The organism is Candidatus Methylobacter favarea (assembly GCF_902806695.1).
Lineage (GTDB): Bacteria > Pseudomonadota > Gammaproteobacteria > Methylococcales > Methylomonadaceae > Methylobacter_B > Methylobacter_B favarea.
Genome location: NZ_CADCXN010000049.1, coordinates 1 through 56,107 on the forward strand (window position 1 = coordinate 1; position 56,107 = coordinate 56,107).

Genomic DNA, 56,107 nt, shown 5'->3' on the forward strand with positions numbered 1-56,107 from the left:
TCGTCTCAGTAAAGCCTACGAACGACTGACTCGCATCGACGAAGCTTGGATTTACATCGCCATGACTCGCATCATGGTGAATCGTTTGGCTTGACGCGATAATTTCCAAACAGCTTCTAAGGGATTTGAGGTGGCGCGGACACGAGCATTATTTTCAAATTTTCCTATACTTTCCCATAATAACTACGACAGATTTTTTCGGTTTTTATTTTGGAGTAACACTTGGCTGGTCAATATTCCCATAAACAGTTTTTTAGGAAGATTCCGCCTGCTCAGTTGGCAAGCTATTTTGCTACTCAACAGGTCGATTTAGGCATTGATTTTAGTACATACAACGAAAAGCAAGTTGATGGTTTATTTGCCGCCTTTACCGCCTTGCCGGAAGATCAGCAAACAGCGATAGAAGCCGAGTTTCAGGATATACATGCCATGGCGTGTGAGGGCGGTGTGGCGGCTTTGATTGATGAGGCGGCATTTCATGAGGATGATTCTTTTGTAGCGTCTATTGCGGCTATCGATGGGTTTCATGCCAAGGTGATGTGGGCTTTTCTTGAAAAGCATCATTTATGGCAAGGGGCTACCCTGTTTCTTCATGCCGATAATGTGAGTAGTTCGTATTGGAAAAAACGGAATGATTTTCCACAAGTTCCGCCTGATTTTGAAGACAATGCTATCAAGGCTTTAGCTGATTCCATCAGTGCCTATTTTAACAAAACGGAAGGCCGTGGCAGAAATTGTAAGGTTGAGCCGTACCGCCGCCATAATAAAGAATATTTTTTTGCTTTTCCCGAAGATTTTGGCTTGTCTGCTGTTGAGTGGGTGAGCAATTATTTAAAGTCTCGCGCCAGTCATCCCGCATTTAAGATTATTTTTGTGTATTGCGAATCAGAAGGTTCGCTAGATATTTACGCGCCTAAAAACACCAAAGCGGTGCCTGAATTACAGAAGATATTCGCAAAAACTATCCTTAATTTTGATTCGCTCCAAGACGGTACGATTGATAAACGCGTTTACAATTTAGACCCCTTGGCTGACGCTGAGTTTACCTTTCAAGTTGAACCTGAATCGGGTATTGAACAAATTGTTGTGACTCAATTGAGGCTCACGCTAAAACATGGTACAAAGCGGCGCATTGTCCTGGAAGCCGATACTAAAAATAATCCTCAAGCGGTTTATGATTTATTAGCAAAGCTTAATCCTCCTGCTTATTTCATTACCCAAAGCCGTATTAAAGTTATTTTTGAAGCAAAATTAGGCAAACGCGCCAGGACACGCACCTTTAATATTACGTATCCTAATTCTTGCGCCCTTGGTCATGATGGGGATGATCTGAAAATTCGTAAAATATTGGAAAAATCAGGGATTGAGCCTAAGCCTTAAAAAGTAATGTCTACCATGACTTACAATGATGTTTTAGTGGAGCTGTTAGCACATTTACGCACTGAAAATAAATCTATTATGGTTAACTGGGATACGGCTCAACAATGGCCTGAAGGCGTGTTAAATACATTTTTACAGCTGGGCTTGCTCATCCCTGCACCCGCTGCTCAATCTATTGAATGTCATGCCTGTGATAACCATTGTTTTATGGATGTTATCACGCTCGTTCATGATGATCCTGCTTTAACCCGCGCTTTTATTGTCTGCGATGATGCTGAAATGCAAAGCCAAATGGGACGGGTAAAAATCCCCTTGCTTCGATTGCAGCAATGGCAAGGCAGCGTTAAACAATTGTCTGGGGTTATCGCCGATTTATTAGGGCTTAAAGATAAGATCACGTTTGCAGCGAATCAAGCCGTTATTAAATTGGGTATGTTGAAGGCCAAAAAAGGTCGGCGCTGGGCTACTCTGAATGGTTCAGATTTATCGATTGAAATAAATCAACACACCGTTCCGGTTGATGAAGTTTTATATTTTGATAACAAGGAATTGGTTATTGACCGTTATAAAATTGACGATCTGCTCAATAGCGAAGCATTAAACAAAGGTAAAAAATACACGCCATCGACAACCAAGCGTGAAGTCAGAAAATCTGAAACTCAGGCAATGCACCAAGATTGGCAAGACGAGTATTCGAGGCTTAAAGTTCAACATCCCAATATGGCTGATACCTGGTACGCCGCTAAAATATCCAAATTGGACATTGCCAAAGGCAGGGATGCTGAAACTATCCGTAAAAACATGGTTTAGTAAAAAAGTTGGGCGGAATTTTTTCGCCCAAAACCTCCGTTCATAACTTATTGTTTTATTAGTTATATTTCACCATTCCCATAATTTCTTGCTAATTGAAAACCCCATTTATTAATTAAAAAATCGCCTCGCATAATCTATAACTCTTTGTTTTTATTCGTTTTAAAAATATTTTCATGAGTGATAAATAAGCTTTTATCGCCCAAATCGCACAGATAAGCTCTTCTCGAATTTTCCATTAATCGTTTATGAGATTCGAGCATGTCACACAGAATATTACGACTTCCTTCTGTTAAAGAATTAACAGGTTTATCACGCAGCACGATTTATTTGCGCATTTCTAAAAATGAATTTCCTCCATCTATCTCTTTGGGGGCGAGAGCGGTCGGCTGGATCGAAAGCGAAATCGAAGCCTGGCTGTCTGCCCAAATCGAAAAAAGCCGTAAGACTGGATAGGGGGAGCAATGACTAGAAACAACAAAGCCGCCGGGTGTGGGGACACCCAAACGGCTCAACAATACAATTACGTATTCAATTTTAGCCGAATTGCTAAAACATTTAAAGCGGCCTGTTATCGGCTGGCAGCGTGGCTGTCCGTTATCGGAGGGGCGTTGCTATGAACGAGTCGTTATCTTCACCGTCGAATTTTGAAACAGCGAAAAATCAAACCGACAAAAGCGATAAAACCGATTCAGTAACGATCAGTAACGCTGATTTTATGGCGGGCGTATTTGGCGATATTGCCGGGTCTGTTAGGCCCGTTGTAGTAAGCTTCGCAGGCAACCCGGCTACCGTCGGGAAGGGCGCATGGTTTGGTAAGCCGTGGATTTTCGGCAAAACATCTTTGCCTGCCGGCCATAACAATTACATCAGCTTTGCGATTTTCCGGCCCGATGACGAAGGCAAGTACCGGCGGCAAAAAAGGCAATTCGCGGCGCTGTACGCCGTGATGCTGGATGATGTTGGCGGCAAGGTGCCGCTGGATAGAATCAGTCTTGCCCCAAGCTGGACGATTGAAACGTCAAAGGATAACTTCCAGATAGGGTTTATCCTGGTAGAGCCGATCACGGACGCAGCGGAAGCCGACCGATTATTGACGGCAATCATTGACGCTGGTCTGACCGACCCCGGCGCAAGCGGCCCTTGCTCACGCCTTGGGCGTCTGCCCGTAGCAATCAATGGCAAGCATCTAAACGAAGAAGGCTTAGTCTGGCAGTGTGATTTAAAAGACTGGCGGCCCCAGTTACGCTATTCAGTGCAAGACATTGTTGATGGTCTGCAAATTGAACTTAAAGAGTCTCCGCCGCAGCGCCGGGCGCACAGCCGAAAAAGCATTGTCGCACTCGATCAACATCATGATGATGTGCATATACCCCGCGCCAATGAAAACCCAGTAATTGCCGCGCTAAAAACCACTGGCCGTTACAAACAGCCATTGGGCGACGGTAAGCACGATATAACTTGTCCGTGGCTGCATGAGCACACAAACCAAATAGATCAGGGTACCGCCTATTTTGAGCCGAGCGAATCCTACCCTTTAGGCGGTTTCAAGTGTCTGCATGGACACTGTGCAGAGAGGCGCGTCAGCGCCTTATATGCCTTTTTTGAGATTAGCAAGATTGACGCTAAACACAAACCCATGATTCTAGTTCAGCCAGGTGAATTACCGCGCATTTGTGATGCCGCCGAAAATGAGTTGGCAAAAACATTTCGGCAATATCAACGCGGAGGAATTATCGTCACCATAACCACCGACCCCGGCACACGGGAGACCGCTGTCAAATCGTTATCCTTGCCAAGCTTGACCCGTGCGCTGGCTGGCTTGGCAATCTGGCAGCGTTACGACAAGCGCAGTGAGGAATGGGTGATTTGCGATCCGCCGGAAAAACACGCCCGCATATTGCACGATGCGGCAGTCTACCCGCATTTGCCAGTATTGATTGGCATTGCCCGGCAGCCATATTTAAGGCCGGACGGCAGCTTGATGAGGGATGCGGGTTATGATGCGGCAACTGGCATGTTTGGCGTATTTAATGCCCTGCAATTCAGCGTACCGGCTACACCAACACGGCAGCAGGCCGAACAAGCTCTCGCTGAATTATCAGAGCTGTTGAGCGAGTTCTCATTCAAAACACAATATGATAAGGCGGCGGCGCTGGCGGGTATCTTGACCGCTGTTGTTAGGCCGTCACTGCCGCAAGCGCCGATGTTCCATGTTAAAGCGCCCAGTGTAGCCAGCGGTAAAAGCTATCTGTGCGAATTGCTCACCGCTTTTGCCACACCTCAAAAAGGCACACCCCATGCTTTCCCTGCCGATGATGAAGAATGCCGGAAACTGTTGCTTGCTGAATTGCTAACCGCGCCTGCCGTAGTTGAATTCGACAATCTTACCAGCGACTTAATACCACATAAATCGCTATGCACCACGCTGACCAGCGAATTTATATCCGGACGCATACTTGGGCAAAGCAAAACCGCCGAAGTCGGCACCCGTGCGCTGTTTCTATCCAGCGGCAACAATGTCGAACCGGTACGCGACATGACCCGGCGCACCGTAACCATTAACCTTGACCCTGCCTGCGAAATACCGGCGGCGCGTGAATTCAATAAACAGCCTGTTAGTGAAGTCCGAACAGGTCGAGGCCATTATGTCTCTCTGGCCTTGACCATTGTCCGCGCTTGGTATTGTGCGGAGCGCCCTAAAACGATATGTAAAGCCATTGCCAGTTACGCCGACTGGTCGGACTATTGCCGTCAGCCTTTATTATGGCTGGGTTTACCAGACCCGGCAGCCTGTATTTTTGAAGCTATGAATGATGATCCCGACCGCGAATTATTGGGCGAATTTTTGCAGGCTTGGTTTGCAATATTTGGCAAAACGCCGGCGCTGGTTAAGGATGCAATTAATGCCGCCCAAGCCCGTGGCATAAATTTCGATTATCCCAATGAAACCTTATTAGATGCGATTAACGACATCGCCGGAGAGCGAGATGGCGGCATTAACCGCAAACGGCTGGGGTGGTGGATAAAACGTCATGCCGGGCGCCTGGTGAATGGCCTGAGATTTGTGCAGGACACTGCATCGCTCAATGCCGCAAAATGGAAAGTAGAGTCGGTTTTATAGGTTAATCGGTTTTGTATCTGCGCTTTTACGAAAGTGGCGCGAATATATATAAAATCACTTTGAATAGTAAGAGGAATACATATGGCAAAACGTAAGCAGCAAAATTTAATTAAAGGCACAGCACATCATAGACGAACCGAAGACGATTACATGGGGGTGTTACTCGATACAGTAACGCTTGACGATTGGCAGGCTGTAGTGGCGGGGGCGCTGAAACTAGCAAAGGAAGGGGATTTAGGAGCGCGGGCATGGCTGGCGCAATATTTAGTAGGCAAGCCCGCCGGTAAAGCTCCAACGCCTTTAACCGTGGTAGTGCAGCAGTTAAACAATGCCGATCCTGTAGTAGAGAAATTGGCACATAAAACCGTTTGGAATATGGAGTTTCCCGAAGATGATTGGAAAGAGAATATAAAGGCTACTATTGCGGCTGAATTAACGGAAAAGTTACAGTAATAAAAACCATCTCTAGACAAGAGACAGCAAGGCTTACAGCCGATTTTGACGATATACAAAATACCTAATTTGACTAATGATTTCGGAAAAACATAATGGGTGGATACGGTAGTGGCAGAAAATTTGGCGCGGAGTGCACGGAAGATTATCAGTCGATTGATATAAGACGCTGGCAGCGGGATGGTTATCTAATGCCGGGGCGATACATCGATTGTCAATGGTCGCGCTACGGTGAGAAGATTTCAGCTATTAACGCTAAAATCAAAGTCGGACGAATACGCTTGATTTATAATTACCGAAGAAATGGCGGCGAATGGGAAAGCCTTGATTATCCGGTTAGGTTACAAACAACAGCTTGCAATTACGGCGGTGTTCGTTACTGGTTTACTTGTCCGGCAGTTGGTTGTGGTCGGCGGATAGCGGTGTTGTACCTGGGCGGCAAAATTTTCGCTTGTCGTCATTGCTACCAGCTTGTCTATAAAAGCCAACGGGAAACAGTTGATGACAGAGCGGCCCGCAGAGCCAACAAAATCAGGGCCAAACTGAATTGGGAACCCGGCATACTCAATGGCAACGGCTGGAAACCCAAAGGGATGCACTGGCTTACCTATGATCACCTGGTCGCAACACATGAAAACTATTCGAATCAGTTGCTAATGGGAATTACCGCAAAATTGGGGATTGTGACTGACCGAGGGCTTTGATAGATTACTAACATGTGAAAACAGTAATAACTATCTATAGTGTACCCGTATGAGTCCCCGAAAAACCTAACTTTAGCTTTTGGACGAAATTATTTTTTATAAGTCATTGATTCAATTGGTCGGGACGAAAGGATTTGAACCTTCGACCCCTTGCACCCCATGCAAGTGCGCTACCAAGCTGCGCTACGCCCCGATGTATTGAATTTTATGTAGGAAAGGATTGTGAATACAATCCCTAAAGAAACTGATAAGACAAATTATACGCTATTTGCCGCAATAATCAGCATACAATTCTATTTTAATAATTCCAGAATATCTTCCAGCTCTACAATCATCTGTGCTATCAACTGCTTGGCACGCGTTGAATCTTCTTTAGATTCATTATTAGTCAAATGAGCTCTGGCGCCACCTATAGTATAACCTTGCTCATATAGTAATGATCTGATTTTACGGATCATCAATACATCATGGCGCTGATAATAACGACGGTTGCCGCGTCTTTTTACCGGGCTAAGTTCGGTAAATTCTTGTTCCCAGTAACGGAGTACATGAGGCTTTACCCCGCATAATTCACTGACTTCACCTATAGTGAAATAGCGTTTGGCCGGTATGACAGGAAGTTCATTATTATTACTCGGTTCCAGCATAAGCTTCTACTCGGACTTTAAGTTTTTGACCAGACCTGAATGTTACCACACGTCTCGCAGAAATAGGTATCTCTTTACCTGTTTTAGGGTTTCTACCAGGACGGCTTTTTTTATCACGAAGTTCAAATTTTCCAAAGCCGGAAAGTTTTACCTGCTCGCCATGTTCCAAAGATCTTTTAATTTCTTCAAAAAATAACTCTACCATATCTTTTGCTTCGCGCTTGTTTAAGCCAAGCTCATCAAACAACCTTTCGGCAAAATCTGCTTTGGTTAACGCCATTCAATCAATCCCTCAGCTTTGCATTAATTTTAGTGGTCACGGTCTCTAACATTTTGTTTAATATAGCATCTATTTCAAAATCTGTTAGCGTTTGTGAGTCATCTTGTAAAATTAAACTTAACGCAATGCTTTTACTGTCTTCATCAATACCCTTTCCGCGGTATACATCAAAAATTACAATATCCTTCAGGGCTTGTTCTGCACAGCCCTGAATGCTGCTTATTATATCGCTCGCTGAGATATCTTCTTTAACAATCAGGGCTAAATCACGACGCAGCGAAGGATATTTTGAGAGCGGTTTGAATCGGGGAATACGTTTATTCAATAATAGATTCTGATCCAATTCAAACAGGAAAACCTCGGTATCAAATCCCAATTGTTTCTCCAGCACTGGATGCAGCATGCCCAGCCAGCCTATTACTTCACCTTCACAAGATAAAATTTCGGCGGTTTGTCCTGGATGCAAAGCAGATTGCCGGGCAGACAAAAATTTCACTTCCCGGCCTGTCAAGGCAAATATGGCCTGCACATCGGCTTTTATATCAAAAAAATCAACATTGCGGGTTTTTTGACCCCATTGCCCAGTATAGGCACTGCCCAATACCAGCCCTGAAAGCATGTTCTGCTGATGCAGTTTTTCGTCCTTGTTTAGAAAGCGCAGACCCGTTTCAAATAACCGAATCCTGTTTTGCTGATGATTAATATTATATAAAGCGGCTTTCAATAAGCCGCACCATAAAGTGGTGCGCATGACCGATAATTCAGAAGAAATCGGGTTTTTTAAGCTGATAAATTCATCATGAGGAGCGACGGTTTTTTGCAGGTCTTCATCGACAAAACTATAGGTAACAGCTTCCTGATAGCCTCTGTCCACCAGCAGATCCTTGACTCTGTCAATATCCAGTAGTGCTTCTGTTGCCTGGCCTAATTGGGTGCGCATCAGCAAACTGCTGTTCGGCAGCTTGTTATAGCCATAAATGCGCGCTATTTCTTCAATCAAGTCAGCTTCAATAGCGATGTCAAAACGAAAGCCAGGCGGTGTAACCAGCCAGCCATCGGCCTGTGCTTTAACCTCCATACCCAGGCGCTGGAAAATATCAACAATATCTGCATCAGCCAGAACAATACCCAGCATTTTTCCTATCTGCTGGCTTCCAAGATAGATCGACGGGCGTTGAGGCAGAGCAGCTTCGCTCTTGACCTCTGTAATCGGGCCCACACTGCCGCCGGCAATATCAATAATCAATTGCGTAGCCCGCTCAATCGCTCTTTCCTGCAAGGTGGGATCAACGCCGCGCTCAAAACGGTGCGATGAATCCGTGTGCAAACCGAATCGGCGCGCTTGACCGGCTAGACTTTGCGGGGCAAAAAAAGCGCATTCCAGAAATATATGTTGAGTGGTATCGCTGACGGCCGAGTCGCTGCCGCCCATAACGCCTGCAAGCGCCAGGGCCTGCCGGTCATCGGCGATGACCAGCGTATCAGGATCAAGCGTGATTACTTGACTGTTCAATAAAGCCAGTTGTTCACCGGCTTTACCCCGACGCACAATGATGGCGCCGGTCAGTTTGTCGGCATCGAAGGCATGCAAGGGCTGACCCAGTTCGACCAGAACATAATTGGTAACGTCAATCAGTGGTCCAAGGCTTCTCAGCCCGGAGCGGCGCAAGCGCTCCTGCATCCACAGCGGCGTTTCGGCCTTGGCGTTCACGCCCTTGATTAATCGCCCCAGATAGTGCGGGCATGCCTCAATTGCTTCGATGTTGACCGCCAGGGCAGCCTGATGACTGACTGCGCAGACCTCAATTGGAACCGGTGACCAATTCATGCGGTTTAAAACCGCCACTTCACGGGCAATACCTTCCATACTGAGACAGTCCGCCCGGTTCGGCGTCAAGTCGACTTCAATAATGGCGTCATTCAGGGACAGATAGTCGCGGATATCGACGCCTACCGGGGCGTCCGAGGCTAATTCCATCAGACCGCTAGCTTCAGTCGCCAGGCCCAGTTCTTTTTCCGAGCACAGCATGCCGAACGAGTCAACGCCCCGCAGTCTGGATTTTTTTATTTTAAAATCGCCCGGTAATTCAGCGCCGATCAGGGCCGCCGGAATTTTCAAACCAACCCGGACATTACTGGCGCCGCAGACAATTTGCAGAGGCTCCGCTTCCCCGACCGCGACTTTGCAGACTCTGAGCCGGTCAGCATCAGGGTGCTGCTGCAGGTCCAGCACTTCGCCCACGACCACGCCGCTGAATATGGCGGCGGCAGGTGTTACTGAATCGACTTCGAGGCCTGCCATGGTCAATTGCTCGACCAGTTCTTCTGTGCTTATGGCCGGATTGACATAGTCTCTTAACCAGGCTTCACTAATTTGCATGATTCAAACTTTCCTGTGTAACCCAAGCTAATGAAATTGTTCCAGAAATTTAAGATCATTTTCAAAAAACAGCCTTAAATCGTTGATGCCGTAGCGTAGCATGGCCAGTCTTTCCACGCCCATGCCGAAAGCAAAACCGCTGTAGTCATCGCTGTTGATGTTAACAGCCTTAAAGACTTCGGGATGGATCATGCCGCAGCCCATGACTTCGAGCCAGCCGGTTTGGCTGCATACACGGCAGCCTTCGCCATTGCACATGACGCACTCAATATCGACTTCCGCAGATGGTTCGGTAAAGGGAAAATAGGACGGCCGAAAGCGCACCTGAATGTCTTTTTCAAAAAATGCGCGCAGCAATTCGTAAACGACGCCCTTTAAATCGGCGAAACTGACGTCGGTATCAACCAGAAAGCCTTCCACCTGATGAAACATCGGCGTGTGGGTGATATCTGAATCACATCGGTACACGCGGCCCGGCGCAATGACTTTCAAGGGCGGTTTTTCAGATTCCATGACTCTGATTTGTACCGGAGACGTATGGGTTCTCAAGACCGTATGGGCATCAAAATAAAAGGTATCGTGCATGGCCCTTGCCGGGTGATGGGCTGGAATATTCAGAGCTTCAAAGTTGTGATAATCATCTTCGATTTCAGGGCCTTCAACAACCTTGAACCCGACGCTGGCAAAAATTTTGGAAATTCTTCTGAGGGTGGTAGTAACCGGATGCAAGCCGCCGATATCCTGTCCTCGTCCGGGCAGCGTCACATCAATGCATTCGCTGGCCAGACGCTCTTCCAGGGCAGCTTGTTCCAGGGCATTTTTTCGAGCGTCCAGAGTTTGCTGAAATTGATCTTTAGCTTTATTGATCGCTTGGCCGGCAGTACGGCGCAACTCAGGATCAAGTGCGCCGAGATCTTTCATGTGCAGGGTAAACAGTCCCTTTTTGCCAAGGTACTCAACCCGAACCTGATCGAGCTGAATAGAATCTTTTGCTTCTGCAAGCCTGTGTAATGCCTGAGCGAGAATTTCATCTAGATTAGCGGACACGATTCAGCTCGCTTGTTATTTAATGGATGGGAGGATCCGGAAGGACTTTATTAATGATGAGGTTAAAATTATCCTGCCTAACCCCACCTCTTCGTAACGAAGAGGGAGATCAATTACTGTTTCAGTGAAAAATTATTTGTTGCTAAGGTTGACTTTGATTTGCTTTGGCGATTTTTGCTATCTCGGCAAATGCCTCAATATCACGTACGGCAATGTCAGCTAAAACCTTACGGTCTACCGCTACATTCGCTTTGGTCAAGCCATTGATTAGACGGCTATAAGATATTCCATATAAGCGTGCCGCCGCATTTATCCGAACAATCCACAATGCCCGGAATTGACGTTTTCTTTGTTTGCGGTCGCGGTAAGCATACTGACCGGCCTTGATGACCGCTTGCTTGGCAACGCGATAAACCCGGCTGCGTGCGCCGTAGTAGCCTTTCGCTTGTTTGAGAATTTTTTTATGTCTTGCTCTGGCAGTTACGCCGCGTTTTACTCTAGCCATTGTTATTCACCTGTTAACTGTAAGGCATCAAGCGTGCAGCCATGCGCACGTCGGATGGGTGAATAGTTGCCGGTGAGCGTAACTGTCTTTTTCTTTTAGTCGATTTTTTAGTCAGAATATGACGTCTATACGAGTGACCGCATTTAAAACCGCCGCTGCCTGTACGTTTAAAACGTTTGGCTGCGCCACGGTTAGTTTTTATTTTTGGCATTTGTTTGCTCCAATAATTTAAAATAAAAATTCCCTGAGTAAAATAACCCCACAAGGCAAAATGCAAGGCCCGGAAGAATTACCCATGCCACTATAAGTGACACTCAATAGCTTATCCTGTGCTATCGCTCGGCAGACATGGCAAATACCATGCCTGCCCAGTTATTTTTTCTTTTTCGGTGACATAACCATAACCATCTGGCGTCCTTCCATTTTCGGAAACTGCTCAACGACGGCCATTTCCTCGAGATCTTTCTCGATACGCTTTAAAAGATCGACGCCAATTTCCCGATGGGCCATTTCACGCCCGCGATAACGCAAAGTAATTTTGGTTTTATCACCGTCATTCAGGAATTTGATTAAATTTTTTAGTTTAACCTGATAATCCCCTTCGTCGGTTCCAGGTCTGAATTTGATTTCCTTGACCTGAATCTGCTTTTGTTTCTTTTTGGCAATTTGCAGTTTTTTGTTTTGTTCAAACTGGTATTTGCCGTAGTTCATCACCTTGCAAACGGGAGGATCGGCGTTGGGCGATATTTCCACTAAATCCAGGTCGGCGGCATAAGCAATTTGTTTGGCTTCATCCAGCGGGATAATACCCAAGGCTTCACCATTTGCACCGGTCACTCTCACTCGTCTGGCAGTGATTGCGTCATTCAGGCGCGTTTCATCTTTTTTAGCAGCGATACCCTAATCCTCCAAAAACACTATAATTTTCTATCTTCAATCTCTTTTTTTAACCTTTCCGTAAATTCACTGATTGACAGACTGCCCAGATTTTCACCTTTTTGTGTACGCACTGTAACGGTGTTATCTTCTATTTCTCTATCACCGATAACCAGAAGATATGGTACACGCTGGATTGAATGCTCGCGGATTTTAAACCCGATCTTCTCATTTCTCAAGTCAATTTTAACCCGGAAACCCTGTTGCTCCAGCTCTTTCATGGTCTGCACGGCGTATTTTGCATGTTTATCGGCAATATTCAGCAATACCGCTTGTACCGGAGCCAGCCAGACCGGAAAAGTGCCGGCATGCTGTTCAATCAAAATTCCAATAAAACGCTCCAACGAGCCCAAAATGGCTCTGTGCAGCATGACCGGCACTTGTTTTGAACTGTTTTCGGCAATATAGGTTGCACCCAATCGTTCCGGCATGGAAAAATCAACCTGAATCGTGCCGCATTGCCAAACCCGGCCAATACAATCTTTCAGGGAGAATTCTATTTTAGGGCCGTAAAAAGCGCCTTCCCCAGGCTGCAGATCCCATTTCAAGCCTTTGGTATTCAGCGCCAGTTCCAGAGCGCTTTCGGCTTTATCCCAAACCGCATCATCGCCCACCCGATTTTCAGGACGCGTTGATAATTTAATGATAACTTCTTCAAAACCGAAATCTTTATAAACCTCAAACAGCAGGTCAATAAAAACGGCTACTTCATCCTGAATCTGGGCTTCCGTGCAAAAGATATGCGCATCATCCTGAACGAAGTTCCTGACCCGCATCAGACCATGCAGCGTGCCCGACGGCTCGTTGCGGTGGCAGGAGCCGAATTCCGCCATGCGAATTGGCAGATCGCGATAGCTTTTAATGCCCTGGTTATAAATCTGCACATGGCAGGGGCAATTCATGGGCTTGATGGCATAGTCGCGATTTTCCGAGCGGGTGGTAAACATGCCGTCGCCAAATTTTTCCCAATGGCCGGACTTTTCCCATAAAGAACGGTCTACTATCTGTGGGGTCTTAACTTCCCCGTAGCCGTTTAGCCGCAGTTTTTCGCGAATATATTGCTCGATCTGCTGATAAATAATCCAGCCTTTTTCGTGCCAGAACACCATGCCGGGCGCTTCTTCCTGAGCATGAAACAAATCCAGCGTCTTCGCCAGCTTGCGGTGATCACGTTTTTCCGCTTCCTCCAGCCGGTGCAGATAAGCCTGCAAATCTTTTTTATCAGCCCAGGCGGTGCCGTAAATACGCTGCAGCATTTCATTCTCGGAATTCCCTCGCCAGTAAGCTCCGGCAATCTTCATGAGTTTAAATGCCGTTAATTTGCCGGTGCTGGGCACATGAGGTCCCCGGCACAAATCGGTAAATCCGCCTTGCGTATATAAAGATAAATCTTCATCTTCGGGAATGGATTCAATAATCTCGGCCTTATACTGCTCGCCCTGCTCACGGAAGAATTTTATCGCCGCATTCCGTGACAATATCGAACGGCTGACTTCATAATCTTCAGCAGCCAACTGATGCATTCTTTCTTCAATTGCTTTCAGATCTTCCGGGGTAAAAGGCCGTTGATAAGCAAAATCATAATAGAAGCCGTTTTCAATGACCGGACCGATGGTAACCTGTGCTTCAGGGAATAACTGTTTAACTGCCTGGGCCAATAAATGAGCGGTCGAATGACGAATAATCTCGACGCCTTCTTTATTGTTGGCTGTAATAATCTGGACAGTGGCATCCTGCTCAATTAATTCTTTGGCATCCACCAGCTTGCCATTTACCTTGCCCGCCAAAGTCGCCTTGGCTAATCCCGAACCAATAGACTGTGCCACATCCATTACTGTAACAGCTTGGTCATATTCACGACGGGAGCAGTCAGGAAGCGTGATTACTGGCATCATTTAAAACCTGGGTAGTGCTGCATTCTGAAAGATAACGCCTTATTGAGCCGGTAATAATTATATTGGGGCAGGCCATCATTCACACAGTCAACTATTAAATTAAATTTTTTAATTTCTGCAATAAAAAAAGCACCGCTGAGCAGTGCTTTAAGAGTATGGTAGGCGCGATTGGACTCGAACCAACGACCCCCACCATGTCAAGGTGGTGCTCTAACCAACTGAGCTACGCGCCTGAAGTTTAAGTAACTTTAGACGCTACATTATAGCGTCAGATTTTTTTTTCGCAACTCTTAATAAACCCTTGCAGAACAAATACATTAAAATAAAGCGTTCAGATTTCTGAGGACTTCAAAGACTTATGGGTAACCGCTTAGCCCTTGAAAAACCCTGATGGCTTTGTGAAACTGGAAACCTGCGATAATGTACGGGAATACCGGCAATGCCATGAGCCTTGGCAGGAGTGGGAAAAACTGCCAATAATCAGGAATATATAGCCTCAAACGATAAATTGACTTATGCTAAATCATACCCTTGCTTTTGAAATGCAAATAATTAAATGTTACGTAAAATTCTAATTGCCAATCGCGGCGAAATTGCAGTTCGTATTATTCGGGCCTGCGCTGAAATGGGCATACGTTCGGTCGCTATTTATTCAGAAGCCGACCGCTTTGCCCTGCATGTCAAAAAAGCCGATGAATCTTACTGTATTGGTAGCGAGCCGCTTGCGGGCTATCTTAATATTTATGGTTTGGTGAATCTTGCGGCAACGACGGGTTGTGACGCCATTCATCCCGGTTATGGCTTTCTTTCCGAAAATGCCGAGTTTGCCAGCGCCTGCAAGAAACGCGGACTGATCTTCATAGGCCCGAGTGAAGACGTTATCCGGCGTATGGGCGATAAAACCGAAGCCCGGAAGGCTATGACGGCAGCCGGGATTCCGGTCACTCCGGGTACCGACGGCAACCTCGAAAATGCTGACGAAGCCTTGACTGTCGCTGAAAAAATCGGTTATCCGGTTATGCTCAAGGCCACCTCGGGCGGCGGCGGCAGGGGCATCAGACGGTGCGATAATGCGGCTGATCTGCAACGCAATTTTCAGCGGGTTATTTCCGAAGCCACGAAAGCCTTCGGCAGCGCCGACGTGTTTCTGGAAAAGTGCATTGTCAATCCCCGGCATATTGAAGTGCAGGTTTTGGCCGACCATCACGGCAATACCATTCATCTGTATGAACGCGACTGCTCCATTCAGCGCCGCAATCAAAAGCTGATCGAAATTGCGCCTTCGCCGCAACTGGGTGAAGCCCAGCGCCAGTATTTGGGAGGACTGTCAGTTATAGCCGCTAAAGCCGTCGGCTATACCAATGCCGGAACCGTGGAGTTTCTGCTTGACGATAATGACCGGTTTTATTTTATGGAAATGAATACCCGCGTACAAGTCGAGCACACTATTACCGAGGCGATCACGGGCGTGGATATTGTTGAAGAACAAATCCGGATTGCCGCCGGCTTGCCCTTGCGCTTCAAGCAGCATGAGATTGTCAGGCGCGGCTATGCGCTCCAGTTTCGGGTCAATGCCGAAGATCCCCAAAACAGTTTCCTGCCCAGTTTCGGGCGGATTTCCCGCTACTATGCGCCGGGAGGCCCAGGCGTACGCACCGATACCGCCATATATACTGGCTATGAGATACCGCCGTTTTACGATTCCATGCTGGCCAAGGTTATTGTCGACGCCCTGACCTGGGAAGATGTTATTAAACGGGGCGAGCGCGCCTTGCGTGATATGGGGCTATTTGGCATTAAAACGACGATTCCCTATTATCTGGAAATTCTTCAGCACGCGGATTTTCGCGCCGCCACTTTCAACACCGGCTTTGTTGACAAATATCCCGAGCTCATCAATTATTCGAACAAGCCCCGACCGGACGTGCTGGCCAGCGTAATAGCGGCTGTTATGGCCGCCCATACCGGCTTGTAACACAGGAAAAACCGATGCAAAAAGTTTATATTACCGATGTTATCCTTCGTGACGCCCATCAATCCCTGATTGCTACCCGACTGCGCATCGAGGATTTGCTGCCGGCCTGCGCCATGCTTGATAACATCGGCTATTGGTCATTGGAATGCTGGGGTGGAGCAACCTTTGATGCCTGCCTGCGCTTTCTCAAGGAAGATCCGTGGCAGCGCTTAATCCAACTGAAAGCGGCAATGCCGAATACGCGCTTGCAAATGCTCGTGCGCGGCCAAAACCTGCTTGGCTATCGTCACTATTCCGATGACGTAGTGCGCATGTTCATTTTAAAGGCGGCGGAAAACGGTATAGATGTGTTCCGCATTTTTGATGCCTTAAATGACATTCGAAATCTTAAAACCGCTATTGTCGCGGCCAAGGAAACTGGCAAGCATGCGCAGGGAACGATCTGTTATACCACCAGCCCGGTGCATAATGTGAGTGGTTTTGTGACTCTGGGTAAAGATCTGGCTAAGCTTGGCTGTGATTCAATTGCCATTAAGGATATGGCCGGCTTGCTGACGCCCTATGCTGCCAGCGAGCTGGTAAAGGCGCTCCAAGATGCGGTCGATTTACCGCTTCACCTGCATTCGCATGCAACCTCAGGTCTTGCCGAAATGTGCCAATTGAAAGCCATTGAAGCAGGCTGCCGGCATATTGATACGGCCTTGTCCTCCTGGGCCGGAGGCACCAGTCATCCACCTACTGAAAGCATGGTTATCGCCTTTCGCGGAACAGAATACGACACCGGCCTGAATCTGAATAAACTACAGGAGGTAAACCGTTATTTTACTGAAATCCGTAAAAAATATCGCCGCTTTGAAAGCGAATTTACCGGCATCGATACCCAGGTTCATGTTTATCAGGTCCCCGGCGGAATGATATCCAACCTCGCCAACCAGTTACGCGAGAGAAATGCGCTTGATCGCATTGGCGAAGTCTATAAAGAGATTCCCGAAGTTCGCAAGGATCTCGGCTATCCGCCGCTGGTCACGCCCACCTCCCAGATTGTCGGCACTCAGGCGGTTCTGAATGTCTTGACGGGCAAGCGTTATGAGACTATTACCAATGAAGTCAAACGCTATCTGCAGGGCGGCTATGGCAAGGCCCCGGCGCCGGTTAACGAAACCCTGCAAAAGCGCGCCATCGGCAAGGAGGAAATAATTGACTGCCGGCCTGCTGACCTGCTTAAACCCGAATTTGAGGCATTACGCCAGGAAATAGGCGCGCTGGCTCATAACGACGAGGATGTGCTTAGCTACGCCCTGTTTCCTGAAGTCGGCAGGCAGTTTTTGGAGCAACGTTCAACCGGCACCTTGGTGCCGGAAGTGCTGGAGTTAGAGCTAACAGCCGTAGATGCAGATAGCATTAAAAAAGCGCCGACGGAGTTTAATGTGGCGCTGCACGGTGAATCCTATCATGTCAAAGTAACAGGCGCCGGCCCTAAAAACCAGATGCTTCGGCATTTTTATTTTTCAGTGGACGGCGTTCCCGAAGAAATCGTTGTCGAAACGCTGGATGAAATAGTTCTGGCCGGCGGCGCTCAGGGCGCTGTTACCAGCACGATTGCCAGGAAAAGACCCAGGCCTTCTTCACCAGGCGATATTACCGTAAGCATGCCCTGCAATATTCTTGAAGTATTGGTCAAAGTTGGTGAATCAGTGGCTGCAGGCCAGGCGGTATTAGTAACCGAAGCCATGAAAATGGAAACAGAAATTACTGCGCCGATAGCGGGCCTCGTGAAGGCCGTCCATGTGGTCAAAGGTGAAGCGGCTAACCCTGATGAAGTGCTGATTGAAATTGCGCCTCTATCTGATGCGTGCTGATCCTGGTGAAAAGATTGAAAAAGCCATCAGGCTATTTAATCGGGTTCAGACTTTAGTCAGATGGTTTTTAGGAAGTTCAAGTACAGGTGCTTGAATAGCTATTTTCTGTGAAGGGTAAAGCGGTTGAACAGGCTCTGTTTATTTGACTGTTTATTTAAAAGTTATGAGCAGCAAGGGCACGTTGGCGTACCCTTGCTGAAAACAAACGGATTATTTTTTCAGCAGTTCCTTTACCTTGGCCATAATGCCTGCCGGATCAACGCCCTGGTGCGGGAACTGTTCCCACAGCCCGCCGCAGCCTTCCTGGTAAGTACCCAGATGGGCATATTTCGGAGTAAGACCTCGTTCCAGCAGCAGTGAGCCAAAGCGGCTTCCCAACCCCGTTTTACGGTTGAAGGATTCCACTACCAGCACCATCGGCGATTGACCGATTTTAGCCATTATGTCTTCATCGATGGTATTCAGGGTCGGTTTGTTGATCAGGCCGACATCGATGCCTTCCTGCTTCAGACGTTCTACTGCATCCAGGGAACGGTACAAGGCTTCGCCGAAACTGACGATATAGCCTTGAGACCCTTCACGGATGATTTCGTCCTTGCCGGAGACAAATTTATAGCTGCCGCCGAAAAACTCCTGGCCGTCGCTGTCCAGAATGTTCGGCACTTTGGAACGGGTGGAGAACACAAAGCGCAGGCCAGGATCAAAGAAAATGGTTTCGAGACAGGCTTTCATTTGCAGCGGATCGGCGGGAAAATACAGATGGGTCGCATACGCATCACTGAGCCCATTGTCGGCAAACATATTGTTCAGGCCGAAGTGACAGGTATTATCAGCCATGTCGTCAATTCCCGAATGGGAGAAGTGGCAGAGAACATTGGAGTTATTCAGCCGAGCCATGGTGATTTCTGAAATGCACATTTCCAGGAAAGCGCTGAAGGTGCCGAAAATGCCCTGCTTGCCCTTTTCCATGCCGAAACCGGCAGCGGCCGAGAAGTTGCCGCGCTCCATGATGCCGGAAGAAATAAATACTTCAGGGTGGGCATCATGAATTTTCTTCAAGCCGCAGGAGCCTTCCAGATCGCTGTCGATCACGCGCACCTTTTCAATCCGCTCGGCTTCGCTCATGCGGCCCAGAATCGCGACTGCGGCATCGCCAAAAACGTTGCGGTTGGCATCCCACTTGTCGCTGGAGCCAAGAAAGGTATAGTCCTGTTTGGGCGCTTTAATGCCTTTAAGATAATCGGCGGCCGACGGTTGGCCACGCGACTCCAGATATTCTATCGCTAGCTTCACTGAAATAACGTCATGGCCGTGCGTGGAACCTTCCAGGCCTGCAATTCCCGGGCACATGGGCCGGTGATTAATCAGGGCGATTGGCCCGCTAGTGTTTACTGCAGCATAGATGCGTTGATACAGGTCATCGATATCCTCGCCATTACCTTCCATAACCTGCAAACCATGACCTGCCAGTGTTTTAGCGACGCTGCAGCCCGGCAGATAATGTGACGGGTGGCCGGCGATAGTCACATCGTTATCGTCAATAATCAGCTTGATATTCAGGCTTTGCGCAACAGCCAAGCGTGCGGCTTCGGCATCGTCTCCTTCTTGCTGGGAACCGTCGGAACCCAGGCAGAACAAAGTCTTGCCGGGATTAGCCATGGCCACACCGTTGACATACGGCCATATGTGGCCCAAGCGTCCCGAACTGAATTTCACGCCGGGCGTAAGCCCCAGCTCAGGGTGTCCCGGCAGATGAGAATGGGCTTCGCGGTAATGCATGAGCTGTTCTGCTGGCAAATCGCCGTTCAGGGTAGCCATCAGATACTGGGTAGCAACCCGGTGTCCGGCTTCATCAAAGAACACCGGCACGAATTTACCGGCTGCTCCGCGAAACAGGGCGTCCAGGATCATTACTTCAGGCACGGTGTCATAAGGTCCGCCGGTATGTCCGCCTACGCCTCTGGCCGCCCCCGTGGCGGTAAAAAATACGATGGCATCGCGGCACAGTTGAATATTGGCTTTAAGGCCGGCTTTTTGCTCAGCATTAAGGGTGGGACTGGCAGGATCCAGATGTATGCGCTGATAAGCGCCAAGATCGATTGGAAAATTAGACATAGTTAATTTCTCGTAATTAATGATTATTTTAGGCTTGGTAGTTAGGCCCGTATTCTCTACATAGATAAATGAGCCGGAAAAAGGGCCCTTTATATACCTGGGTTAGCCGCCTTGCCTCGTATTGCTCCTAGGTTGAATATTAGAGCATTATTTTTTTGGGAAAGGAATTCAATACACTTTTCAATCAGGTAATAGCTATTTTTATAATTGAAAAGCACAAATCATTTTAATCATTATAAAAGCAATATGTAAGAGGACAGACAAATGAAGCCATAAAAGACAACTCCTAAGCCTTGTTTTAAGTGTCCTTCCTGGCTTCAAAAGTATGCACCCATACCAGGCTGTCAGGATTCCAGGTCATACCAGGATGCATTCTTAAAATCATACTCCGGTAACTTTCAAGAGCGGGATATCCTTCCGCTCTGGCGTGCTCGTCGGTGAGATCGCCCAAACGCTGGCGCTCCAAACGGGTAACAATAAAAGTAATGTCTTCCAGAGCAAAGGTTTCTCCAGGCCAGGCATATACTCCATCACGGCGCTGCTGGGTTTTAAGCCCGGCTTTTGCCGCCGCCACAAGTTTTGGATGCGTTACCAGCCGTTCTATCGAACAGGTTTTCTCGGGATAGGTCTCCATGACTGATTTTCTCAAAATAGATTTAAAATTCTATTGTACCAGCTTGAAACCTTCCTGCTAAAGAATGCGAGCTATATTAGGTTATGGATGATAACGCGATTACCGGCTATTTGCTTTCTTTACACTGGAATAGTCTAACGTTCAATGGATAGCTATTCATACACCAGTGAGTTACCGCTTCATAACTTAATCCGTCCATGACCATAAAATCAGGCCCTCCAATAAAAGACAGCCGTTTCATACTTCTAATAAGCTATAGCTTGCTGATGGGTTTAGGCGCGAGCGGGATATTTATGGATGGTACTGTGATGGAGTCGCGTCTGTCGATTGACCCTATACAAAAAAAGATTCTGCGAATGGCTTTTAAAACCACCTACCTATTACTTGGTAATCTGGGCATTCAGTTCATTCTCGCCGACGGAGCCGCCAGGGTATTCGGCATAGAATGCCTCGAGGGCGGGCAATTAAGAGCGCCCGAATCCTCAGCTGCGACACGCTAGTGCTGGCGGTCGGCATACGCCTTAATATAGAGATTGCCAGGCAGGCGGGGTTAAATACCAGCCGCGGAATTTTAAGGCATAACTTACAACATTGGGGCGCCGGGGCTTGAGCAGACCATGGTCATGGCTGACAATTTGACGGCCGCAACAACAACTATTCGGGCTCCATTGTTGAAACCCGATCCAAAATGCCGGATTATCCGGTTTTCACTGTGGGCCAAGTCGCTTAAAATGAGACGGGGAGTCCTCTTGAGGAATATTATTATAAAAATTCGGCAAATTATGTTTACCGCAAGCCGGTAGTGAATGGGCATCGCCTGACCGTCAGTATGGCGCTGGTCGAATGCAGCGAATTAAGCAGAATCAGAACGGCTATTGAATGACAATGGCGACTTGGACCCCAGCAGCTTGAAAGATTAAGCCGTACCGGTTAGCTTGGCGCAGATAAGGATGCCTCTTAAGTGGTTTTCCGGCCTGAAAGCGCCATCGTTTGTAATTGCAGCCGGATTACCCAGGGGAAGTTAAGCAATGCCATTAGCCAGGGCGGCAACGGTATGCGATTCGTGCCAATCCTTGATAGAGGAACTGCATGGAAGCCGAATCAAACCAGTTCGCGCCTGTAAAGTGCTGGGTTTTGCATATTTACGTCCTTTTCAGGCGACTCCTATTTAATAGCGCGAGCCAGTGTTTACTGGCAAATCGGCGCCTTCGAATGGTTTGTTGATGAATTATGACAGAATCATCTTATAAACAGATCAGCGGATACAGTTTGCCAGCTTGCTCTAATTTTCATCCCCACAAGGCCTTGTATGAAGATTTGCTGTCCAGTTAAGAGGGGACAACTTCATGTCATTAACTCAACAGCAAATTTATTTAGTATAGAAATCATGGGAAAAAGTTGTATCCGTATCAGCTACGGCGGCTGAATTATTTTATGGCCAATTGGTTGAACTTGCCCCGGAAGTCAAGCCCTTGTTCAAGGAGGATATGAAAATCCGGGGCAATAAAATGATGAGCATGCTCAACACTGTTGACAGATCATTAAATAATATAGAAGCTATTATGCCGATCGTTGAAGAAAGCGGCCGCCGCCATGAAAGCTGCTTAAGTTGACTATATCTTAAAGGCCGGGTCCCCGGCCTTGTTGTAATTGTGATTATAAAGCCGTTAACCCGCCCTGATCGTTATCGCTTTTAAGATAGGCATTAACTTCCAGGCAGATTAAGGGTTTTATCGAAGGCAGGAACTGTTATCGGCAAGGTAATACGGCAGTGGTACTCCTCATCGCCGCAAAATTTTCAGCGAGATGCCACAAGCACCCAAAGATGAGGCCTATTTCAAGGTCTTCAACAGCTTGTGTATTTTCAGAGTTTGATTTTTCCAGGTTATAACCGAAACAGTGTAAAGTCCGGCTGACCCGTTATTTAGCGCCGGGGCAGGCAATGCTGAATCGCTGCATCGGCTTATCCACTTTCAATGCGGTCAGTTGCCCGCCCCAATAACAACCGGTATCAATGGCATAACAATTCGGACCCTCGTAATAGCCTAATGTAGACCAGTGGCCGAAAATAATGCGCATATCGGCGTTTTTGCGTTTCGGCACTTCAAACCAGGGTAAAAGATTTTTGGGCTGAGAACCTAAAGGACCGCTTTGGCTAAAGTTCAGCCGGCCGTTGGCTTCGCAGTAGCGCATGCGAGTGAAGCAATTGATAATAAAACGTAATTTAGCCATACCTTTCAGGCTGGATGACCACAAATTTGGTTTATCGCCGTATAGTTGTTTCAACAGAGCCGCATAGTCCGGGCCTTGCAGGGCCTGTTCGGCAAGCAAAGCCATTTTTTGAGTCTTTTGAAAAGTCCATTGCGGCGGCAGACCTGCATGAAGCAGACAAAATTCATCGTTATAATGAAATAACGGTCGGTGCCGCAGCCAGGTTATCAGCTCGTCCCGGTCAGGGGCTTCAAGTACCTGAATAAGCGTGTCTTTCTTATTGGCTAATTTTGGCGAGCAGGACGCAACGAGCAAATGCAGATCATGATTGCCGAGCACGGCTACGGCCGAATCGCCCAGCGATTTAACAAAACGCAATGTCTCCAGTGACTTGGGCCCACGATTAACCAGATCGCCTGCAAACCAGAGCTGGTCTTTAGCGGGATCAAATGGAATACTATCAAGGAGCCGTAACAACTCATCAAAGCAGCCCTGTATATCGCCAATAGCATAAATCGCCATCTAACTAATGCAGAACTCTGGGAATGGATAAGGTAAATTTGGGAATGTTGGCGCTGAAATTATTGCCATCATCCGAACGCATGGTATATTCACCCTGCATCGTGCCTACCGGCGTCTCGATCATGGCGCCGCTGGTATAGCGAAATGACTCGCCGGGCTTAAGATAGGGATGCTCGCCAATAACACCATCGCCCCTGACTTCCTGAATCTTGCCATTGGAATCGGTAATCAGCCAATGACGGTCTAGCAGCTTTGCCGGGACTGCGCCTGCATTGGTAATAGTAATCGTATAAGCGAAGACATAGCGATCCTTATCCGGAGCAGATTGCACTTCTACGAAATGGGGTGTCGCTTCTACTAATATTTTATTTTTTTCGTTCATTATTACATCATATAGACTTTTGGTGATTATTTCATCGTAACTTATCAATAAACGCAAGCAAGTATTAATCATGAATTACCTGGGGTGCTTTTTTATCTTATTCATTGCCTTATCGCAAACGGCTTATTCTGAAGACGGCAAGGATCTGGTGGCAGCGGCTATGGCCGGCAAAGTTCAAAGAATAGAATCTTTACTGGCGCAGGGAGTTGATGTCAACAGTAAAACAGCCAGTGGCCGCAGCGCCCTTATGGGCGCGAGTTTTAACGGCAACTTGCGCAGCGTCAAAGCTTTGCTGGCCTACGGCGCGGATGTGAATCTGGCCGATAACACCGGCACTACAGCATTAATGGATGCGCTGGTATCAGGAAATGAAGAGCTGGTGAATTTATTGATTATGGCCGGGGCGGATGTCAATGCCGCCGATAAACAGAATGTAACCGTCATGGCCAGGGCAAAAAAAACAGCGCACGGGCCGGTCATTAAAATTCTCGAAAAGGCCGGAGCCCAGGAAGCAGTCCAGGTTCCGATAGAAGAAGCGCCGCCTAATAAAATTGCCGGAGAAAAGCCGGCTGAAGAGAAATAATTTACTTACAAAAACTATCAGGACAAGACATTGCATATTCACATCTTAGGCATTTGCGGAACATTTATGGGCGGACTTGCAGTGATTGCAAGGCAGCTGGGCTATCAGGTCAGCGGCTCCGATCAAAATGTTTATCCGCCCATGAGCACTCAACTTGCAGAACAGGGCATTCAGTTGATGGAAGGCTATAAAGCTGAGAACCTTGATGGGAATCCCGATCTGGTGATTATCGGCAACGCCCTATCGCGCGGCAATCCGGAAGTTGAAGCGGTGCTTAACAAGAGTCTGAAATACGTATCGGGGCCGCAATGGCTGGCAGAGCATGTATTACAGGATAAATGGGTGCTGGCGGTGGCCGGAACGCACGGCAAAACCACGACCTCCAGCATGCTGAGCTGGATACTTGAGCATCAGGGCTTAAAGCCGGGGTTTTTAATCGGCGGCATTCCGTTGAACTTCGGCATTTCCGCGCGCCTGGGCGAGTCGGAATTTTTTGTTATTGAAGCCGATGAGTACGATTCGGCTTTTTTCGATAAGCGCTCAAAGTTTGTCCATTATCGTCCCCGAACGGCCATACTGAATAATCTTGAGTTTGATCATGCCGATATTTTTCCCGATCTGGACGCCATTAAAAAGCAGTTTCATCATCTGATCAGAACGGTTCCTGGCCAAGGCTTGATTATCAATCCCGAGAATGACGCCAATATAAACGAGGTATTGGCAATGGGCTGCTGGACGCCGGTTGAAAAAACGTCCATTGCTTCGGATGCGCGCTGGAATGCTGAACTGATTAATATCGACGGCAGCCAATTCTCGGTAATGATGGACGCCAAAGCCCAGGAAATAGTCGATTGGCCGCTGACAGGCAAGCACAATGTCTACAATGCCTTGTCCGCCATCGCTGCGGCAAACCATATCGGCATTAGGCCGGCGAACGCCATAGCGGCGCTAAGGCAATTTAAAAACGTCAAACGGCGCATGGAAGTCATTGCTGTTATTAATGGCGTAACCTTATACGATGACTTCGCCCATCATCCGACCGCCATAGAAACCACCTTGGATGGCCTGCGCAAACAGGTGGGAAGAGAACGCATTATCGCCATTGTAGAGCCGCGCTCAAACACCATGCGCATGGGCGTCCATACCGAAACGCTGGCCAAATCCCTGGCTAATGCCGATCTTGCCATCATTTATCAGCCCCAAAGCATGGGCTGGGATTTAAGCCGTCTAAAAAAATACGCGGCAAATATAGAAATCTGCCAGTCGCTCGACGACATTATCGCTAAACTCAAATTAGAAGCCCCTTATGGCGGCCACTTTGTACTCATGAGCAATGGCAGTTTCGGGGGAATATACCAGCGCTTGCAGGACGCATTAGGTTAATCTGACTGCAAACTCATATCCGTATAATCCTGCTTAAACTTATATCAAAAGATGAGTTGAAAAGTAAGATCGAAAAGTTTATTCGTTACGTTAATGAAACGATGGCTAAACCTTTTCGCTGGACTTATCAGGCAAAACCCCTTGCTCAACAGGATCACTATTTACGCTTTAGTGAATTAGTTGCCAGATAGTTTTCGGAATGGATTGATGAAGAAGGGTATGAATGTTTAAAGTAATAATTAACTTCAAAAGAAATCAAACGGCAGGATGATTTGGAAGTAAGAGTAATTTCCAGCACTGGCGGGGTAAAGGCAAACTCTATCAGGAAGCCGAAAGTCCTGATAGAGTTTGCCTTGCAATGATATTACAAGAGTCCTTTCATATCATTGTAACTTTTCTTTGCCTCTCTTAATTCCTGTTCAGCTTCTTGTATAGCGCCTTCTTTGGCATGCCCGCGCGCTGCTTTCAATTTGTTATTAGCTCTTTGCTTGGCCATATCCACTTTATCATTAGCGTTTAACTCCTTGCCTGCATCAATCGCCTCTTTTATAAGAGAGGCAACTGTGGCAGGATCTGAGCCAGTAGTGATGGCATCAAGGGCTTTTTGTATTTTAGCCATTGCAAGGTCAATGGCGTCCCCAGGGGAATACACAATTCTGCCCTCGCCGGGTTCAGCCAAAACCGACGTTGAAACAGCACTCATGGAAATGGAAGCTGCGATAAATGCAGAGAGTAAGATTTTTTTCAAGATTTTCATATTCTATTAATCCTCAAGTTATTTTTTTAATAATAGATTTAAAGTTGATGAGCCAAGCATTAATTATGTAACTTCTAATTTCCAGCACATTTTAAAAGATTTCATATTTATGAATAATGCTATATAGATCGGCCTGGAGTAAATCCGGAAAGTTTTAAGAAATCAGATTCAGATTCAATATCGTATTAATTAATTGAATCTGGGCTGACATGCCCGCTAGTGTTTGGAGTCATATATTGCTTTAATTTCTTGATAAGCAGCTAAAGCCTCTCTTAATTTTGCTTCTCCGTTTTTTAAATCATCTTTTGTATACGCATCGCGAGCAGCTCTCAATATATTATTTGCTCTTTCACGCTGACGCTCGGTTCGTTCGTAACGAAACTCTTTTTGTATTTGGCGAGCTTCATTAATTACTTTTATGATCTCTGCCTTGTCACTGCCTTTTTCGGCCAAGCTAACCGCTTCCTGTATTTTGGCAACGGCGTTTTCACTGGCTTCGGTAACTTTTGCCTCGCCCGTAGCTGCAGCATAAGCTACCGATGAAACTGCGCCAATAAATGCCGCTATCATAAATGAAATGACTGTTTTTCTTAATATTCTCATGTTTGATAAATCTCGCTGTTAATATTTATAGTAGTCAGACTTAACCATCAAATGAAGCATCGAAAAATAATAAGGCCAAGCTGCAAATTATTTAATGGCTAAGCACCGCTTGAAATTCTATCACAGAATACCTCGTGAGAAGGGATTGAAAATGGCAACAATGAAAATTATTCATCATCCCTTTTGGCCTCCAGGCATAATTCTCCTGCCTCATCTAGGGACACTGTAAATAAAATCGGCGCGCAGCATACCTGACAGTCTTCATAATATTCCTGTGTGCCTGAAGATGTATCTACCACGACATTGATAGATTCACCGCAATAAGGACACACGATGATAATTTCCTCCTGATAGTTCATTTAAACTTTCCGGAGCAGGACATCAAGCCAGGACACAGGCAGAATGCATTTAAAAAAGGCCAATAAATAAGTTGGAACGGTAACGTAGTAACGAATCCTGGCGTGTCTGGTTTCCAGGGCATGGACGACTTTTTCGGCAACGGCTTTGGCAGGCAAGGTAAATGCTGCCGCAGCGCCTTCTTTTTGCAAGCGCGCTTCCATCATTTTATAAGCTTCCTTATGGAAGCTGTGCGTGGAATTTATATTTTTTTGATACAGCGCAAAAGCATTTTGCCTAAAGTTAGTCAAAATCGGGCCCGGCTCTATTATTGAAATATGAATATTGGTTCCGTGAAGTTCCAGACGCAAGGTATCGGCCAAACCTTCAAGGGCAAACTTGCTGGCATTATAGGCGCCGCGATAAGTCATCGCAACCAGACCTAAAATCGAACTGTTGTAAATAATCCGGCCGTGCCCCTGTTTACGCATCAGGGGAATGATCAGATTGGTCAACTCATGGGTGCCAAACAGGTTAGTTTCAAACTGATAACGCAGCACTTCACGGCTTATATCTTCAACAGCTCCCGGCTGGCCAAAAGCCCCGTTATTAAACAGTGCATCAATTTTACCGTCAGTTAATTCAATCGCCTGTCTGACCGCCTTCTGAATACTTTCGCTATCAGCCAAATCAAGCTGCACTGCGGTAAATCCTTCCTGTATCAACCGCGCAACAGCTTCCGGTTTCCTTGCGCTAGCAATAACATTATGACCGCGGCTCCTTAATTCCATTGCGGTCGCATAGCCAATGCCGGAAGAGCAGCCGGTGATGAGTATGGTTTGGGGTGAACTCCTTATTGGCAATTAACGCACCAGTTCCTGCTCGGTAAAGTAAAAATGCTTTGCGCTACTGCAATCGACTAAAAAAACCAGCGCTTCCCTGGTGCTTTTTATATTTAATTCGGCTGCTTCAACCCTCGAACATTGGCTGGTTGCCAAGGCTTTCTCGGCTGCATATCTTCTTAGCCGTTCGATATCAGCCAGGCGTGTCTGGTATTTACTGACTAAAGCGGGTAATTGTTCGGGTGCATAGGGAGGAATAGCGAAAGCGGAAAATTTTTCCGGATTATTTTTGATTAGGAACTGATTTTTTGCGCTTTCATTAATGGCTTTCTGTCTCAGTTGTGCTTCCTGTTGCAGTAATTTTTCTTGCGCAAGTTTTTGTTGTTCAAGCATGGCCTGTTGTTCTTGTTGCGCTAATGCCTGGTGGTTTTTTTGGTCGTCAAGATTTGTAGAGCTGCCCGTTCTGATATTGATTTTAATATTACTTTGCCCTGCCGCACAAGGTTTGGAACGGTATGCTGTAGCACCATTAACAGCAGTACACTTGTAAACGCCGGCATAAGAGCAAGCAGAAAAAAGACTTCCCAGAATAAGCAGTATAAGGCGCATGTTTTTCCCCGGTTTACTATGAAGTACAAAATTCAGATTTTAAAAACTATAAGCTATATCAGTTCTGCTCATCCTGAAAATAAGTCTGTTCTGTGTAATAACGGCTCGTAAATAAAAACAACGCGGCGGTAATCAACATCAAGCCGGTAAAAAACCAGAAATAATCCGCACCTGCAAGCTTGCTGCTGCCATCATCATTTTCAATAAAAAAATTGACCGCGCTGGTAAAAAGATTGCCGACAGCGACGGACAGAAAATAAAACGCCATGATAAATGACTTCATGGCATTAGGCGCCTGAGTATAGGAAAACTCAAGACAGGTAATCGAAACCATAACTTCAGCAGACGTCAGCAGCAAATAAGCCAGTAACTGCCAGATAACTGGAGGCGTTAATCCATGGTCTAACTGCATTTGTATAAAAGCGGGAATGGCAAAAGCAATAACTGTCAGAAATAAACCGATAGTCATTTTTCTTAATGCCGTTAATACAAAGAACCGGTTTAAAAACGGATAAAACCCATAGGAAAACAGGGGTACCAGCATCATGATCAATAAAGGATTGGCAGCCTGGATTTGTGAAGGCAGCAATTCAAACCCAAATATTATACGGTCCATTTTTTGCGCCTGTAATATCCAGGATGAGCCCGTTTGCTCAAACAATGCCCAGAACATGGCAATAAAGGCATAAATAGCCGCCAGTTTGCCAAAAGTTTTAATCCCGCCTGTACTAAATACTTGTTTGATAAAGTGGGTTCCCGATGGCGGAATATGAACAAAACGAAAACGGCCAGCCCAGAATATAGCTGTCGCCAGTAGCATTAAAAAACCGGGCACGGCAAACGCTGTGGCAGCCCCATAAAAATCCAGCAGCCAGGGAATGATGAGCATGGCGGTAAGAGCGCCAAGATTGATGGAAAAATAAAACCAGCCAACCACTTTACTGAGTAAATGCCGATTGGCAATGCCAAACTGGTCGCCGACATGAGCTGAAACGCAGGGTTTTATTCCTCCGGCTCCGATGGCAATCAGCCCTTGTCCCAGCAAAAGGCCCATACGCGTATTGTCAACAGCCAGGGCAAAATGGCCAAGGCAATAAATAACCGACAAAAAAATAATCGTCCGGTACTTGCCCAATAGACTGTCAGCTAACAAGGCTCCGAACAGCGGCATGAAATACACAGCCGACACAAATAAGTGATAGTAGCCTTGCGCTTCATTTGCCGACATGACATCCAATTGACCTGATGAATTCTTCAGGTGCTGCGTCATAAATATAACCAGAATTGCTCGCATTCCATAATAGCTGAAGCGTTCAGCAGCTTCATTGGCAACAATATAGGGGATGCCCGGGGGAATTGTATTTGATGCGGCTGGCCCGGTTTTATATTTTGGCATCGAAGGTTTTTGTAGTTAATTGCGGGCAATAATAATAACAAAATTAAAATATTTAAAATCTACTGTTATTATTACAGCCGTAAAAAGTTGTGCTTAAGTCATTTTTTTATTTATAGCATCAATAACTTGCTTGCTATTGTATCTTGTAATCAGGCTTATCCGCATTTTGTTGACAATCTGGGGATAAACTCTGGCTTGAAGTTATGCACAAATAAATCCACAGCTAAGCAAGAGTTATTTCACAACTTTACTCTATGTTGTCTTACCGCATATCCGTATAAAATAGGAACCATTGCGCAAAAAAGCTGTTTATTTAGAAAATGCGCTGAAGGGATATTTAGGCAAATTCTTATTGGGATAGCCGAAATTGCAATAGACGGTTAAAACTTAGGCGCTTGTTTGAAGTATCTTTACTATGGATTTAAATCAGATAACCTGAATCATGTCAGAACAAAACAGCAATAAAAACACGGCTCAAGCGTCGTTAATGCGATTGAAAAAGTTTATTAACCAGGAAATTATCGGCCAGGATATCCTTGTTGAAAGAATGCTGATCGGCTTATTGGCCGATGGCCATATTCTCGTTGAAGGGGCTCCCGGTCTTGCAAAAACCAGAGCGATTAAGGTCTTGAGCAAAGGTATTCAGGGGGACTTTCATCGCGTACAGTTTACCCCGGATTTGTTGCCGGCTGATTTGACAGGCACAGAAATTTATCGTCCGCAGCTGGGTACTTTTGAATTTCAACAAGGGCCTTTATTTCATAATCTGATACTGGCTGATGAAATAAACCGGTCGCCGGCGAAAGTGCAGGCTGCATTACTTGAAGCAATGGCCGAACGCCAAATAACAGTGGGTCAGGCGACCTATCCATTGCCTGAATTGTTCATGGTAATGGCAACGCAAAATCCTATCGAGCAGGAAGGCACTTATCCGTTACCGGAAGCGCAGCTGGATCGTTTTTTACTGCATGTAAAAATTGATTATCCAAAAGCCGAACATGAAAAAAGCATTCTGCACCTGGCTCGGACCGAAGCAAAGCTGGCCAAGTTAAAAAACAGCGATCAGTTCGAGCCTCTTAATCAACAGATTCTGTTTGCCGCCCGTAATGAAGTGCTGGATTTGTATATGGCGGAAAGTCTCGAAGACTACTTGCTGCAAATTGTTCTGGCGACCCGCAGTCCTGCCGTTTATGGAAAAGATCTGGCTTCATGGCTGCAATATGGCGCCAGTCCCAGAGCCAGCATTGCTCTGGATCGCTGTTCCAGAGCCAAGGCATGGCTGGCGCAGCGTGAATTTGTCGGGCCTGAAGATATTCAGGACATGGCGTTTGATGTATTGCGCCATCGGCTGATTTTATCTTATGAAGCAGAGGCGGAAGGCATTACGACCGACTATTTTATCAAGGAACTTATTTCCAGGATTGCAGTGCCTTAATGTTTTTCAGTAAACAGCTTGAGAAGGCAGGCTCATCTTTAAAAGCCGGCGAGCTGGTTGCCGTCACTTTAAAAGCCCTGATCAATCTGGCAAAACCGGCAGCCGGCCTGAATCTGCATTATTTATCGATTCGCTCTCGGCAAAGCGGAAGCTATGTTTCCCGATTTAAAGGCCGCGGCATGGAGTTTGATGAAGCCAGATTATATCAGCCCGGGGATGATATCCGCAGTATTGACTGGCGGGTAACCGCCCGTACCGGAAAAACCCATACCAAGGTCTTTCGCGAAGAGCGGGAAAGGCCAATGTTTATTTCCGTGGATATGCGGCAGGCCATGCATTTTGCAACCCGCGGGGTTTTCAAGTCAGTATTGGCGGCCAAGCTGGCAGGCTTGCTTGCATGGACAGCCGAACAGCACGGCGACAGGATCGGCGGTCAGATATTTTCTGATCTGGCGTGTCTTGAATTAAAGCCGCAAAGCGGCAGACATGCGGTATTGCGCTTTTTTAATGCTCTGGTTAAACCGCAGGGCCTTGCCGGTCAATCAAGTCCGCCCTCCTTGATTTCCCTGGAACATGTGCTGGCAAGGCTTACGCAACATGCCCGCCCAGGCAGTCTGGTTTATATTATCAGCGATTTTCGAGGTCTCACTGATAAAGCGGAAATTCATCTGGCAAAATTGGCTCAGCATTGCGATGTCGTGTTAATTTTTATCTATGATAATTTGGAAAGCTGTTTGCCGGCTAAAGGCCGCTACCGTTTTACCGATGATGAGCGCGATGTGGTTATCGATAGCGGCGATCAGCAGCGCCTGTTAAATTATCGGTGCCGCTTTGTTCAGCGTCAAAAGCGGCTGGAACTGTTAGCCAAAAAAATGAGTCTTGCATTAATTCAATGCAGCACTGCAGACGATCCCATACAAAGCCTTAGATAAATGCCGCCGGCTCAACTTCCTCTTAAAGATATACATTTGCCTGAAGCGATAAGCTGGTGGCCTCCGGCTACAGGCTGGTGGATAGTAGCTGTTCTGGTTATTTTGCTGATTATTTTTTTCAGCTGGCTTTATAGGCGCCTTAAACGTAAAACCGCCCTTAAAACAGCAAAAAAATTACTCGCTAAAATCCAGCAGGATCCTGTTCCTGATAATTTACAAAAACTGCGGGAAATTTCGGCCCTGGTCCGGCGCGTAGTCATCAGTATCTGGCCTAGAGCTGAAGCTGCCGGCTTAACCGGAAAGGCATGGCTGGCGTTTCTGGATGGGGGCATGACCGGCGCGCCTTTTAGTCTAGGAATCGGTCAATTGCTGGCTGATGCGCCTTACCGCGATACAGCGCCAACCGATGCCCAAATTCTACAATTAATCAGCCTATGCGAAGTCTGGCTTAAAAGCTGCGAAAAACAAAAAAGATGATTCATTTTGAATGGCCCTGGCTTATCGCCTTTTTGCCTTTGCCTTTATTAGTTTACTGGCTGGCTCCGGCCGATACGCAGGTTGAACAGGCGGCTTTGAAAGTGCCTTTTCTCGAGGATTTTTCCGATGCCGAGAGCCGATCTGTTGCGCAGGTCAACCGATGGCCATTATTATTGGCAGTGTGCGCCTGGCTTTTATTAATCATAGCCGCTATGCGACCGCAATGGCTGGGAGAACCGATTGAACAGGCCGTAAGCGGCCGGGATCTGATGCTGGCGGTGGATTTGTCGGGCAGTATGGAAGAGCAGGATTTCAGTATTAACAATCAGCGCGTTGACAGGCTTACTGCAATTAAATGGGTGGCCGGAGATTTTATTCAAAGGCGCGCCGGCGACCGATTGGGCCTGATTTTATTCGGCACTCAGGCTTACCTGCAGACACCGCTGACCTTCGATAGAAAAACCGTAGACACCTTGCTCAATGAGTCCGCCATAGGCCTTGCCGGCGACAATACCGCCATCGGCGATGCTATCGGACTGGCGGTCAAGCGCCTTAAAAATCAGCAGGTCAATAGCCGGGTGCTGATTTTGCTGACGGATGGGGCCAATACGGCCGGAGAAATTTCACCTTTAAAAGCGGCTGAATTGGCTGCAGAAAACCAGTTAAAAATTTACACCATCGGAATTGGCGCCGATGAAATGCTGGTGCGCAGTTTTTTTGGCACGCACAAAGTCAACCCGTCCCGCGATCTCGATGAAAAAACCTTGACCGCTATCGCGGAGAAAACGGGCGGCCGTTATTTTCGGGCGCGGGATGCCGAGGAGCTGAACAAGATATACCGGTTGCTGGATCAGCTGGAGCCTGTTGAAAAAGACAAACAATATTTCAGACCCAGGCGTGAACTGTATTATTGGCCCTTGTCAGCGGCGCTGTGTGTGGCGGCGGTTATCTGTTTGTTACGGGCGAATCTGTTATGAGCCTGGCCGGTTTTCATTTTATCCGGCCCTACTGGCTGCTCGCCGTTATTCCGTATATGGTGATATTGCTTTTAATGCTCCGGCATAAACTCAATCAGGGCAATTGGGCCGCTGTATGCGATGCCGCGCTGCTGCCTTTTATATTGCAGGAAAAGCCGGTCAGGCAAAGCCGCTGGCAATTGACATCAGGCGCTTTTGCCGCGCTGCTGGCGATTATTGCACTGGCTGGGCCAACCTGGGAGCGCTTGCCTTTACCGGTATTTAGAAATGATTCAGCCTTAGTGATTGCCCTGGATTTATCCCGGTCCATGGATGCAAAAGATATCAAGCCCAGCCGCCTGACGCGGGCGCGCTACAAAATCGCCGATATTTTAAAGCGGCGGAAAGACGGCCAGACCGCATTGCTGGTTTATGCCGGAGATGCCTTTACCGTCACCCCGCTCACCAATGATACCGAGACGATAGAGAGCCAGTTATCGGCTTTAAATACCGACATAATGCCCAATCAGGGAAGCAATACATCGGCAGCCCTGCAAAAAGCAGTTGAGCTGTTTAAACAGGCGGGCCTCCAAAAAGGCTGGATAATGTTAGTAACTGATGGCGTTGATCCGGATCAAACCCTGGCCACAGTGAAATCCCTCAATAGTTACCGCTTGTCCATATTGGGAATCGGCACTCCCGAGGGCGCGCCGATAGCGCTTCCGGCAGGCGGATTCTTGAAGGATGAGCAAGGCAATATTGTTATTCCCCGCTTAAATAGTAATGAATTAATGAAACTCGCTCAGGCTGGAAATGGAAGCTATCAAAGCATAACGGCAAATGATGTCGATATTGAAACACTGCTGTCAGGCCTGGATGAGCCGACGCTGCAGCAGGGCAAAGAACAAAAAACCTTGTTTCTGGATCAGTGGGAAGACAAAGGCCCCTGGCTGTTGCTGCTGGTTTTACCGTTGGCGGCATTGACATTTAGAAAAGGCCTGTTGGGTTTTGCCTTATTGCTGCTATTGCCCTTGCCTGAAAACAGCTATGCCTTTGACTGGCAGGATTTATGGCAAACCAAAGATCAGCAGGCGCAGCAGGCTTATAAAAATAAACACTACGATCAGGCAGCGCAGTTATTTGAAAATCCGGACTGGAAAGCGGCGTCTTATTACCGGGCCGGGGAATATGACAAGGCGATAGAAAACTTGAGAAATAACAAGACCGCTACCGGTTTTTATAACCAAGGCAATGCACTCGCTCAGGCAGGCAAGCTTGAGGACGCTATAAAAGCCTACGAAAAGGCCTTGACTATAAATCCTGACGATGAAGATGCAAAATACAATAAAGCTATTGTAGAAAAAGAGTTGAAAAAACAGCAACAGAACCAGCAAAAAGACGACAAACAGCAACAATCCAAAGAAAATCCCGGTAAAGATCAGAACTTTGGACAGAAAGAAAAACAGGATGATAAATCTGCTCAACCAGATAAAGAGGATCAGAAAAAATCTGCAAAAGAATCTGAACAGCAGCAATCAGATAAACAGCCGTCTTCTGAAAACCGGCAACAGCCAGGCACATCCGAAGAAAAAAAAGAGGAGGGTGAAAAGACCCGACAGGCTGAGCCGCAGCAACAAGATAAAGAGCAGGATAAACCTGATCAACAGGCCGGCCAAATATCTTCCGAGGTACAGCCCAAGGATGAAACAGAACAAGCTAATGAACAGTGGCTTAAAAGAATCCCGGATGATCCTGCCGGCTTGCTGAAGCGTAAATTCAAATACCAGTACGGACAGCGGGAACATCAATCAAACGGCAATTCCAGTGCCTGGTAGAGCTTTAAGGAATTAAACATTCTTCATAGTAAATGATGATAAATATATGAGAGCGCTAACACTGTTAATGAACAGCTTAGTCAAGATGAAGCTGTTTTTTCTCCTGTCAGTAGCGGGTGCAGGATTTGCTTTTGCACCGCAACAGGCTTGGGCGGCTGAAATCCAGGTTTCGGTAGATCGTAATCCGGTCAGTATTGATGAATCCTTCCAGATAATTTTTACTGCTGCCGAATCGCCCGATGATGACCCGGATTTCAGTCCGCTGGAACAGGATTTTGACATACTCAGTCAAAGCCAAAGCAGCAATTCCTCATGGATTAACGGCAAGTCGAGCAAGACTATTCAATGGACGCTCACCGTCATGGCCAAGCAGGCCGGCGATCTGATCATCCCGGCAGTGAAATTTGGCGATGACATAACCCGGCCATTACCCCTTCTGGTTAAGAGCGGCAATGCAGCCGGTAAAACCATCAATACTGATGCGGATTTGTTTCTCGAAGTTGAAGCCACACCTGAAGATCCCTATGTACAATCGCAGGTTCTGTACACTATGCGTTTATACCGCAAGGTCGATATTTCCCAAGCCAGTCTGGATGAGCCGGAACTCGCCGAGGCGGTAATAGAAAAACTGGGCGAAGACAGCAATTACAATACCCAAATCAACGGCGTGGGTTATTTGGTTACGGAACGAAAATATGCAGTTTTTCCACAAAAAAGCGGCCAAATAACCATTAAACCGCTGGTATTGACTGCAGAAGTAGTGACTGGCAACCGCCTTGGTTTTAACGGACTTTTTAATTCTCAGGTGACCATGACCAGAAAAATTTCATCTAAAGCCATAACGCTGACTGTAAAACCGGTACCCTCTTTTTTCACAGGGCCGCATTGGCTGCCCGCTGAGCAGATGGTTTTAAAAGAACAATGGTCGGGCGATATCAAGAAAATGAAAGTCGGTGAACCCTTGACCCGAACCCTGACCTTGCTGGCGAACGGCACAACAGTCGGTCAGTTGCCTGAATTAAATAACGCCAAAACCGATGATAAGCTGAAAACCTATCCTGATCAGCCGGTATTGAAAGAGCAGAAAAAACCGGATGGATTGCTAGCTTTCAGGGAAGAGAAAATAGCGCTGATACCTTCCAGAGCCGGCAGCTACACATTGCCTGCAATAAAAGTGCCCTGGTTTAATACGCAAAGCAGGAAAATGGAAGTTGCCAGTATTCCTGAAACAGTGATAACTGCGAATTCGGCGGCAGGAAGTCAAACAGCCGTTAAGCCCCCGGCCGTCACAACGGTAAAACCACAGAAAATTGAATCAACCCAGACTACCCAGCCGCAAAAGAATAATTTCTGGATTTGGGCGTCAGCATTTCTGGCATCGGGCTGGCTGGCAACGCTGATGTATTTTTTAGCCGGGCACCGTGCAAAAAAGCCGGTTATGGAAAATAATGAAGTTGATAAATCTTTAAAAGACAGCATTAAACAGTTAAAAAAAGCCTGTACCGATAATAACGCAGCCGCGGCCAAAGATGCATTGATTGAATGGGGGCAGCAAAAATTTAAGGCTGCCAGCCTGGGCGCAATTGCCGCCTTCTGCGATGCGCGATTAAGAGATGAAATACTGCAATTAAATCAGCTTTTGTATGGCAGGGAAGCGGAGCAATGGCAGGGGAAAAAACTATTTCAGGCGTTTGTCGAAAATAATGCCCGGGAAAAAATAGCCGCTGTTGAAGAGGATAGTCTGGAACCGCTTTACCGCTTGTAATCAGTGCGCCTTGAAATATTCCAGCGCCATAAACAACGCGGCAATCGAACGCGCTTCGGTACATTCGCCGGTAGCCAGCAATTCATTGATATCAGCTAACTTCCACGGCACAACTTCCAGTTCTTCAGGTTCATCGCCGGGCAGTTTTTCCGCATACAAATCCTGGGCAATGATAATTTCGGTCATATGTTCAAGATACGAAGGCGCGATGGAGAAGGAGCTTAAGTGATGCAGGCTTCTGGCGCCAAAACCGACTTCCTCCTTAAGTTCCCTGTTTGCCGCTTCAAAAAAAGATTCGCCGGCGTCGGTTTTACCTTTGGGCAAGCCCAGTTCATAGCGATGTACGCCGGCAGAGTATTCCCTGATTAACAAAACCGTTTCTGAATTCACCATTGGCACAATCAGTACTGCACCACCCGGAGTTCCACGGGCCAGGCGTTCGTAATTGCGCTGCTGGCCATTGCTGAATTCAATATCAAGTGATTCAATACGAAATAAACGGCTTTTTGCAATTATCGTTTTGTTAAGAATGGTCGGTTTATTAGCCACGGCGCTTTATAATTATTAAGCTTTATAATTATTAATTAACATAAATATAACGCACTCTGATGATTGATTGGAAGAAAATTGATACCGTTTTGCTGGACATGGACGGCACCTTGCTGGATTTGAATTTCGATAATCATTTCTGGAAAGAATTTGTGCCGCTCAAATTTGCCGAAAAACACGGTATTTCGATCGCCCTGGCAAAACAGCACCTGAAGCCGCGTTTTAAAATAATGGAAGGCAAACTGGAATGGTATTGCCTGGATTACTGGAGCGACGTCTTGCAGCTGAATATTGCCGGGATGAAGGCAGAAGTTGCCGAATTAATTGCGGTATTGCCTCATGTCACTGAATTTCTTGAAAAAATCCGCCAATCTCCTAAAAAGGTAGTGTTAGTAACTAATGCTCACCGCGACAGTTTGGCGTTAAAAATGGAAAAAACCCGTCTGCAACCTTTTTTCGATGACATTATCAGCTCCCATGATCTTGGCATACCTAAAGAGCATACGGATTTTTGGCTGTTTTTGCAGCACCGGCAGGCATTTGAAAAATCCACCACGCTACTGATTGATGATAGTCTGGCGGTACTGAATTCAGCGCGGCAGTTCGGCATAGAACATTTACTTTCCATCAGCAGGCCTGATACCAAACTGCCTATCAAGGAAATAACCGCTTACCGGGCTATTGAGGACTTTCGGGAACTGATGGCTGGACTTTAGGTTTCGTATTTTTGTCTCGCTCGGCGCGCTTTCCGTGATAATTATTTTTGCTTCTTTCCGGTCTTTTTTCAGGTTTTATAACTTCGGCTAAAAGCTCTGCAGTAATTATTATGACCGGAATTTTTTGCCCAATGAAGGCTTCTATATCGGGCATGGAATAAGCATAGTCTTTGCAGATAAAGCTGATGGCTTCGCCCTTGGCGCCAAAACGGGCGGTACGGCCAATTCTGTGTACATAATCCTCGACATCCTGCGGTAAGTCATAATTAATAACATGAGAAACATCAGCAATATGAAGACCCCTGGCGGCAACATCAGTCGCTACCAGCAAGGCGATTCTGTTTTCCTGAAAATCATTGAGCAGCCGCTGGCGTTTTCCCCAGGCACATCACCGCTGAGGGCCGCGGTTTTATAGCCGTGGGCGTTGAGAGTGTCGCCCAAGTGCTCCGCGCATCGTTTGGTATTGACAAAAATAATGCTGCGCGACGGTTTGAGTTGATTTAAAAGGCCTATCAGCAATGCTATTTTTTGCTCGTTGGCAGGACAAAATGCGCTCTGCTGTATGAATGTTAATGTAACTTCTTCAGTTTCAATATGAATCAGAACCGGATTATTCATATGTTCATAGGCCAGCTCGACCTCTTTATAGGATAAGGTAGCCGAAAACAGCATGTTCAAGCGCTTTTCCGGAGCGGGCATGAGCCCTAATAAGTAACGTATGTCCTTTATAAAGCCCAAATCGAACATCTGGTCGGCTTCATCCATTACAGTGACCTGCACATTATCTACAGTAAAAGCATTTTGCCGGTAAAAGTCAATTATCCGCCCCGGCGTGCCAATAATAATATCGATATTCGACTTTATAGTATCCAGTTGTTTTTAATAATCGGTGCCCCCATAGATAAGCGCAAACTTAAGGCTAAGATGCTTGCCTAGCAGTAAGGCGTCTTTATGGATCTGAATGGCTAATTCCCGGGTCGGGGCGAGAATAATGGCGCGGGGATTTTTGATGGGTTCACTTTAATCATTGATTAAATGCTGAAAAGCGGCCAGTAAAAAGCTGGCCGTTTTGCCTGTTCAGGTTTGAGCCTGGCCGGCCACATCTTTACCCCGTAACAATAAAGGCAAGGCTTTATGTTGAATCGGGGTGCAATGATGAAAGCCTGCATCAGTCAGGCCTTGCAGGATAAGGTCAGATAATTCAAGGTTACTGAAGCGGGTTTCAGTTAAATGGGTATTATTCATGGCTTATAGCATACCGTAAAAACCTCTTCAGCTGAAATTGATTGACAAACCAAGTCCATCCCTCCTATAGTTTTATTTTTTAATTACGGGAGAAATAGTGTGAGCGACTCAGTCATTCATGTAAGTGATAGTGAATTTAACGAAACTGTTATTAAAGCTAACGGTCCTGTATTGGTTGACTATTGGGCTGAATGGTGCGGCCCTTGCAAAATGATTGCTCCGGTTCTGGATGATATTGCCAGGGAATATCAGGATAAGCTGACTGTCGTCAAGCTGAACATAGACGAAAATCCGGACACTCCGCAACATTATGGCGTACGCGGCATTCCAACACTCATGCTGTTTAAGGACGGCGAAGTGGAAGCAACCAAAGTGGGCGCGTTAACAAAATCACAACTTGCCGCATTCATTGACAGCAACATATAAGACCCGTCCCTGCTCGACCCGTCAAAAAAGAATGGACGGGTCTGCGTATTTAAGCTATACTTATCCGGTGCGATAATCATGCGCATCAGATTCAATATCATCCGATAAACTACACCCCTGAATTTTTTAAATCCTATCCTGAATAGTTGCGGTTTTATGCCGTGCATTCTTTCCTTGAGTTGCCTTCCATATGAATCTTACCGAGTTAAAACTAAAACAAATAAGTGAAGTTATTGATATAGCAGAGTCCCTGGGACTTGAAAACGTTGCCAGATCGCGTAAACAGGATTTGATTTTTGCCATCCTGAAAAAACAGGCTAAAGCGGGTGATGATATTTCGGGTGATGGCGTTCTGGAAATATTACAGGATGGTTTTGGTTTTTTACGTACGCCGGGCTGCTCTTATCTGGCAGGGCCTGATGATATTTATGTTTCACCCAGTCAAATCAGGCGATTTTCTTTAAAGACAGGCGATACGATTAGCGGCAAGATTAGGCCCCCCAAGGATAACGAACGTTATTTTGCAATGCTCAAGGTTGATCAGATCAATTTTGAATCCCCCGAAAACACCAAAAACAAAATCACCTTTTCAAACCTCACTCCTTTATTTGCCAAACAACGGTTTGTTCTTGAACAGGGCAATGGCACCAGCGAAGACTTAACCGGACGCATGATGGATTTAATCGCCCCGATCGGAAAAGGCCAGCGCGGTTTGATTGTATCCCCGCCAAAAGCCGGTAAGACCATGATCCTGCAAAGTCTGGCGCAGGCGATTGCAGAAAAGAATCCGGAGTGTTATCTCATTGTTTTGCTAATAGATGAACGGCCTGAGGAAGTAACGGAAATGGAGCGCTGCGCTCGGGGCGAAGTCATTTCCAGTACTTTTGACGAGCCGGCAACGCGGCATGTACAGGTGGCGGAGATGGTTATCGAAAAAGCCCGCCGTCTGGTGGAGCATAAACACGATGTGGTTATCTTGTTAGACTCGATTACCCGGCTGGCCAGAGCTTATAACACAGTCGTTCCTTCTTCAGGCAAGATATTGACCGGCGGTGTTGATGCCAATGCTCTGGAAAAACCCAAACGTTTTTTCGGCGCGGCGCGGAATATAGAAGAGGGCGGCAGTTTGACGATTATAGCCACTGCCCTGGTCGATACCGGTTCAAGAATGGACGAAGTCATCTATGAAGAATTCAAGGGCACCGGCAATATGGAACTGCATCTGGATCGTAAAATCGCCGAAAAAAGAATTTATCCGGCCATCAACATTAATCGTTCCGGCACGCGCAGGGAAGAGTATCTTGTTGATCCCGATACCTTGCAAAAAACCTGGATCTTGCGCAAAATCCTCCAGCCCATGGATGAAACAGCTGCCTCGGAATTTTTGATAGGCAAGCTTAAAGACTTTAAAACCAACGCTGAATTTTTTGATTCCATGAAGCGTTAATTGTACGAAAAGTGCACAGCGCGGGCTGCAATTCGTAACTGCGGCTATTCCTTTAAAAGTCTGCCAGCTTGCATGTGAGCTGCCAGGATCTGCCCTGCATTCCACGGCAGGCGCTGGGTAATTGCATGAATCTCATTGTTGATATTTCCTTGATTTCTTACTAACGGCTATGACTGATCCTACTTTATTGTTTCATGCGCTTATTCTTGGCATCGTGGAAGGTTTAACCGAGTTTCTTCCTGTGTCGTCCACCGGTCATTTGATCCTGGTCGGGCAATTACTTGACTTTAACGATGATAAAGGCAAGGTATTTGAAATTGCCATTCAGTTCGCGGCAATTCTGGCGGTGGTATGGGAATATCGCGTCCGTCTGGCTCATACGCTGGTAAGTATGACTTCAGAGCCGGTATCGCAGCGGCTGGCGATCAATCTGATTGTCGCCTTCCTGCCGGCCGCCGTCCTGGGTTTTATTTTTTTAAAGCAGATCAAAGCGCATCTGTTTAATCCTGTGGTCGTCGCCTCAGCTTTTATAATCGGCGGGGTATTGATTTTATGGGCGGAGCGCCGCCAGCATACTGTTCTTGCCGAATCGGTCGATGACATGACCTGGCGCGATGCTTTAAAGGTCGGGTTTGCGCAGGCAGTATCGATGATTCCCGGCACTTCCCGCTCAGGCGCAACCATCATCGGAGGGCTGCTTTTTGGCTTATCGCGCCGCGCGGCCACGGAATTTTCTTTTTTTCTTGCCATTCCCACCATGTTCGCTGCAACCTTGTATGATGTATATAAACACCGGGATCTGTTCAGCGTCAATGACATCGGCTTATTTGCCATTGGCGGGATAGTTTCATTCATTAGCGCATTTTTGGCCGTGCGCGGCTTGATATACTTTATAAGCAGGCACGATTTTACCGTGTTCGCATGGTACCGAATCGCTTTTGGCGTGCTGGTGCTGATTTCAGCCCAAATGGGTTGGATGGATTGGGGAAGTCATTAATTACATTTTCGGGGGCACATAACCCGCCGGCATTTCATTATTGCCTTCAAAGAGAAACCTGTTTCTTTCTTCCGCTAAAAACGCCCGGGCTTTCGGGTCAAAACTGGCTAATCTGTTTTCATTAATAAGCATTGTTTGCCTGGTCAGCCATTGCTGCCAGGCTTGTTTGGATATTTTCTCATATATTTCCTGACCTTTGGGGCCTGGAAAGGGCGGTTCAGCCAAGCCTTCGGCTTCTATGCCCAATTTTACGCATTTAACCAGTCTAGTCATGTTTTTCTCCAGTGTCGTGTTTTAGCAGTAATTTAATCGGCGCCGCCAAGCCCAGATCACTTATCTGTTCAGCTTTATACCAGACAGTTTGATTCGCTTCCATTACAATGTTCACAGCGCTATCGGTTTGAACAAGAACGGGCGTATAGTCCAGATGGTAATGCGAAAAAGTATGGCGACGGCTTGGCAGCGACTGCAGGGCGGCAATAGGCATATTTTTTGCCAGACACCAAGTCCGTGCCGATTCAAGGCTGTCAAATTCCGGCAGACTCCATAGACCGCCCCAAATTCCCGTCGGGGGTCTTTTTTCCAGTAATATCTCCCCGGCATTATTGCGCAGTATTAAAAAAGTAAGCTGCCTGACCGGTAATGCCCTGGCCGGCTTCGGGGTTGGATATGCCGATATGTTGTTGGTAATTTTTGCTACACAGTGGCTTTGCAACGGGCAAGATATACAGACCGGCTTACTGCGGGTACAAACTGTTGCGCCCAGATCCATCACAGCCTGTGTGTAATCAGCGACCTGATGAACGGGGGTAAGGCTGGCGCTGATTGCCCATAATCGTTTATTAACCTTGCTGTTTCCAGGCCAGCCGGCGATACCCTTAAATCGCGTCAATAGCCGTTTTACATTGCCATCAAGAATAGGATGACTGTTTTTAAAGGCAATACTTAATATCGCCCCTGCTGTCGAGACTCCTATGCCGGGTAATTGGATAAGCTCGTGTAGCGTCTCAGGAAAGCGCCCCTGTTCGGCAACAAGCTGTGCAGCTTTATGGAGATTTCTGGCTCTGGCGTAATAGCCCAGGCCGGACCAAAGGTGTAAAACCTCATCGATTGGCGCCTGGGCAAGTTTTTCCAGAGTCGGAAACTTATCAATAAAGCTATTGAAATAAGGAATGACGGTAGCTACCTGAGTTTGCTGCAGCATTGTCTCCGAGAGCCATACCCTGTAAGGTGTAATATCTTTTTGCCAGGGCAGATCTTTTCGACCATAGCGGTCAAACCAGGCCAGGATGTTTTGCTGGAATGCTGTTGGAGTCATTGATGAGGCGCGGAAAAAACTGTAAGGGCGACTATTGCCCTCATTTTTACAAAACATACAGACGACGACTGAAGCCGCTCTAAAGTTCAAGCGATGTTGAACCTGCTATTTTCCTTAGAAAAAGCTTTTTAAAATATCACTGGCGCCCGGGCCAAGTTTCTTATCCAGTTTATCCAGTAATTTATTGACTTTAGCCTTGTTTTTATCGGTTAACAGAGAGCCTGCATCAAGCATATAAACCGGTTTACTGAATGAGCCGCTAATCTTGATGGCTATGGGCGTATCATGAAACTGCTCCGGCTCGGTAGCAGTAGCCTTGGTTTTTATTAGCTTGGCAATAATTTTATAGTCCAGTTGCTCTGATTTTAAATTTACATTGCCCTGGCCATTAACCCGCGCTTTCGAGGAAAAGGCGACAAGATCATTGTTTTGGATCACGCCATTGCTGACTGTGGCTGTGCCTGCCATCTGTGAGAACACGGTCTGATCATTTTTATTATCAGTGGGCAAGGGCGTACCTTTTATCAAGGCTTTGCTGTTATCAATTATTTTTTGCAGGTTAAAGCCTTTGATAACGCCATCCTTAAACAGAAAGTTTAGCTGGCCGTTGAGTGAAGACTTGAGTTCATCCGAAGTGTTGCCGCGGCCTTGAAGCTGCGCGGATGCGTTAGCTATTCCGCTCATGCGCGCCTTGCCGTGAACATCTTTTAACAAAGGCTCAATTTGAACTTGCGTTATTTTTTCGTTAAGAGACAGCGTGGGGACATTGCTGCGGGCATCCATATTGACACTGCCGGAATAGGCGCCCTGATAAAACTGATCAACAGTTTGTTGAGTTGTAATAATTCCGTTTTTTGCATTTAGTTTTAGATGAATATCCTGCATAGTCAGGCTGTTAATTTTGAGTTTGCCAAGAGATAACTCGCCGTTGGCATTCAGTTTTCTTAAAGTCTCAACCAGAAATAACGAAGCGCTTGCCGCTATGGCTGCTGCGGGACTTGCCAGCGGTTTTGATGATTTGTCAACCGCTTTTTCGGGAGGCAAATAACGATCGGCATCAAGAGCATCGGCATTTAAATTAAAGGCGATAGCCGGTGGTGAAAAATCTTTAATACTGGTTGAGCCTTTAATACGCGTGTCATCCAGGGTCATTACCAGATTTTGCAGATCGATTGAATCCGCCGTCGCCAGCAGGTTAAAGCTGATTGCCAGACTGCTCAGGGAATTGGCATTGCGCATGGCCGGAGGCGCAATTGCCAGTTGTTTCATGACCTTAACCGGACTGAACGGAGCAATGGCGACGGGCCCCTGGAAAGAGGGCTGGTCTTTAATATGACTACCGTTAATTTCGTCTGCAGAGATAGTGACTTCACCCGATTTGATTTGTAATCCGGTAGCCTTAGCCACCTGTCTAGACAGGTCCACAGCAATAGCAGGGGCAGTTAAAAACGCCGTTAACAATTTACCGGGGATGCTTTCACCGGAAGCGGTATAGTGCAATTCCAGCTGGTTAAACCTGAAATTATCCAATTTTCTATTGATGGTTACCGCGCTGGTCAGCTTGATTGACTCTGTCCGCCTGGATCGCGGATGGAAAATCACAAAGGAAATATCAACCTCGGCAGGCTCATTAAAAATAAATTGATTGGCTTCAAGGTTAACGTCTTTTATTTCCAGCTGTTTGCCCGTTTTCTGGTTATCCCAGTTAATGTGAGCGTTTTCAATGGATATACCGCCGATAGCAAAAGCTGTTTCGGTTTCAGTTTCCTTGCTGAGGTCAGGAACAGCTGGCGCAGGTTTAATAACCGACGATGCGGTTAAATCATCCCAATTATTGGCGCCCTGTTTATTCCTTGCAAGGTTGAGAGCGAGACCTTTCAGAACTATTTGACTAACCTCAATTTTTTTTGCCAACAGCAGCGGCAGCAATTTAATATGAATATCGCTTTGCTCTATTGTTGCAAAGGCTTTATCCTGGAAACCGGGCGCATTGCTGAGTGCAGCTTTTCCTGTAGAAAGGCCTAAGCCCGGAAAAAGCGCCAGCTTCAAATCACCTTCCAGGATTATTTCCCGGCCGGTCTTATCTTTAACCGCGGCGGCAATTTCAGGTTTGAAATTATTCGGATTAATAAAAAATGTTAAACCCAAAACACCGATAATAATCAGAAAAACCAGTGCTGCCCCAATAGATGCCATGATTTTATACGGTTTTCCCACAGGCTTTTCCTCTATTAAAAAGATGTCATGATAATCTGTTATGGAATATGATGATTGTCAGCTGATAATTTGCGAATGCCGGTTTCATTCCAGCAGTATGAAATACCAAATTGAAGATGGTGTGTTATTAATATAATTATAAGGAGGTGGAAAAATGTTGCTTTTAGCTAAAATTGCCGGAATTATTGTGCTTGTATGGTTTTATATGACTGCCAAAGAGAAGGGGGAGCAGCCTTTTAAGTGGGCTATTATAGGCTTGATTGGTTATTGGCTGACCTGGTGGATAGTGAATTTGAGTATTGTATCTTTTTTACGGCCACATCTTATTGAAAATTTCACAGCTGTATTTATTCTTGCCCAGGTACCGGCCCTCTGCGCTATTGGCGCTGCTGTTTTGATCAGAAAGAAATTGTTGGCTGATGTCGCGGAAGCCAATAAACCGGGTTGATTCAAAAAGCACAAGGTTAATGGTCATATTTTTAACCTTGAACCTTGTGCTTTAATCTTGCTTAAAGTTTAGCCGCATTCTTATCCAGATATTCTGCCACGCCGGCGGGGTTGGCATTCATGCCGATATCTCCCTTGTGCCAGCCGGCAGGACACACCTCGCCATGTTCTTCATGGAATTGCAGTGCATCAACCATACGAATTAATTCATCTATATTGCGACCCAAAGGCAAATCGTTTACTACCTGATGGCGAACAACGCCATTACGATCAATCAGAAAGGCGCCGCGGTAAGCAACACCCGCTTCGGCCTCAACGTCATAATCCTTGACAATTCCATGAGATAAATCAGCAGCTAATGTGTAACGGACAGGACCTATTCCGCCTTTGTTGACGGCTGTGTTACGCCATGCATTATGGGTGAAATGGGAGTCTATAGATACGCCGATCACTTCAACCTGGCGGTCTTTGAACTCATTTATACGGTGGTCTAAGGCAATCAGCTCGCTTGGACAAACAAATGTGAAATCCAGCGGATAGAAAAACAAGATGGCATATTTGCCGTTAGTTGCTTCAGAAAAACTGAATGAATCAACTATTTGGCCATCGCCTAATACGGCTGGAACTGTAAAATCCGGGGCTTGTTTACCAACTAATACACTCATTGATTATCTCCAAAAGTATTGAAAAAGCAAGGGGTTATATACTTATTATTAGCCACGTGAGAAGTGGAATAGCGCCATTCTACACTAGATCAGCAGGAAATTGTCCAGAGAGTTGTTAATTTTAGCTTGCTTTTATTTGAACTTGGTTGATAATTTGTAATCAATAGATTACAAAAATAATAATAATAACCTTGATTTTCAAAGACGCATTAGGATTTAACGGTATAGTTTTAGTGTTAAATTCATCTATTCAAATTCATTCGGAATGATATCCATGGCAAAAAATAAACACATAACCGAGCCGGATGTATTTGGCTTTCAGGTACGCATTGTCAGGCGCGGCAAAGAAAGCAGCCGGTATTTTTCTCATAAACTGTGGGGTAACAAGGGCAAATCCCTCCAGGCAGCAATTACCTGGCGAGATCAAATGCTGGTCGTTTTGAAGGGCAGTAAAACACGTTTCCTCAAGCCTCCTAAAAATAAAACCACAACCGGTGTGACCGGTGTGTCCAGAACCATTAAATATGATCATCGCAAAGATAAAAGCTATCTTTGCTATACCGTTTTTTGGGTTAGTTACGGCAAATCCAGAAATAAGACGTTTCAGGTTGGTAACATAGAGAAAGTGACGGCCGATGATGAGTTGCATGCATTTCGCACAGCTCGGCTGTTCAGAAGCTGCTATGAATATGCAATTGATAATGATCTTGAGTTTAATGACAAAATATTCACCGGCTGGAAAAACACGCGCTTATATGAAGATGCAAATCTAAAGCCGGTGTAAGGTGTAAGGAGTCGGTTAAGGACTCGTGTATAAACAGTCAAGGGCTTGTGTTAGAAAGGCGGGGAATGATATACGGTGGTTTTTATTGTAAAGTTTTAATAATACCTCAAACTGAGGCGGCTATACTTTCACTGACGATTTAAAAAGTTTGATTTTCACAAATTGCCACAGCATCGGCATGACTGAAAACCCTACAATGCCCAGAACGACTTTTTCGAAATTTTGTTTTACCCATTCGTTGGAACCTAGATAATAGCCTGCCAGCAGGATGCTTGTTACCCATAACGTGCCGCCGATTATGCAAAAAATAATGTAGCTCGCGTATTTCATGCTGCCTGCCCCCGCTACAAAAGGAGCAATTGTGCGAACTATGGGAATAAAGCGCGCGATAATGACGGCTTTTCCACCGTGTCGAGCATAGAATTCTTCGGTTTGTGTAATATATTCCCGCTTGAAAAACAGAATCTGTTCGCGCGCTTTAACGAAATTACCGAAATATTTTCCAACGAAGTAATTGATATTATCACCGAGTAAAGCGGCCCCTATGAGCAGGGGAATGAGAACTTGAATATCCAGTTTTCCTGTCGAGGCAGCCAGTAAACCTGTCGCAAAAAGCAAGGAATCGCCGGGCAGCAGCGGCATGACAATTAATCCGGTCTCGACGAAAATGATCAGCGCCAGAATAAAATAGGTCAGGGTATCGTAATAGGCCAGAAAATTCTGCAGGGTTGTAAGCGGATCCTTGAGCAGGCTAAATAAAAAATCAATAATTTCCATGCGGATAAAGTGTCAAGTCGTTGAACAGTGATTCTTAGCTGTGTTATAGAATAACAGTTTTACCTGCTTTCATTAAACTTTACGCTATTGAAGCTAAGGCAGTACTGCTAATTTATGGGACATTTTTATTTCATCGACAGGGTTTAATCGAAAGTTTTGCTGCTGAATTTGCCAGGATAAATATATTTTCCGCCCATCACTTATTAAAAAAGGGTTATCGGCCATTTCAGCTGTTCTGGCAAGAGTTTCAGGCCCAGTAGTCCAGGTTTTGCCTTCGTCTGCAGATTTCATAAGCCGTATAATAGTATTACTGCCGTCGAACTCCCGCCAAACAACCCTGACCTGGTTGCCTGAAGCCAATACATGCGCATGGCTTGCGCCGGCATTGCCAAAGTTGACAGGCTCGGAAAAATGCCGTCCTGAATCTTTGGAATAAGCATAAAACAAACCCTGTTTAGCAGGCGAATTGCTAAACCATACGGCGTGATAAATACCTGTATCAGAAATGGACAGCCCCGGCCCATGGTGGGGACAGGCGTCGATTTGCCAATTTTCATGGCTTAAGCGAAGGGTCTCTCGCGGCGTATTCCAGTCTTTAAAATTAACAATGGCGTGATCCCGTATGCCGCCTTCAAAAATATGCCGCCAGGCAATAACCGGCGTGTTGTCTTGAGCTATAGCGGTGTCAATCCGGCAGCATTCACAGGTGCCGATAATGACGCTTTTATTGGGATAAAAGTGCTTGCCGCCATCATCGGACCACGTGTAATACAAAGACAGACCTTGAGTTTTCTGACCTGGTTTTTTTACAGCCTCAACATCGCGAGCATCCAGCCAGCTAATAAAGACTTCACCCTTTTTACCCACCGCCAAACTATCCAGGCGATGCCTGATGATATCGAGATTATCGTTGATCGTGACCGGCTCGGAAAATTGCTTGCCGCCGTCTGTTGAGCGGCTAAAGCGGACATGAGTGCTATGCTTTTCCCCCAGGTTGCGATTCCAGGTCAGAAAAATATTGCCGTGTGCATCCAGCTTGATTTTTGGACGGCTTTCACCTTTGGCAGCGATCGGTTCAGCAACGGCATTCACCCTGACCGGCTCGGAAAAACTGATGCCTTTATCCACGGAAGATTGCACATAGAGGTGATCATTGTTAACCCAGACGATCCATAGCGTGCCACGGTGGTCAAAAGCAGCGGTTACCGTTTCAGAACATTTGCTGGTTGGGGGCGGGGCCGGATTGGCGCAGATACCCGTTTTTCCGGCCTGTCTATTATGCATTGGCTGCTGATTTTTAGAGTTATTTTCAGACTTTACTAAAGTATCCGGTGTGCAGCCTGTAGCTGTTAAAATTGCAATGGATATTAAAGAAACAAAAAATTTCATGTGATACACCGATTTAGGACTGTAAGAAGCAATGGCCGGATAGGGCAAAAAGGCATAACGTAAGCTCGACATTTTTTGCTGTAATTATAAGCTTACGCTACATTAAGCCAGGCCAAAATCTTAATAATTATATTTCAACTCCGCGAAGTAAGTCCGGGTTGGGAAAGGGTGGAATATAAAATACTGGTAGTCATTAACATTATCAATACCAGCGGATGCACTGATTTGTCTGGTAAATTGATATTTTGCCCGTAAATCGACAACGAAGAAACTACCGGTTCCCTGATAAGTAAAATGGTTTGTGTCGCTGTTGTCTAATTGGCCAAACTGCTCGCTACTGTAACGGCCGCTGACAGAAGTACTCAGTTTATCGGTAGGTCGATAAGTGACGGTTGCAGTGGCCCGCCATTCCGGAATCCTGGGCTGACGTTTCCCGACTGAATTGGGGTTGGCATCGTTTCTGGTGATGCTGGAATCCGTCCATGTGGCGCTGCCGGCCAGATCAAGTCCGGCTATGCCCACGTCGGCAGCTTCGCCCGAGAATTCAATGCCGTACGTATTAACTTCGTCGACATTCTGGATGGTATTGACGGTTATATTATTATTCAAAGCGGTCAAGGCAATATCGCGCTGGGAAAAAATAGCGTCATATACACGCTCGTGAAACAAACTAAGACGCGGTCGGCCTTGATCCAGAAAATATTCCCCGGAAAGTTCTGAAGATAAGGCTTCTTCCGGTTTAAGGCCAGGGTTTCCATTTACCAGCGTGTTAGTAGCCGGGATGAGCGAAGTCTGGAATAATTCCGTCACGGTAGGGAAACGGTAAGCTTGACCGATAGCTGCGCCCATCTGGACGCGGTCTAACGGTTTCCAGGTCAACTTGGCTTTGGGTGAAAATTCAAGTTCATCGCGTTCGGATTGATTGACGGTTGCAAGCACGCCGCCTACTGTAGCTGAATTTAAACCATCATAAGCCTGCCAGTTTTCCAGCCTGCCTCCGAGAGTCAGATTCCAGTCTTCGTGGAAGTCCCATGCATCCTGCAGCCAATAACCTTCAGTCCGGGTTTTTCCGCGGGAGTTGGAAAATATGCTTTCGCCGCTGCCATACCGCCAGTTTGAAGTGTTATAAACCGGGTTTTCAAGAGCATACAAATCATGGTGAAAGCCAAAGCTTAGTTCATGCTGGCCCAGTGCAAACGGGCGCCAGATACCTTTGGCGTCTACCGTGTGCCAGCCGGTATCGGTTAAACTCGTGATTCTGCCTGCGCCGTTGACAGCCGCTAATGCCGGAGTAACCGTTGGGGCGCGCACGGTGTCTTCGCCCTAATGGATTACGCTGCCTATTAACTCCCAGTCGAACAAGCCGCCTGTACTGGATTTTAAGTTCATTCCGTGCGACCAGTGCATTTGGTCAGTGTTATTTTCGGCGAAAACGGGCGCATTGGTTGGGGAAATGTTATAGCTTCTGCCATCGATATTGACACGGCCGCTGTTTATTGTGTTGCCTGCGGCATCCCGCAAAAAGCTGTTAAAACCGACATTATTGTCATTTTGCCAGAGTCCCAGCGTATAGGCTGCACGAATAGTGGGGGTTATTTCATAGGCCAGTTTCCATTTAAAATTATCCTGTACTGTGTGATTTAAATTGGTTTCACCGAGTACCTGAATAGGAACGTTGGTGGGGTTTCGGTCCGGGATAGCCCCGCTTACAGGCGTGCCGGCAGCACTTGTTGCGGAAGGCTGGTTAAGAGTGGCATAGGTCACCGGCATACTGTGACTGTCAAGATGACTCACATCAAAACGCCACGAGAAACCCGCTCTGCGATCACCCAAATTAAAGGAATATTGCTGGGCATCATAGGTTTTTTGATGGCCGTAGAAAGCAAAATCCATCCAGGTTGCCTGTACGCTGCCGCCGGCCTCAAATTTTTCCGGCATCCGGGTAGTGATATCGATTACGCCGCCGATGGAATTGCCTGCATAAGCGGCCGAAAATGGCCCATACATAACATCAATGCGTTCGATTTCCGAGGGCGACACCATATTCCAGCGTGGAGAGCCGGTGTTGCCGTTATTATTGCCAAGCAGTGAAGACAGCAGGATGCCATCGGCATAAATCAATGAGCGCGCACTCGAAGAGGTGCCTGAAGTACGCATCGCCACCGGGGCATTGGTATCGCCGATATAGCGTTTGCGTACCGTGATGCTCGGCAGGTATTTAATAACGTCCTCGGCGTTCATGGCATTGACGGTTTCGGCCATTTTTTCTTTGGTGACACTTTCTGTGGTCACCGGCAGCTTGTACCGGTCTTTAGCCGTTGGCGTGATTTTTTCTGATACCGTCATTTCTGGCATTACGTCTGAGGGGTTGCCGTTACCTGGTTTAGACTCGCCGATGGCGGGCGGGGATGCAAGAATAAGCAGGCAGAGTAATATGCGCTGAGGGCGCAGGGAATAATACAGCCTGGAATTATTTCCTGCGCCCTCTTGATTTAATAAAGGCATTGTTTATTAATATCCTGTTTTTATAGTTTTAATTAATATTTCAAGGAGGCGCTGACAAAATAGGTGCGTTGCGGATAGGGATGATTTTCAAAGGCATTGGCATCAAAGACATTATCTATTCCTGCTGAAATAGTGCTTTTCAGCTTTGGATTTATAGGTAATTGATAGGATGTTTTCAAATCAACAAAAGTGGACTCATCCGTGCCGCCCAAGACATTGGCGGCAGTATCGGTATTATCCAGGCGCTGAAATGAATCGCTGCGATAACGCACGCCAACCGAAGCATTCCATACCGGCAGGATATGATAGGTGGCCGAAGCATTGACTTGCAGTCTGGGTATGCGATCCCATTCATTGCCGGTCAATGAAGGATTGCGGCTGTTTTTGGTAATTTGTTTATTCATGAAAGTGCCGTTAACCAATAAGTCTACAGGCAGTTCAAAGACCTCGTTCTGCTGATAAGTCAGATCCACGCCGATCGTTTCGGTTTGCTCAATCGGCAAAAAGGTGGTAATGGTTTGGCCATTGATGGTTTGCAGGGTATTGGCAATTTCATTATTGATTTGATCATAAAAGAAATTAGCGCGGACATAGCCTCGGGGAATATCGTATTGAGTCATGAAGTTATGGAAATAGCCATTCTCGGGACCCAAATCGGGCGCCGAAATGCTTAAGCTATTAAGCCTGGATAAGCTGGCAAACATTTCTTCTGCAATCGGGAAACGGTAGGCTTTGGAAAATGAATAGCGGAAAGTCCAGGCAGCAGGGGAGTATTCCAGTGCAGCTTTAGGTGAAATACGGGACGCATCGCGGTCCCCGTAATTTTGAATATTCGTTTCATTTGCAAGCGTATTCGGGTCATTAAATACCCGGACATGGCCGTCAATAGCCTGCCAATGATCGAATCTTGCCCCGGCCATTACGCTCCAGTCGGGTAAAAACCGCCACTCCAGCTGTGAAAAAGCGCTGTTTGTTTGAGTTGCGCCTCCGCTATCGTTGGTATGAGCATCAATACTCGTTATTTTATAATTATTACTGTTATAAACATCAAGATTCAAACTGGCGTGAGTAAACTGATAACCGCCCATGAATGATAAATCATCCCGGCCCAGGAAATTATTGGTCGCTAACTTCAAGTCATACGTTGCCCACCAGGGTTTTTCATCAGCAACCTGGCCTTTGTTCCGGTTGAGCGGATGGTTGGGATTGAGAATCGAGCTGACCGTTCTATCCTTGAAGGCGTCGTAATAGCTGGCGGTGGTATCAATGCTCCAGTTATCGGAAATTTTACCTTTCAGGCTCAAGCCGTAATTTAACGATTGACGTTCTGAATCGCTGACCTGGAAAACCGAGCCGGGCACAGTAAATCTTCGCCCGAATTGCCTGTAATTCTGGTTGCTTGATAATCCTGCGGCTGTGCCTCCTCCCCACAAGGCAGTGCCTGCTGCATCTGTTAATAAACTGTTCGGGTCGTCAACTTTTCCAAGGCGATCTTCATAAGCTATAGTAAAGCGTCCCTGCAGGTCCTCGGTAAAGTCGTAAGCCAGTTTAAGTTTGAACAAGTCGGTCGTGGCCTGGGCGATGCCGATATCGCCATAGGCGACAGCCGGCGCTTCATTGGGTAATTGATAGGGTTCTCCGCCATTAACTGCCGCTCCGCCCGGAGCAGTGGTCAAACCGGCGGCATTAATAGTCTATGGCTGCCCCTCATTTTCGAAACGGTTATAAGAGCCCCATACGCTGAATTTATCAAAGCGGTCTCCGGCGGAAAGAAAGGTTTTATAGCCCATTAACGTGTCATTGCGGCCTGACCTGTGCATAGTCTGAAACATGCCGGTGGCGTCCAGTTGAGCCTCAAACGTGTCCGGCATTCTGGTATTGAGATTAACTACCCCGCCAAATGAATTGCCGCTGTATTGCGCTGAAAAAGCGCCGTAAAGCACATCTGCCGATTCGACTTCACTGGGGGAAACCATAGACCATCGGGGTGCGCCGTTGAAACTGGTGCGCAAAGGGTTATGCAAGGGCATGCCGTCTGCGAATACCATGGTGTGAGCCGTTTGAAATACATTTGAGCCACGCATGCCAATATTGCCGTTCGGATCGCCCATATAGCGCTTGCGTATCAGCAGGCCGGGCGTGTATCGCAAGAAATCCTCTACTGTGGTGGCATTTACCCGCGTCTTAACCTGGTCCGCCTCAACAGTATAGGTAGGCGTTGCCTTTGTGGTGAGGGGAAAGGGCCTGTCAGTTTCAGGCGAATAAGTCACTGTCATTTCCGGCATGACCTGGATGGAATCGGCGGCGGCCGCTTTTGTTTTGGCCAGAGACTTATCAGAAAAGAGGCCGCTGTCTTGCCCGGTTTCGCTCATTGCCAACGGTGAAGCCAGTAGCATTAACCCTATTAAAACCCCGCGGTTAAGAGAATAAGTAGGGTTGGAATTCATCTATTGCTCCGGCAAAAGGGGTTTAAAATAATAATTATGGCTATGGCAACTTTCACTGCCGAGCAGCAGTCTTTTATTAAATTTATTGCGGCATGGCCTGACCATGCTGAAATCAACCCTAAGCAGTGCAGCTTACATGCCATTTTTTCCAACCTCGCCAATGCTGACTATCGACCAGGCAAACGAGATTTTTTTAATAAAAATGAGTGAAATGGCCTAAAATTATTGGGTGAAATAACATAGTTTATTTAATTGATGATTTTGTGCTTAAAGCGGTTTTGTTTCAGAAGCTGTTTGGAAATTATCGCGTCAAGCCAAACGATTCACCATGATGCGAGTCATGGCGATGTAAATCCAAGCTTCGTCGATGCGAGTCAGTCGTTCGTAGGCTTTACTGAGACGACGCGAAC

General features: G+C 46.6%; 54 protein-coding genes, 2 tRNA genes and 1 pseudogene. 25 read left to right on the forward strand and 32 right to left on the reverse strand.

The window, feature by feature from the left end; translation table 11 throughout:
• Positions 1-222 precede the first annotated feature (222 nt).
• The 6 genes from HUX64_RS05885 to HUX64_RS05910 all read left to right on the forward strand — a co-directional run bounded on the left by HUX64_RS05885 (position 223) and on the right by HUX64_RS05910 (position 6,471).
• Positions 223-1,380, forward strand: a complete 1,158-nt coding sequence (locus HUX64_RS05885) for a hypothetical protein (protein ID WP_174625311.1) — start codon at positions 223-225, stop codon at positions 1,378-1,380.
• Between the two features lie 15 nt (positions 1,381-1,395).
• Complete coding sequence (locus HUX64_RS05890; RefSeq protein WP_174625312.1) at positions 1,396-2,190, forward strand: hypothetical protein; 795 nt, start codon at positions 1,396-1,398, stop codon at positions 2,188-2,190.
• A 261-nt stretch (positions 2,191-2,451) separates the two neighbouring features.
• Complete coding sequence (locus HUX64_RS05895; protein ID WP_174625313.1) at positions 2,452-2,646, forward strand: helix-turn-helix transcriptional regulator; 195 nt, start codon at positions 2,452-2,454, stop codon at positions 2,644-2,646.
• A gap of 160 nt (positions 2,647-2,806) precedes the next feature.
• Complete coding sequence (locus HUX64_RS05900; protein WP_246246918.1) at positions 2,807-5,314, forward strand: hypothetical protein; 2,508 nt, start codon at positions 2,807-2,809, stop codon at positions 5,312-5,314.
• 81 nt (positions 5,315-5,395) lie between these two features.
• A complete protein-coding gene (locus HUX64_RS05905) occupies positions 5,396-5,767 on the forward strand; it encodes a hypothetical protein (RefSeq protein WP_174625314.1) in 372 nt (123 codons plus the stop codon).
• A 95-nt stretch (positions 5,768-5,862) separates the two neighbouring features.
• A complete protein-coding gene (locus HUX64_RS05910; RefSeq protein ID WP_174625315.1) occupies positions 5,863-6,471 on the forward strand; it encodes a hypothetical protein in 609 nt (202 codons plus the stop codon).
• A 116-nt stretch (positions 6,472-6,587) separates the two neighbouring features.
• On the opposite strand, the gene HUX64_RS05915 is transcribed toward HUX64_RS05910, so the two are convergent.
• From HUX64_RS05915 to HUX64_RS05960, 10 genes are all read right to left on the reverse strand, one after another.
• Positions 6,588-6,664: transfer RNA gene (locus HUX64_RS05915), tRNA-Pro, on the reverse strand.
• 100 nt (positions 6,665-6,764) lie between these two features.
• Positions 6,765-7,118 (reverse strand): MerR family transcriptional regulator, encoded by a 354-nt coding sequence (locus HUX64_RS05920; RefSeq protein ID WP_174625316.1) that lies wholly within the window; start codon positions 7,116-7,118, stop codon positions 6,765-6,767.
• Positions 7,102-7,398 (reverse strand): integration host factor subunit alpha, encoded by a 297-nt coding sequence (gene ihfA / locus HUX64_RS05925; protein WP_174625317.1) that lies wholly within the window; start codon positions 7,396-7,398, stop codon positions 7,102-7,104. Before ihfA ends, HUX64_RS05920 begins: the two co-directional genes overlap by 17 nt.
• 4 nt (positions 7,399-7,402) lie before the next feature.
• On the reverse strand, positions 7,403-9,778 hold the full coding sequence (gene pheT, locus HUX64_RS05930) for a phenylalanine--tRNA ligase subunit beta (RefSeq protein ID WP_174625318.1): 2,376 nt from the start codon (positions 9,776-9,778) through the stop codon (positions 7,403-7,405).
• A gap of 27 nt (positions 9,779-9,805) precedes the next feature.
• Positions 9,806-10,825 (reverse strand): phenylalanine--tRNA ligase subunit alpha, encoded by a 1,020-nt coding sequence (gene pheS / locus HUX64_RS05935; protein WP_174625319.1) that lies wholly within the window; start codon positions 10,823-10,825, stop codon positions 9,806-9,808.
• Positions 10,826-10,967: 142 nt separating this feature from the next.
• Positions 10,968-11,330, reverse strand: a complete 363-nt coding sequence (rplT, locus tag HUX64_RS05940) for a 50S ribosomal protein L20 (RefSeq protein WP_174625320.1) — start codon at positions 11,328-11,330, stop codon at positions 10,968-10,970.
• Positions 11,331-11,343: 13 nt separating this feature from the next.
• Positions 11,344-11,541: a 50S ribosomal protein L35 gene (gene rpmI / locus HUX64_RS05945; RefSeq protein ID WP_174625321.1), complete on the reverse strand. Its 198-nt coding sequence runs from the start codon at positions 11,539-11,541 to the stop codon at positions 11,344-11,346.
• A gap of 161 nt (positions 11,542-11,702) precedes the next feature.
• Positions 11,703-12,227, reverse strand: a complete 525-nt coding sequence (gene infC, locus HUX64_RS05950) for a translation initiation factor IF-3 (RefSeq protein WP_174625357.1) — start codon at positions 12,225-12,227, stop codon at positions 11,703-11,705.
• 20 nt (positions 12,228-12,247) lie between these two features.
• Entirely contained in the window at positions 12,248-14,158 is a 1,911-nt protein-coding gene (thrS, locus tag HUX64_RS05955) for a threonine--tRNA ligase (RefSeq protein ID WP_174625358.1), read from the reverse strand.
• 159 nt (positions 14,159-14,317) lie between these two features.
• Positions 14,318-14,394, reverse strand: a tRNA-Val gene (locus tag HUX64_RS05960).
• Between the two features lie 323 nt (positions 14,395-14,717).
• Here HUX64_RS05960 and HUX64_RS05965 point away from each other — a divergent pair.
• Together HUX64_RS05965 and oadA are read left to right on the forward strand one after the other, a co-directional pair.
• Positions 14,718-16,136, forward strand: a complete 1,419-nt coding sequence (locus HUX64_RS05965; protein ID WP_174625322.1) for an acetyl-CoA carboxylase biotin carboxylase subunit — start codon at positions 14,718-14,720, stop codon at positions 16,134-16,136.
• Between the two features lie 14 nt (positions 16,137-16,150).
• On the forward strand, positions 16,151-17,995 hold the full coding sequence (oadA, locus tag HUX64_RS05970; protein WP_174625323.1) for a sodium-extruding oxaloacetate decarboxylase subunit alpha: 1,845 nt from the start codon (positions 16,151-16,153) through the stop codon (positions 17,993-17,995).
• Positions 17,996-18,205: 210 nt separating this feature from the next.
• On the opposite strand, the gene HUX64_RS05975 is transcribed toward oadA, so the two are convergent.
• Positions 18,206-20,110, reverse strand: coding sequence for a transketolase C-terminal domain-containing protein (locus HUX64_RS05975; RefSeq protein WP_174625324.1), 1,905 nt, complete (start codon positions 20,108-20,110; stop codon positions 18,206-18,208).
• Between the two features lie 298 nt (positions 20,111-20,408).
• Positions 20,409-20,744, reverse strand: coding sequence for an ASCH domain-containing protein (locus HUX64_RS05980; RefSeq protein ID WP_174625325.1), 336 nt, complete (start codon positions 20,742-20,744; stop codon positions 20,409-20,411).
• A 197-nt stretch (positions 20,745-20,941) separates the two neighbouring features.
• On the opposite strand from HUX64_RS05980, the gene HUX64_RS05985 reads away from it, so the two are divergent.
• The gene (locus HUX64_RS05985; RefSeq protein WP_174625326.1) at positions 20,942-21,244 is read left to right on the forward strand and encodes a hypothetical protein; all 303 of its coding nucleotides are present in this window, start codon (positions 20,942-20,944) and stop codon (positions 21,242-21,244) included.
• 942 nt (positions 21,245-22,186) lie between these two features.
• The gene (locus HUX64_RS05990) at positions 22,187-22,357 is read left to right on the forward strand and encodes a globin family protein (protein WP_174625327.1); all 171 of its coding nucleotides are present in this window, start codon (positions 22,187-22,189) and stop codon (positions 22,355-22,357) included.
• Positions 22,358-22,664: 307 nt separating this feature from the next.
• Here the strand turns inward: HUX64_RS05990 and HUX64_RS05995 are convergent, their stop codons facing one another.
• The gene (locus HUX64_RS05995; protein WP_174625328.1) at positions 22,665-23,477 is read right to left on the reverse strand and encodes a symmetrical bis(5'-nucleosyl)-tetraphosphatase; all 813 of its coding nucleotides are present in this window, start codon (positions 23,475-23,477) and stop codon (positions 22,665-22,667) included.
• A gap of 4 nt (positions 23,478-23,481) precedes the next feature.
• A complete protein-coding gene (gene apaG / locus HUX64_RS06000) occupies positions 23,482-23,859 on the reverse strand; it encodes a Co2+/Mg2+ efflux protein ApaG (protein ID WP_174625329.1) in 378 nt (125 codons plus the stop codon).
• Positions 23,860-23,929: 70 nt separating this feature from the next.
• Between apaG and HUX64_RS06005 the strand changes: the two genes are divergently transcribed.
• Both HUX64_RS06005 and mpl read left to right on the forward strand, forming a co-directional pair.
• Positions 23,930-24,442 (forward strand): ankyrin repeat domain-containing protein, encoded by a 513-nt coding sequence (locus HUX64_RS06005; RefSeq protein WP_174625330.1) that lies wholly within the window; start codon positions 23,930-23,932, stop codon positions 24,440-24,442.
• A gap of 30 nt (positions 24,443-24,472) precedes the next feature.
• Positions 24,473-25,825, forward strand: a complete 1,353-nt coding sequence (mpl, locus tag HUX64_RS06010; protein ID WP_174625331.1) for a UDP-N-acetylmuramate:L-alanyl-gamma-D-glutamyl-meso-diaminopimelate ligase — start codon at positions 24,473-24,475, stop codon at positions 25,823-25,825.
• Positions 25,826-26,189: 364 nt separating this feature from the next.
• Here mpl and HUX64_RS06015 read toward each other — a convergent pair whose 3' ends face one another.
• The 6 genes from HUX64_RS06015 to HUX64_RS06040 form a co-directional block, all read right to left on the reverse strand.
• Entirely contained in the window at positions 26,190-26,582 is a 393-nt protein-coding gene (locus HUX64_RS06015) for a hypothetical protein (RefSeq protein WP_174625332.1), read from the reverse strand.
• 216 nt (positions 26,583-26,798) lie between these two features.
• Positions 26,799-27,185, reverse strand: a complete 387-nt coding sequence (locus tag HUX64_RS06020) for a hypothetical protein (RefSeq protein ID WP_174625333.1) — start codon at positions 27,183-27,185, stop codon at positions 26,799-26,801.
• A gap of 167 nt (positions 27,186-27,352) precedes the next feature.
• Complete coding sequence (locus HUX64_RS06025; protein WP_174625334.1) at positions 27,353-27,544, reverse strand: CPXCG motif-containing cysteine-rich protein; 192 nt, start codon at positions 27,542-27,544, stop codon at positions 27,353-27,355.
• Positions 27,545-28,378, reverse strand: a complete 834-nt coding sequence (locus tag HUX64_RS06030; RefSeq protein ID WP_425484246.1) for an SDR family NAD(P)-dependent oxidoreductase — start codon at positions 28,376-28,378, stop codon at positions 27,545-27,547.
• 6 nt (positions 28,379-28,384) lie between these two features.
• Positions 28,385-28,972, reverse strand: a complete 588-nt coding sequence (locus HUX64_RS06035; RefSeq protein WP_174625336.1) for a DUF4124 domain-containing protein — start codon at positions 28,970-28,972, stop codon at positions 28,385-28,387.
• Positions 28,973-29,030: 58 nt separating this feature from the next.
• Positions 29,031-30,368, reverse strand: a complete 1,338-nt coding sequence (locus tag HUX64_RS06040) for a POT family MFS transporter (RefSeq protein ID WP_174625337.1) — start codon at positions 30,366-30,368, stop codon at positions 29,031-29,033.
• A 442-nt stretch (positions 30,369-30,810) separates the two neighbouring features.
• On the opposite strand from HUX64_RS06040, the gene HUX64_RS06045 reads away from it, so the two are divergent.
• Genes HUX64_RS06045 through HUX64_RS06070 form a run of 6 tightly spaced genes read left to right on the forward strand, consistent with a single transcriptional unit; the run spans position 30,811 to position 37,768 of the window.
• Complete coding sequence (locus tag HUX64_RS06045) at positions 30,811-31,803, forward strand: AAA family ATPase (protein WP_174625338.1); 993 nt, start codon at positions 30,811-30,813, stop codon at positions 31,801-31,803.
• Positions 31,803-32,735: a DUF58 domain-containing protein gene (locus HUX64_RS06050; RefSeq protein ID WP_174625339.1), complete on the forward strand. Its 933-nt coding sequence runs from the start codon at positions 31,803-31,805 to the stop codon at positions 32,733-32,735. Before HUX64_RS06045 ends, HUX64_RS06050 begins: the two co-directional genes overlap by 1 nt.
• Positions 32,736-33,212, forward strand: coding sequence for a DUF4381 domain-containing protein (locus HUX64_RS06055; RefSeq protein ID WP_174625340.1), 477 nt, complete (start codon positions 32,736-32,738; stop codon positions 33,210-33,212).
• Positions 33,209-34,189 (forward strand): vWA domain-containing protein, encoded by a 981-nt coding sequence (locus HUX64_RS06060; protein WP_174625341.1) that lies wholly within the window; start codon positions 33,209-33,211, stop codon positions 34,187-34,189. The genes HUX64_RS06055 and HUX64_RS06060 overlap by 4 nt, the downstream gene beginning before the upstream one ends.
• The gene (locus HUX64_RS06065; RefSeq protein ID WP_343034381.1) at positions 34,123-36,003 is read left to right on the forward strand and encodes a VWA domain-containing protein; all 1,881 of its coding nucleotides are present in this window, start codon (positions 34,123-34,125) and stop codon (positions 36,001-36,003) included. The genes HUX64_RS06060 and HUX64_RS06065 overlap by 67 nt, the downstream gene beginning before the upstream one ends.
• A 46-nt stretch (positions 36,004-36,049) precedes the next feature.
• Positions 36,050-37,768 (forward strand): BatD family protein, encoded by a 1,719-nt coding sequence (locus tag HUX64_RS06070; protein WP_246246919.1) that lies wholly within the window; start codon positions 36,050-36,052, stop codon positions 37,766-37,768.
• Here HUX64_RS06070 and nudE read toward each other — a convergent pair whose 3' ends face one another.
• On the reverse strand, positions 37,769-38,317 hold the full coding sequence (nudE, locus tag HUX64_RS06075) for an ADP compounds hydrolase NudE (protein ID WP_174625342.1): 549 nt from the start codon (positions 38,315-38,317) through the stop codon (positions 37,769-37,771).
• A 59-nt stretch (positions 38,318-38,376) separates the two neighbouring features.
• On the opposite strand from nudE, the gene yrfG reads away from it, so the two are divergent.
• Positions 38,377-39,033 (forward strand): GMP/IMP nucleotidase, encoded by a 657-nt coding sequence (gene yrfG / locus HUX64_RS06080; RefSeq protein ID WP_174625343.1) that lies wholly within the window; start codon positions 38,377-38,379, stop codon positions 39,031-39,033.
• On the opposite strand, the pseudogene HUX64_RS06085 reads toward yrfG, so the two are convergent.
• Positions 38,996-40,278 (reverse strand): annotated as a pseudogene (locus tag HUX64_RS06085) (DEAD/DEAH box helicase). The gene yrfG and the pseudogene HUX64_RS06085 overlap by 38 nt on opposite strands.
• Positions 40,279-40,377: 99 nt before the next feature.
• On the opposite strand from HUX64_RS06085, the gene trxA reads away from it, so the two are divergent.
• From trxA to HUX64_RS06100, 3 genes are all read left to right on the forward strand, one after another.
• Positions 40,378-40,704 carry a thioredoxin TrxA gene (gene trxA, locus HUX64_RS06090; protein WP_174625344.1) on the forward strand — a complete coding sequence of 109 codons (327 nt, stop codon included), beginning with the start codon at positions 40,378-40,380 and terminating at the stop codon, positions 40,702-40,704.
• A 190-nt stretch (positions 40,705-40,894) separates the two neighbouring features.
• The gene (gene rho / locus HUX64_RS06095; RefSeq protein WP_174625345.1) at positions 40,895-42,151 is read left to right on the forward strand and encodes a transcription termination factor Rho; all 1,257 of its coding nucleotides are present in this window, start codon (positions 40,895-40,897) and stop codon (positions 42,149-42,151) included.
• A gap of 169 nt (positions 42,152-42,320) precedes the next feature.
• On the forward strand, positions 42,321-43,148 hold the full coding sequence (locus HUX64_RS06100; RefSeq protein ID WP_174625346.1) for an undecaprenyl-diphosphate phosphatase: 828 nt from the start codon (positions 42,321-42,323) through the stop codon (positions 43,146-43,148).
• On the opposite strand, the gene HUX64_RS06105 is transcribed toward HUX64_RS06100, so the two are convergent.
• From HUX64_RS06105 to HUX64_RS06115, 3 genes are all read right to left on the reverse strand, one after another.
• Positions 43,149-43,421 carry an oxidative damage protection protein gene (locus HUX64_RS06105; protein WP_174625347.1) on the reverse strand — a complete coding sequence of 91 codons (273 nt, stop codon included), beginning with the start codon at positions 43,419-43,421 and terminating at the stop codon, positions 43,149-43,151.
• Positions 43,414-44,466 (reverse strand): A/G-specific adenine glycosylase, encoded by a 1,053-nt coding sequence (gene mutY / locus HUX64_RS06110; RefSeq protein ID WP_174625348.1) that lies wholly within the window; start codon positions 44,464-44,466, stop codon positions 43,414-43,416. The genes HUX64_RS06105 and mutY overlap by 8 nt, the downstream gene beginning before the upstream one ends.
• A 114-nt stretch (positions 44,467-44,580) precedes the next feature.
• Positions 44,581-46,662, reverse strand: coding sequence for an AsmA family protein (locus HUX64_RS06115; RefSeq protein WP_246246920.1), 2,082 nt, complete (start codon positions 46,660-46,662; stop codon positions 44,581-44,583).
• 175 nt (positions 46,663-46,837) lie between these two features.
• Between HUX64_RS06115 and HUX64_RS06120 the strand changes: the two genes are divergently transcribed.
• Positions 46,838-47,131, forward strand: coding sequence for a hypothetical protein (locus HUX64_RS06120; RefSeq protein ID WP_174625350.1), 294 nt, complete (start codon positions 46,838-46,840; stop codon positions 47,129-47,131).
• Positions 47,132-47,192: 61 nt separating this feature from the next.
• On the opposite strand, the gene HUX64_RS06125 is transcribed toward HUX64_RS06120, so the two are convergent.
• Complete coding sequence (locus HUX64_RS06125; RefSeq protein ID WP_174625351.1) at positions 47,193-47,795, reverse strand: peroxiredoxin; 603 nt, start codon at positions 47,793-47,795, stop codon at positions 47,193-47,195.
• Between the two features lie 274 nt (positions 47,796-48,069).
• Between HUX64_RS06125 and HUX64_RS06130 the strand changes: the two genes are divergently transcribed.
• Positions 48,070-48,579 carry a hypothetical protein gene (locus HUX64_RS06130; RefSeq protein ID WP_174625352.1) on the forward strand — a complete coding sequence of 170 codons (510 nt, stop codon included), beginning with the start codon at positions 48,070-48,072 and terminating at the stop codon, positions 48,577-48,579.
• Positions 48,580-48,699: 120 nt separating this feature from the next.
• On the opposite strand, the gene HUX64_RS06135 is transcribed toward HUX64_RS06130, so the two are convergent.
• The 6 genes from HUX64_RS06135 to HUX64_RS19595 form a co-directional block, all read right to left on the reverse strand.
• Complete coding sequence (locus tag HUX64_RS06135) at positions 48,700-49,356, reverse strand: VTT domain-containing protein (RefSeq protein ID WP_174625353.1); 657 nt, start codon at positions 49,354-49,356, stop codon at positions 48,700-48,702.
• A 93-nt stretch (positions 49,357-49,449) separates the two neighbouring features.
• Complete coding sequence (locus HUX64_RS06140; protein WP_246246921.1) at positions 49,450-50,640, reverse strand: sialidase family protein; 1,191 nt, start codon at positions 50,638-50,640, stop codon at positions 49,450-49,452.
• Positions 50,641-50,865: 225 nt separating this feature from the next.
• Positions 50,866-52,056: a TonB-dependent receptor gene (locus HUX64_RS19585; RefSeq protein WP_246246922.1), complete on the reverse strand. Its 1,191-nt coding sequence runs from the start codon at positions 52,054-52,056 to the stop codon at positions 50,866-50,868.
• A 12-nt stretch (positions 52,057-52,068) separates the two neighbouring features.
• Positions 52,069-53,250 (reverse strand): TonB-dependent receptor plug domain-containing protein, encoded by a 1,182-nt coding sequence (locus HUX64_RS19590; RefSeq protein WP_246246923.1) that lies wholly within the window; start codon positions 53,248-53,250, stop codon positions 52,069-52,071.
• A 32-nt stretch (positions 53,251-53,282) separates the two neighbouring features.
• On the reverse strand, positions 53,283-54,926 hold the full coding sequence (locus HUX64_RS06150) for a TonB-dependent receptor (protein ID WP_246246924.1): 1,644 nt from the start codon (positions 54,924-54,926) through the stop codon (positions 53,283-53,285).
• Positions 54,927-54,944: 18 nt separating this feature from the next.
• The gene (locus HUX64_RS19595) at positions 54,945-55,697 is read right to left on the reverse strand and encodes a TonB-dependent receptor plug domain-containing protein (protein ID WP_246246925.1); all 753 of its coding nucleotides are present in this window, start codon (positions 55,695-55,697) and stop codon (positions 54,945-54,947) included.
• Positions 55,698-55,733: 36 nt separating this feature from the next.
• On the opposite strand from HUX64_RS19595, the gene HUX64_RS06155 reads away from it, so the two are divergent.
• A complete protein-coding gene (locus HUX64_RS06155) occupies positions 55,734-55,907 on the forward strand; it encodes a hypothetical protein (protein ID WP_174625355.1) in 174 nt (57 codons plus the stop codon).
• Positions 55,908-56,107 lie beyond the last annotated feature (200 nt).

Excerpts from the sequence above, each read along its gene's own strand:
- HUX64_RS06035 (WP_174625336.1), bottom strand. The coding sequence starts at position 28,972 with ATGCGCCTTATACTGCTTATTCTGGGAAGTCTTTTTTCTGCTTGCTCT.
- HUX64_RS05910 (WP_174625315.1), top strand. The coding sequence starts at position 5,863 with ATGGGTGGATACGGTAGTGGCAGAAAATTTGGCGCGGAGTGCACGGAA.
- HUX64_RS06015 (WP_174625332.1), bottom strand. The coding sequence starts at position 26,582 with ATGAAAATCTTGAAAAAAATCTTACTCTCTGCATTTATCGCAGCTTCC.
- rho (WP_174625345.1), top strand. The coding sequence starts at position 40,895 with ATGAATCTTACCGAGTTAAAACTAAAACAAATAAGTGAAGTTATTGAT.
- HUX64_RS06140 (WP_246246921.1), bottom strand. The coding sequence starts at position 50,640 with ATGCATAATAGACAGGCCGGAAAAACGGGTATCTGCGCCAATCCGGCC.
- rplT (WP_174625320.1), bottom strand. The coding sequence starts at position 11,330 with ATGGCTAGAGTAAAACGCGGCGTAACTGCCAGAGCAAGACATAAAAAA.
- HUX64_RS06025 (WP_174625334.1), bottom strand. The coding sequence starts at position 27,544 with ATGAACTATCAGGAGGAAATTATCATCGTGTGTCCTTATTGCGGTGAA.
- HUX64_RS06060 (WP_174625341.1), top strand. The coding sequence starts at position 33,209 with ATGATTCATTTTGAATGGCCCTGGCTTATCGCCTTTTTGCCTTTGCCT.
- HUX64_RS06115 (WP_246246920.1), bottom strand. The coding sequence starts at position 46,662 with ATGGCATCTATTGGGGCAGCACTGGTTTTTCTGATTATTATCGGTGTT.
- HUX64_RS05965 (WP_174625322.1), top strand. The coding sequence starts at position 14,718 with ATGTTACGTAAAATTCTAATTGCCAATCGCGGCGAAATTGCAGTTCGT.
- rpmI (WP_174625321.1), bottom strand. The coding sequence starts at position 11,541 with ATGCCAAAAATAAAAACTAACCGTGGCGCAGCCAAACGTTTTAAACGT.
- HUX64_RS05890 (WP_174625312.1), top strand. The coding sequence starts at position 1,396 with ATGACTTACAATGATGTTTTAGTGGAGCTGTTAGCACATTTACGCACT.
- HUX64_RS06120 (WP_174625350.1), top strand. The coding sequence starts at position 46,838 with ATGTTGCTTTTAGCTAAAATTGCCGGAATTATTGTGCTTGTATGGTTT.
- HUX64_RS05905 (WP_174625314.1), top strand. The coding sequence starts at position 5,396 with ATGGCAAAACGTAAGCAGCAAAATTTAATTAAAGGCACAGCACATCAT.
- HUX64_RS06125 (WP_174625351.1), bottom strand. The coding sequence starts at position 47,795 with ATGAGTGTATTAGTTGGTAAACAAGCCCCGGATTTTACAGTTCCAGCC.
- yrfG (WP_174625343.1), top strand. The coding sequence starts at position 38,377 with ATGATTGATTGGAAGAAAATTGATACCGTTTTGCTGGACATGGACGGC.
- HUX64_RS05900 (WP_246246918.1), top strand. The coding sequence starts at position 2,807 with ATGAACGAGTCGTTATCTTCACCGTCGAATTTTGAAACAGCGAAAAAT.
- HUX64_RS05985 (WP_174625326.1), top strand. The coding sequence starts at position 20,942 with ATGACCATAAAATCAGGCCCTCCAATAAAAGACAGCCGTTTCATACTT.
- thrS (WP_174625358.1), bottom strand. The coding sequence starts at position 14,158 with ATGCCAGTAATCACGCTTCCTGACTGCTCCCGTCGTGAATATGACCAA.
- HUX64_RS05980 (WP_174625325.1), bottom strand. The coding sequence starts at position 20,744 with ATGGAGACCTATCCCGAGAAAACCTGTTCGATAGAACGGCTGGTAACG.
- HUX64_RS06155 (WP_174625355.1), top strand. The coding sequence starts at position 55,734 with ATGGCTATGGCAACTTTCACTGCCGAGCAGCAGTCTTTTATTAAATTT.
- HUX64_RS06020 (WP_174625333.1), bottom strand. The coding sequence starts at position 27,185 with ATGAGAATATTAAGAAAAACAGTCATTTCATTTATGATAGCGGCATTT.
- HUX64_RS05995 (WP_174625328.1), bottom strand. The coding sequence starts at position 23,477 with ATGGCGATTTATGCTATTGGCGATATACAGGGCTGCTTTGATGAGTTG.
- HUX64_RS19595 (WP_246246925.1), bottom strand. The coding sequence starts at position 55,697 with ATGAATTCCAACCCTACTTATTCTCTTAACCGCGGGGTTTTAATAGGG.
- HUX64_RS05920 (WP_174625316.1), bottom strand. The coding sequence starts at position 7,118 with ATGCTGGAACCGAGTAATAATAATGAACTTCCTGTCATACCGGCCAAA.
- HUX64_RS06070 (WP_246246919.1), top strand. The coding sequence starts at position 36,050 with ATGAGAGCGCTAACACTGTTAATGAACAGCTTAGTCAAGATGAAGCTG.
- HUX64_RS06135 (WP_174625353.1), bottom strand. The coding sequence starts at position 49,356 with ATGGAAATTATTGATTTTTTATTTAGCCTGCTCAAGGATCCGCTTACA.
- apaG (WP_174625329.1), bottom strand. The coding sequence starts at position 23,859 with ATGAACGAAAAAAATAAAATATTAGTAGAAGCGACACCCCATTTCGTA.
- pheT (WP_174625318.1), bottom strand. The coding sequence starts at position 9,778 with ATGCAAATTAGTGAAGCCTGGTTAAGAGACTATGTCAATCCGGCCATA.
- mutY (WP_174625348.1), bottom strand. The coding sequence starts at position 44,466 with ATGACTCCAACAGCATTCCAGCAAAACATCCTGGCCTGGTTTGACCGC.
- ihfA (WP_174625317.1), bottom strand. The coding sequence starts at position 7,398 with ATGGCGTTAACCAAAGCAGATTTTGCCGAAAGGTTGTTTGATGAGCTT.
- HUX64_RS06055 (WP_174625340.1), top strand. The coding sequence starts at position 32,736 with ATGCCGCCGGCTCAACTTCCTCTTAAAGATATACATTTGCCTGAAGCG.
- HUX64_RS06040 (WP_174625337.1), bottom strand. The coding sequence starts at position 30,368 with ATGCCAAAATATAAAACCGGGCCAGCCGCATCAAATACAATTCCCCCG.
- HUX64_RS06050 (WP_174625339.1), top strand. The coding sequence starts at position 31,803 with ATGTTTTTCAGTAAACAGCTTGAGAAGGCAGGCTCATCTTTAAAAGCC.
- HUX64_RS19590 (WP_246246923.1), bottom strand. The coding sequence starts at position 53,250 with ATGCCTTTATTAAATCAAGAGGGCGCAGGAAATAATTCCAGGCTGTAT.
- HUX64_RS06105 (WP_174625347.1), bottom strand. The coding sequence starts at position 43,421 with ATGACTAGACTGGTTAAATGCGTAAAATTGGGCATAGAAGCCGAAGGC.
- HUX64_RS05975 (WP_174625324.1), bottom strand. The coding sequence starts at position 20,110 with ATGTCTAATTTTCCAATCGATCTTGGCGCTTATCAGCGCATACATCTG.
- HUX64_RS06100 (WP_174625346.1), top strand. The coding sequence starts at position 42,321 with ATGACTGATCCTACTTTATTGTTTCATGCGCTTATTCTTGGCATCGTG.
- HUX64_RS06045 (WP_174625338.1), top strand. The coding sequence starts at position 30,811 with ATGTCAGAACAAAACAGCAATAAAAACACGGCTCAAGCGTCGTTAATG.
- HUX64_RS06005 (WP_174625330.1), top strand. The coding sequence starts at position 23,930 with ATGAATTACCTGGGGTGCTTTTTTATCTTATTCATTGCCTTATCGCAA.
- oadA (WP_174625323.1), top strand. The coding sequence starts at position 16,151 with ATGCAAAAAGTTTATATTACCGATGTTATCCTTCGTGACGCCCATCAA.
- HUX64_RS06130 (WP_174625352.1), top strand. The coding sequence starts at position 48,070 with ATGGCAAAAAATAAACACATAACCGAGCCGGATGTATTTGGCTTTCAG.
- HUX64_RS05895 (WP_174625313.1), top strand. The coding sequence starts at position 2,452 with ATGTCACACAGAATATTACGACTTCCTTCTGTTAAAGAATTAACAGGT.